General features: G+C 30.2%; 56 protein-coding genes, 1 pseudogene, 4 riboswitches and 2 other annotated features (1 of these 63 running past the window's edge). Of the genes and pseudogenes, 13 read left to right on the forward strand and 44 right to left on the reverse strand.

What is annotated here, in order from left to right; genetic code table 11:
• The first annotated feature begins 306 nt into the window (after positions 1-306).
• Positions 307-1,734: an alanine/glycine:cation symporter family protein gene (locus IO99_RS12065; RefSeq protein ID WP_035133863.1), complete on the forward strand. Its 1,428-nt coding sequence runs from the start codon at positions 307-309 to the stop codon at positions 1,732-1,734.
• 150 nt (positions 1,735-1,884) lie between these two features.
• Here the strand turns inward: IO99_RS12065 and IO99_RS12070 are convergent, their stop codons facing one another.
• Complete coding sequence (locus IO99_RS12070; RefSeq protein ID WP_035133778.1) at positions 1,885-2,451, reverse strand: folate family ECF transporter S component; 567 nt, start codon at positions 2,449-2,451, stop codon at positions 1,885-1,887.
• Positions 2,452-2,508: 57 nt separating this feature from the next.
• Positions 2,509-2,604: riboswitch (THF riboswitch) on the reverse strand.
• 132 nt (positions 2,605-2,736) lie between these two features.
• Positions 2,737-2,880, reverse strand: a complete 144-nt coding sequence (locus IO99_RS19085) for a hypothetical protein (RefSeq protein WP_156964350.1) — start codon at positions 2,878-2,880, stop codon at positions 2,737-2,739.
• A gap of 196 nt (positions 2,881-3,076) precedes the next feature.
• On the opposite strand from IO99_RS19085, the gene IO99_RS12075 reads away from it, so the two are divergent.
• A complete protein-coding gene (locus IO99_RS12075; protein WP_035133780.1) occupies positions 3,077-4,003 on the forward strand; it encodes a hypothetical protein in 927 nt (308 codons plus the stop codon).
• A 185-nt stretch (positions 4,004-4,188) separates the two neighbouring features.
• Here IO99_RS12075 and IO99_RS12080 read toward each other — a convergent pair whose 3' ends face one another.
• Together IO99_RS12080 and pdxR are read right to left on the reverse strand one after the other, a co-directional pair.
• On the reverse strand, positions 4,189-5,043 hold the full coding sequence (locus IO99_RS12080; RefSeq protein ID WP_035133782.1) for a DegV family protein: 855 nt from the start codon (positions 5,041-5,043) through the stop codon (positions 4,189-4,191).
• A 119-nt stretch (positions 5,044-5,162) separates the two neighbouring features.
• Positions 5,163-6,551 (reverse strand): MocR-like pyridoxine biosynthesis transcription factor PdxR, encoded by a 1,389-nt coding sequence (pdxR, locus tag IO99_RS12085; protein ID WP_035133784.1) that lies wholly within the window; start codon positions 6,549-6,551, stop codon positions 5,163-5,165.
• A gap of 204 nt (positions 6,552-6,755) precedes the next feature.
• Here pdxR and IO99_RS18460 point away from each other — a divergent pair, with 204 nt between their 5' ends.
• A complete protein-coding gene (locus tag IO99_RS18460; protein WP_051824085.1) occupies positions 6,756-7,529 on the forward strand; it encodes an ECF transporter S component in 774 nt (257 codons plus the stop codon).
• 135 nt (positions 7,530-7,664) lie between these two features.
• Here the strand turns inward: IO99_RS18460 and IO99_RS12100 are convergent, their stop codons facing one another.
• From IO99_RS12100 to serS, 14 genes and pseudogenes are all read right to left on the reverse strand, one after another.
• Positions 7,665-7,856, reverse strand: a complete 192-nt coding sequence (locus IO99_RS12100; protein ID WP_035133786.1) for a hypothetical protein — start codon at positions 7,854-7,856, stop codon at positions 7,665-7,667.
• Between the two features lie 28 nt (positions 7,857-7,884).
• Entirely contained in the window at positions 7,885-8,874 is a 990-nt protein-coding gene (locus IO99_RS12105; protein ID WP_051824088.1) for an ABC transporter ATP-binding protein, read from the reverse strand.
• The gene (locus tag IO99_RS12110) at positions 8,852-9,874 is read right to left on the reverse strand and encodes an ABC transporter ATP-binding protein (protein ID WP_035133788.1); all 1,023 of its coding nucleotides are present in this window, start codon (positions 9,872-9,874) and stop codon (positions 8,852-8,854) included. Before IO99_RS12110 ends, IO99_RS12105 begins: the two co-directional genes overlap by 23 nt.
• A 9-nt stretch (positions 9,875-9,883) precedes the next feature.
• Positions 9,884-10,801: an oligopeptide ABC transporter permease gene (gene opp4C, locus IO99_RS12115; protein ID WP_035133790.1), complete on the reverse strand. Its 918-nt coding sequence runs from the start codon at positions 10,799-10,801 to the stop codon at positions 9,884-9,886.
• A 14-nt stretch (positions 10,802-10,815) separates the two neighbouring features.
• Positions 10,816-11,799 (reverse strand): ABC transporter permease, encoded by a 984-nt coding sequence (locus tag IO99_RS12120; RefSeq protein WP_035133792.1) that lies wholly within the window; start codon positions 11,797-11,799, stop codon positions 10,816-10,818.
• A gap of 77 nt (positions 11,800-11,876) precedes the next feature.
• Entirely contained in the window at positions 11,877-13,604 is a 1,728-nt protein-coding gene (locus tag IO99_RS12125) for an ABC transporter substrate-binding protein (protein ID WP_051824090.1), read from the reverse strand.
• Positions 13,605-14,115: 511 nt separating this feature from the next.
• A complete protein-coding gene (gene thiD, locus IO99_RS12130; RefSeq protein WP_156964354.1) occupies positions 14,116-14,895 on the reverse strand; it encodes a bifunctional hydroxymethylpyrimidine kinase/phosphomethylpyrimidine kinase in 780 nt (259 codons plus the stop codon).
• A gap of 82 nt (positions 14,896-14,977) precedes the next feature.
• Positions 14,978-15,619, reverse strand: coding sequence for a thiamine phosphate synthase (thiE, locus tag IO99_RS12135; RefSeq protein ID WP_035133798.1), 642 nt, complete (start codon positions 15,617-15,619; stop codon positions 14,978-14,980).
• A 72-nt stretch (positions 15,620-15,691) separates the two neighbouring features.
• Positions 15,692-15,800: riboswitch (TPP riboswitch) on the reverse strand.
• A 261-nt stretch (positions 15,801-16,061) separates the two neighbouring features.
• Entirely contained in the window at positions 16,062-16,523 is a 462-nt protein-coding gene (ribH, locus tag IO99_RS12140) for a 6,7-dimethyl-8-ribityllumazine synthase (protein WP_035133799.1), read from the reverse strand.
• Between the two features lie 54 nt (positions 16,524-16,577).
• Positions 16,578-17,781: pseudogene (locus IO99_RS12145) on the reverse strand (bifunctional 3,4-dihydroxy-2-butanone-4-phosphate synthase/GTP cyclohydrolase II).
• 56 nt (positions 17,782-17,837) lie between these two features.
• A complete protein-coding gene (locus IO99_RS12150; RefSeq protein ID WP_341349089.1) occupies positions 17,838-18,470 on the reverse strand; it encodes a riboflavin synthase in 633 nt (210 codons plus the stop codon).
• On the reverse strand, positions 18,446-19,555 hold the full coding sequence (gene ribD / locus IO99_RS12155) for a bifunctional diaminohydroxyphosphoribosylaminopyrimidine deaminase/5-amino-6-(5-phosphoribosylamino)uracil reductase RibD (protein WP_035133801.1): 1,110 nt from the start codon (positions 19,553-19,555) through the stop codon (positions 18,446-18,448). Before ribD ends, IO99_RS12150 begins: the two co-directional genes overlap by 25 nt.
• Positions 19,556-19,890: 335 nt before the next feature.
• A riboswitch (FMN riboswitch) is annotated at positions 19,891-20,006 on the reverse strand.
• Positions 20,007-20,197: 191 nt separating this feature from the next.
• Positions 20,198-20,428 (reverse strand): hypothetical protein, encoded by a 231-nt coding sequence (locus IO99_RS12160; protein WP_035133802.1) that lies wholly within the window; start codon positions 20,426-20,428, stop codon positions 20,198-20,200.
• 191 nt (positions 20,429-20,619) lie between these two features.
• Positions 20,620-21,894: a serine--tRNA ligase gene (gene serS / locus IO99_RS12165; protein WP_035133805.1), complete on the reverse strand. Its 1,275-nt coding sequence runs from the start codon at positions 21,892-21,894 to the stop codon at positions 20,620-20,622.
• Between the two features lie 78 nt (positions 21,895-21,972).
• Positions 21,973-22,172 (reverse strand) — a binding site (T-box leader).
• 208 nt (positions 22,173-22,380) lie between these two features.
• On the opposite strand from serS, the gene IO99_RS12170 reads away from it, so the two are divergent.
• From IO99_RS12170 to IO99_RS12180, 3 genes are all read left to right on the forward strand, one after another.
• Complete coding sequence (locus tag IO99_RS12170; RefSeq protein ID WP_035133806.1) at positions 22,381-23,895, forward strand: bifunctional metallophosphatase/5'-nucleotidase; 1,515 nt, start codon at positions 22,381-22,383, stop codon at positions 23,893-23,895.
• Between the two features lie 127 nt (positions 23,896-24,022).
• Positions 24,023-24,232, forward strand: coding sequence for a cold-shock protein (locus tag IO99_RS12175; RefSeq protein ID WP_035133808.1), 210 nt, complete (start codon positions 24,023-24,025; stop codon positions 24,230-24,232).
• Between the two features lie 211 nt (positions 24,233-24,443).
• Positions 24,444-25,226, forward strand: a complete 783-nt coding sequence (locus IO99_RS12180) for a 3'-5' exonuclease (protein ID WP_035133810.1) — start codon at positions 24,444-24,446, stop codon at positions 25,224-25,226.
• 3 nt (positions 25,227-25,229) lie between these two features.
• Here the strand turns inward: IO99_RS12180 and IO99_RS12185 are convergent, their stop codons facing one another.
• From IO99_RS12185 to thiS, 6 genes are all read right to left on the reverse strand, one after another.
• On the reverse strand, positions 25,230-26,063 hold the full coding sequence (locus IO99_RS12185; RefSeq protein ID WP_035133812.1) for a deoxyribonuclease IV: 834 nt from the start codon (positions 26,061-26,063) through the stop codon (positions 25,230-25,232).
• A gap of 159 nt (positions 26,064-26,222) precedes the next feature.
• Positions 26,223-26,801: a thiamine phosphate synthase gene (locus IO99_RS12190; protein WP_242844125.1), complete on the reverse strand. Its 579-nt coding sequence runs from the start codon at positions 26,799-26,801 to the stop codon at positions 26,223-26,225.
• Positions 26,798-27,901, reverse strand: coding sequence for a 2-iminoacetate synthase ThiH (thiH, locus tag IO99_RS12195; protein ID WP_035133814.1), 1,104 nt, complete (start codon positions 27,899-27,901; stop codon positions 26,798-26,800). Before thiH ends, IO99_RS12190 begins: the two co-directional genes overlap by 4 nt.
• Before the next feature lie 39 nt (positions 27,902-27,940).
• Complete coding sequence (locus IO99_RS12200) at positions 27,941-28,711, reverse strand: thiazole synthase (protein WP_035133816.1); 771 nt, start codon at positions 28,709-28,711, stop codon at positions 27,941-27,943.
• Position 28,712: 1 nt separating this feature from the next.
• On the reverse strand, positions 28,713-29,519 hold the full coding sequence (gene thiF, locus IO99_RS12205) for a sulfur carrier protein ThiS adenylyltransferase ThiF (protein WP_035133872.1): 807 nt from the start codon (positions 29,517-29,519) through the stop codon (positions 28,713-28,715).
• Between the two features lie 73 nt (positions 29,520-29,592).
• The gene (thiS, locus tag IO99_RS12210) at positions 29,593-29,787 is read right to left on the reverse strand and encodes a sulfur carrier protein ThiS (protein WP_035133818.1); all 195 of its coding nucleotides are present in this window, start codon (positions 29,785-29,787) and stop codon (positions 29,593-29,595) included.
• Between the two features lie 215 nt (positions 29,788-30,002).
• A riboswitch (TPP riboswitch) is annotated at positions 30,003-30,101 on the reverse strand.
• Positions 30,102-30,246: 145 nt separating this feature from the next.
• On the opposite strand from thiS, the gene IO99_RS19345 reads away from it, so the two are divergent.
• Positions 30,247-30,396, forward strand: a complete 150-nt coding sequence (locus IO99_RS19345; RefSeq protein WP_167402733.1) for a hypothetical protein — start codon at positions 30,247-30,249, stop codon at positions 30,394-30,396.
• A gap of 85 nt (positions 30,397-30,481) precedes the next feature.
• Here IO99_RS19345 and IO99_RS12215 read toward each other — a convergent pair whose 3' ends face one another.
• Positions 30,482-31,375, reverse strand: a complete 894-nt coding sequence (locus tag IO99_RS12215) for a LysR family transcriptional regulator (RefSeq protein WP_035133820.1) — start codon at positions 31,373-31,375, stop codon at positions 30,482-30,484.
• Between the two features lie 120 nt (positions 31,376-31,495).
• Between IO99_RS12215 and IO99_RS12220 the strand changes: the two genes are divergently transcribed.
• Positions 31,496-32,686, forward strand: coding sequence for a coenzyme F420-0:L-glutamate ligase (locus IO99_RS12220; RefSeq protein ID WP_035133822.1), 1,191 nt, complete (start codon positions 31,496-31,498; stop codon positions 32,684-32,686).
• 122 nt (positions 32,687-32,808) lie between these two features.
• On the opposite strand, the gene IO99_RS12225 is transcribed toward IO99_RS12220, so the two are convergent.
• The 7 genes from IO99_RS12225 to IO99_RS12255 all read right to left on the reverse strand — a co-directional run bounded on the left by IO99_RS12225 (position 32,809) and on the right by IO99_RS12255 (position 42,869).
• Entirely contained in the window at positions 32,809-34,461 is a 1,653-nt protein-coding gene (locus IO99_RS12225; protein ID WP_035133873.1) for a glutamine--tRNA ligase/YqeY domain fusion protein, read from the reverse strand.
• Between the two features lie 179 nt (positions 34,462-34,640).
• Positions 34,641-34,895: a binding site (T-box leader), on the reverse strand.
• A gap of 71 nt (positions 34,896-34,966) precedes the next feature.
• On the reverse strand, positions 34,967-35,380 hold the full coding sequence (locus IO99_RS12230; RefSeq protein ID WP_035133824.1) for a hypothetical protein: 414 nt from the start codon (positions 35,378-35,380) through the stop codon (positions 34,967-34,969).
• Between the two features lie 143 nt (positions 35,381-35,523).
• On the reverse strand, positions 35,524-39,018 hold the full coding sequence (locus IO99_RS12235) for an AAA family ATPase (RefSeq protein ID WP_035133825.1): 3,495 nt from the start codon (positions 39,016-39,018) through the stop codon (positions 35,524-35,526).
• A complete protein-coding gene (locus IO99_RS12240) occupies positions 39,005-40,231 on the reverse strand; it encodes an exonuclease SbcCD subunit D (RefSeq protein WP_035133826.1) in 1,227 nt (408 codons plus the stop codon). The genes IO99_RS12235 and IO99_RS12240 overlap by 14 nt, the downstream gene beginning before the upstream one ends.
• Before the next feature lie 16 nt (positions 40,232-40,247).
• Complete coding sequence (locus IO99_RS12245; protein ID WP_035133827.1) at positions 40,248-40,811, reverse strand: histidine phosphatase family protein; 564 nt, start codon at positions 40,809-40,811, stop codon at positions 40,248-40,250.
• Positions 40,812-41,069: 258 nt separating this feature from the next.
• On the reverse strand, positions 41,070-42,563 hold the full coding sequence (gene panF, locus IO99_RS12250) for a sodium/pantothenate symporter (protein WP_051824091.1): 1,494 nt from the start codon (positions 42,561-42,563) through the stop codon (positions 41,070-41,072).
• 15 nt (positions 42,564-42,578) lie between these two features.
• Positions 42,579-42,869 (reverse strand): YhdT family protein, encoded by a 291-nt coding sequence (locus IO99_RS12255; protein ID WP_035133828.1) that lies wholly within the window; start codon positions 42,867-42,869, stop codon positions 42,579-42,581.
• Between the two features lie 288 nt (positions 42,870-43,157).
• On the opposite strand from IO99_RS12255, the gene IO99_RS12260 reads away from it, so the two are divergent.
• Genes IO99_RS12260 through IO99_RS12270 form a run of 3 tightly spaced genes read left to right on the forward strand, consistent with a single transcriptional unit; the run spans position 43,158 to position 45,399 of the window.
• Complete coding sequence (locus IO99_RS12260) at positions 43,158-43,982, forward strand: transporter substrate-binding domain-containing protein (RefSeq protein WP_035133829.1); 825 nt, start codon at positions 43,158-43,160, stop codon at positions 43,980-43,982.
• A 27-nt stretch (positions 43,983-44,009) separates the two neighbouring features.
• Complete coding sequence (locus IO99_RS12265; RefSeq protein WP_035133830.1) at positions 44,010-44,690, forward strand: amino acid ABC transporter permease; 681 nt, start codon at positions 44,010-44,012, stop codon at positions 44,688-44,690.
• The gene (locus IO99_RS12270; protein WP_035133831.1) at positions 44,677-45,399 is read left to right on the forward strand and encodes an amino acid ABC transporter ATP-binding protein; all 723 of its coding nucleotides are present in this window, start codon (positions 44,677-44,679) and stop codon (positions 45,397-45,399) included. Before IO99_RS12265 ends, IO99_RS12270 begins: the two co-directional genes overlap by 14 nt.
• Positions 45,400-45,736: 337 nt before the next feature.
• Here the strand turns inward: IO99_RS12270 and IO99_RS12275 are convergent, their stop codons facing one another.
• The 10 genes from IO99_RS12275 to IO99_RS12310 all read right to left on the reverse strand — a co-directional run bounded on the left by IO99_RS12275 (position 45,737) and on the right by IO99_RS12310 (position 53,487).
• A complete protein-coding gene (locus IO99_RS12275) occupies positions 45,737-46,096 on the reverse strand; it encodes a VOC family protein (protein ID WP_035133832.1) in 360 nt (119 codons plus the stop codon).
• 137 nt (positions 46,097-46,233) lie between these two features.
• Entirely contained in the window at positions 46,234-46,905 is a 672-nt protein-coding gene (locus IO99_RS12280; RefSeq protein ID WP_035133834.1) for a DUF1905 domain-containing protein, read from the reverse strand.
• A 791-nt stretch (positions 46,906-47,696) separates the two neighbouring features.
• Positions 47,697-49,070 carry an MFS transporter gene (locus IO99_RS12285; RefSeq protein WP_084178169.1) on the reverse strand — a complete coding sequence of 458 codons (1,374 nt, stop codon included), beginning with the start codon at positions 49,068-49,070 and terminating at the stop codon, positions 47,697-47,699.
• Between the two features lie 44 nt (positions 49,071-49,114).
• On the reverse strand, positions 49,115-50,398 hold the full coding sequence (locus IO99_RS12290) for a radical SAM/SPASM domain-containing protein (RefSeq protein ID WP_035133835.1): 1,284 nt from the start codon (positions 50,396-50,398) through the stop codon (positions 49,115-49,117).
• A 206-nt stretch (positions 50,399-50,604) separates the two neighbouring features.
• On the reverse strand, positions 50,605-50,787 hold the full coding sequence (locus IO99_RS12295) for a hypothetical protein (RefSeq protein ID WP_035133837.1): 183 nt from the start codon (positions 50,785-50,787) through the stop codon (positions 50,605-50,607).
• A gap of 66 nt (positions 50,788-50,853) precedes the next feature.
• Positions 50,854-51,030 (reverse strand): hypothetical protein, encoded by a 177-nt coding sequence (locus IO99_RS19090; protein WP_156964351.1) that lies wholly within the window; start codon positions 51,028-51,030, stop codon positions 50,854-50,856.
• 20 nt (positions 51,031-51,050) lie between these two features.
• Positions 51,051-51,212 carry a hypothetical protein gene (locus tag IO99_RS19095; protein ID WP_156964352.1) on the reverse strand — a complete coding sequence of 54 codons (162 nt, stop codon included), beginning with the start codon at positions 51,210-51,212 and terminating at the stop codon, positions 51,051-51,053.
• Positions 51,213-51,236: 24 nt separating this feature from the next.
• Complete coding sequence (locus IO99_RS12300; protein ID WP_035133839.1) at positions 51,237-51,809, reverse strand: helix-turn-helix domain-containing protein; 573 nt, start codon at positions 51,807-51,809, stop codon at positions 51,237-51,239.
• Between the two features lie 27 nt (positions 51,810-51,836).
• Positions 51,837-53,108, reverse strand: coding sequence for a M16 family metallopeptidase (locus tag IO99_RS12305; RefSeq protein WP_035133841.1), 1,272 nt, complete (start codon positions 53,106-53,108; stop codon positions 51,837-51,839).
• Positions 53,109-53,307: 199 nt separating this feature from the next.
• The gene (locus IO99_RS12310) at positions 53,308-53,487 is read right to left on the reverse strand and encodes a hypothetical protein (RefSeq protein WP_035133843.1); all 180 of its coding nucleotides are present in this window, start codon (positions 53,485-53,487) and stop codon (positions 53,308-53,310) included.
• Between the two features lie 186 nt (positions 53,488-53,673).
• On the opposite strand from IO99_RS12310, the gene IO99_RS12315 reads away from it, so the two are divergent.
• Entirely contained in the window at positions 53,674-54,984 is a 1,311-nt protein-coding gene (locus tag IO99_RS12315; protein WP_035133845.1) for a helix-turn-helix domain-containing protein, read from the forward strand.
• A 107-nt stretch (positions 54,985-55,091) separates the two neighbouring features.
• Here the strand turns inward: IO99_RS12315 and IO99_RS12320 are convergent, their stop codons facing one another.
• Positions 55,092-56,168 (reverse strand): helix-turn-helix domain-containing protein, encoded by a 1,077-nt coding sequence (locus IO99_RS12320; protein ID WP_035133848.1) that lies wholly within the window; start codon positions 56,166-56,168, stop codon positions 55,092-55,094.
• A 187-nt stretch (positions 56,169-56,355) separates the two neighbouring features.
• Complete coding sequence (locus IO99_RS12325; protein ID WP_035133850.1) at positions 56,356-56,889, reverse strand: flavodoxin domain-containing protein; 534 nt, start codon at positions 56,887-56,889, stop codon at positions 56,356-56,358.
• Positions 56,890-57,159: 270 nt separating this feature from the next.
• Here IO99_RS12325 and IO99_RS12330 point away from each other — a divergent pair, with 270 nt between their 5' ends.
• Positions 57,160-57,671, forward strand: the 5' portion of a protein-coding gene (locus tag IO99_RS12330) for an NAD-dependent protein deacylase (RefSeq protein WP_035133852.1). The gene runs 226 nt beyond the window's last position; the window shows 512 of its 738 coding nt (coding positions 1-512); the start codon lies at positions 57,160-57,162; the stop codon falls past the right edge of the window.

Consider the following 57,671-nt stretch of genomic DNA (forward strand, 5'->3'; position numbering starts at 1 on the left):
TTTTGTATTTTAAGAATTATTGTAATTTTTCATAAACAGAGTTCTTTGCTTCAGAGGGAGTTTTTACTCCCTCTGAAGGTTACTAACAGAATTCTTAGTATCAGTATTTTCGATACTTAGAATTCGTTGTCCTTTAGGGGAAATCGTTATCCAGGGTCGTAGCCGCTCTTTACTCCCACTTTGAAGAAGATGGGAGTATTAGAGCGGGTAGTCATCGGATAAACTTTTATAATTAAATAAAAAAATTAGATAAGGAGATGAGTTATGGATTTTTTAATTTCTACAAAAGATGTATTAATTAATTTTATGAATTTTTTAACTGACAAGGTTAACATTATTAACACCTTTATGTGGTCTTACGTACTTATTGTTTTACTTATTGGAGTAGGAATCTACTTCTCTTTTAGAACAAAGTTTGTTCAATTTAGATTTTTTAAAGAAATGTTTAGACTTTTAATGCCTAATGATCAAGAAAATAAAGATGGAGTTTCATCCTTCCAAGCCTTTTGTATAAGTACAGCTTCTAGAGTTGGTACTGGTAATATTGCAGGTGTTGCAATGGCTGTGGCAGCTGGTGGTCCTGGTTCAGTATTTTGGATGTGGCTCATTGCCTTAATTGGAGGTGCTTCAAGCTTTGTAGAAAGTACCCTTGCTCAAATTTATAAAACAAAAGATAAGGATGGAAACTTTTTAGGGGGACCTGCCTACTACATTGAAAGAGGGCTAGGTAAGCGCTGGCTTGGTGCAATTTTTGCCATCTTAACTACTTTATGCTTTGGATTAGTATTTAATGCAGCTCAATCTAATACAACAACTTTAGCATTTACAAATGCCTTTGGTATTAACCCTGTAATAATGGGTCTACTTTTATCAGTTTTAACAGCCCTAGTAATCTTTGGTGGGGTTAAGAGAATTGCAAAGGTTTCAGAGGTTATAGTTCCAATCTTTGCAACTGCTTATATTTTAGTTGCAATTATAGTTATAGTGCTTAACTTCAAAACTATTCCTAGTATATTTGCGTTAATATTTGAAAACGCTTTTGGTATAAAACAATTTGCAGCCGGTGGCCTTGGATTCACAATAATGCAAGGTATTAAAAGAGGACTGTTCTCTAATGAAGCCGGTATGGGTAGCGCACCTAATGCAGCAGCTACAGCAACAGTTTCTCACCCTGTAAAGCAAGGCCTTACTCAAACCCTAGGTGTTTTTACTGATACAATAGTAATCTGTTCATGTACAGCCTTCATTGTGTTAATTTCCGATAATTATGCAGGCACTACTTTAACGGGTATTGAACTTACTCAAAGTGCACTTAGTTCACAAATTGGAGTCGTTATTGGAACTTATTTCTTGGCTATATGTACTTTCTTGTTTGCTTTTAGCTCTATAGTAGGTAACTATTACTACGGACAAACTAACATTGAGTTCATAAGTAATAATAAAGGGATACTTAATATATTCAGATCCTTTGTCGTTCTTACTGTATTTATTGGTTCTCAAGCTTCTATAGACTTGGTATGGAATCTAGCAGACTTATTCATGGCTTTCATGGCAGTTATAAATCTAATAGCTATATTATTCCTTGGAAAATATGCATTTGCTGCTCTTGATGACTATTCTCGTCAGAAAAAAGCTGGCAAAGACCCTATTTTTAAGTCATCAACAATTCCAGGGCTTAAAAATACTGAGGCTTGGAATGATAACAATGATATAGCTGACGAAGAAATAGGTTAATATAAATTTAAGACTCAATTAACTGTTTAATAGTTAATTGGGTCTTTTGGTTTAAATCTAATAATTAATATGTACTTTAATTATAAAAAATTAAAACCTTGATATTCTTTTAAGGGAATTTAAAAGAATATCAAGGTACATTTCTATATGTTATTTAAAACTTGGAACTCTTCTTGTCTTTTCAGCTGTTTTTAATACACTATATAAAACTATAGTTTCTATAGGTAACAGAATAAGACTTTTAACTATACGTACTGAGTAAGCTACAAATATTCCTTTTCCATACATAATGGATAACCATATTGGTGTAAGTACTAGGTTTATTACAATCATTATTACTAATCTAGTAATAAAAATTCGCTTTATACTTACAGGCTTTTTATATAATATTAAACCTGTTATAAAACCACCTAGGAATTCATTGAAAGTAAATCCAATGAAAAACGGACCATTAGGGCGTATCATATACTTAATTACATCTGTAACTACTCCTACAAATCCAGTGGCAACAGGTCCATAAAACAAAGCACTTATTCCTACTGCAATAAAGGAAAATCCAATCTTAAGAATAGGGCTTAATTGAATAGATAATGATCCAAGAATAATGTTAATGGCTGCAATTAATGCTAGTCCAGTTAATGATGAAGTCTTTTTTAAATGTGCTGAGGACTCCTTTAATAAACTCAGCATGTCATCTTTTTTTTCTGAAAAAATCATAAAAAAACCTCCTTTTTATAATAGCTACATAAAAAAGGAGAATTCCTATTAATATGTAGCAGTGGGAATCGAAGTAAGTACCGCAAGTTTCCTTTTCGTCTGGTGACAATTCCCTGTTCACCCAGCACTTAACGCACGAACTTCTAATCTGCCTCATAATCATAGTATATCATACTTAAATTCTTTTTCACATATATTATTTAAATTATATATACAAATATACAAATATTATCCACATAAATATATAAATCTAGGGTTAACTACTAAAATTAAATAAAGTCGAGATTAACTCTCGGCACTTTTGTTCTCATAGGCTATTAAAACTATTTTACTATTTTCATCCTTTGACATACTTTGTTCAAGATCAGTTAACCTTCTTCTTTCTTCATCTGTTACATTTGCAAATTTATATTCATTGAATGATTGCATAATATCACCTCCTGTGCAGATAGTATTAGCATTTGTATAAGAAATATGTGTAACTTATTTAACATTTTCTATAATTAATCTAAGTTCTATGGATAATTTTAGCACTTTTTATAAGTATACATTTTCCTCTCTAATATTCACATTAATATGAATTCATAATATATTAACTATATATCAATAATAGGATAGATATAAAATGCCAGCTGAATTATTTACACCAATATATCTAAATCAAGATGAAATTCAAAATCTATCCTCAATACTAATTGATGGATATTTTGAAAGTATAACCATCAAGCAAATTAACGATAACACTGTTACAGGAAGATATCAACATAATAATAAAAGCCAATGCTCCAATGACTATAAAAATACCAAAGGTGATAAAGATGATAATACTGTCATAGGCAATAGCTGCTACAATTATGGTGATATTTTTAGATATTTAGAGGGTAGAAATTTTGATAGAAATGATGTAACTCTAAAAAGAGTATATGCTTCTTTTAGCTATTACAATAATTTAAGAAATAAAATGAATACCTTGGGGATTATAAAATATATTAATGATTCAAGCCCTTCAATTAATAATATTTATTCTGGAGATTACGTAGATTTAACAGGATGTTTACAAGTTAATACCATTTCTAACTGCATAGATAACTGCATATTTATATTAAGCAATTATGGAACTTCACATTTGGATAATCTATTTGATACTAAACATATCGGCCCATTAACCTATACAATGATATGTGAATTACTAAAAACCATACAGAAAGAATTAAATAAAGGAGCTACCTTTGATATAATAATTAACTGCTTAGGAGTTAATTGTGTTTTACCTATAAATTCCACATATACATCGAAACATTCTTATATATACGATGATGTCTCTTGCGATTGTTGTATACTTGGTAAAGTATCCAAGGTGGCTTACACTCCTTATGAAAGCATTGGAATGCTTAGAAAAACAGGCTTAGATTCCTACTATACAAAACTTCTCAATTCTTTCATTCCATATTTTCACTTCTTAAACAATAATGGGTTTTTAATTCCCGGGGAATTTATAACTAGTATAAATGGGCCTGCTCTCGAGATCATTCCATTAAGTATTTGCATGTAAAAGCGTCATATTACTATAAGTAGAGTTCTTACTGTTTTTATGGCATTATTAAATTTCTTAGACTTTTAGTCCTTACAAATTATTATCATTTATGATAAATATAGTAGTATTTCACGCTATAGGCACTAATTGTATAAATTTTACCAAAACAAAATCTCATGAGTTTATACCCATGAGATTTTTTATTACTTTTTCTTTATATAAAATATAGCTATGGCACCTGCCCCTGAATGTGTACCAACTGCTGTACCAATTTCATTGATAAGTATTTTATTTATGCCTAGTTCAGCTTCTATTAACTTAACTGTTTGATTTGCAGCTTCTAAATCATTTGCATGAGAAACAACTATATCATATTGAGGATCTAACTCTCTAGTATTCATTATATCTATTACATGCTTTAAAGCCTTATTCCTACCTCTTGCCTTTCCACAAGATTCAAGAGCCCCATCTTTCACTGTTATAATTGGCTTAATTCCAAGAACATGACTTACAATAGCTTTTCCTGTAGATATTCTTCCTCCCCGTTTTAACATGTCTACTGTTTCCATTACAATTAAAGTTTCTAATCTTCCTACTAAGTCATTTATTTCATCTAAAATTTTATCTACCGTATATCCTTTATCTCTCATGTCTGCTACTACAGTAACTAAATATCCAAAGCCCCCAGAAGCTACAAGTGTATCTACAACAAAAATATTTTCACTACCCTCTTCTAAATGCATCTTTGCTATATTGGCTGAGCTATTTGTACCAGATAATTTGCTAGAACAAGTAAGACAAATAACCTTATTTCCACATTCTAATTCTTTCTTAAAAAATTCTTGAAACTCATAAGGAGTAACTTGTGAAGTTTTAACTGTAGTTTCTTTATGCTTTATAGCTTCATAAAATTCATTATTTGATAAATCTACCTTATCCTTATATACATGTCCATTTAAATCAACTAACAGTGATAGAAATTCTATATTTCTCTCTCTCATAAATTCTGCAGTTAAATCTACAGAACTATCACATACTATTGTTATATTATTTTTCATGATATACCCTCCTGAATACACTTTAATAATAAAAGTGTATTCGGATTATATCATCTATTACTTCTCAATACAACAAAAACTCAAAAAAACTATGAGCATAATTATCATGTAATTTATGGCTATTTTTTCTTGAAGAATTCTCTTTTTAATAGTCTTAAAGCGTATTGGAAATTTTCTTCAGCAACTCCCGAGCAAGATAGCAATAATCTTGGATAATCATTCTCTTCTTCTGCTTCAAAGGTACGTAGTAAAACACCTACATCTGCACCTCTTTTTGCTAGTTCTTCTGAAGATAAACTACTTTTTACTTCTAGTTGTACTAAAAATCCCCCTGAACCTGGTATAGCTGTTGCTTTCTCTTCAAATACATTATTTATTGCTATACAGAGTTGTTGACTTTTTGCCATATACAACTTTCTAGCTTTCCTAATTTGTCTTCCAAGATGACCATCACTAATAAATTTACCTAAAGCAATTTGTTCAGTTTTTGATGCCGTTTGATTGTAGACTCTCCCTCTTCTTTCATATACTTCTGTTAATTCTTTAGATAGTACCATAAAACTAATTCTTAAGGACGGCATTAATAATCGTGAAAATGTTCCCATATATACTACCTTATCTCCTCCATCTAATCCTTGTAGAGACGGTACTGGACGAGTATAATATCTGAACTCACTATCATAATCATCTTCAATTATTAAGCAATCTTCCCTTTGTGCAAAGGCTAATAATGCTAATCTAATTTGTATTGGCATTACATCACCCCAGGGCGTTATATGAGAAGGTGATGTATAAATCATTTTAATTTTATCTTCCTTAAATTTAGATAAATCTCTATTAATATTCTTATAGGTTAAAGTTTTAAACCCTCTATCTTCAAATACAGCCTGTCCCTGTTCAAAACTAGCTCCTGTAAAAGATATAGGTGATCTAACTCCCGTTAAGGAACATAATATTTGTAATAAACTTTGCACACCTGCTCCAACTACTATCTGCTCAGGAGTACAAATCACTCCCCTTCTCTCAGCTACATACCTAGATAACGCTACTCTTAAATCATATTCTCCTTGTGGATCCCCATAGGATAAAAGCCTTTCTTCATTACGAAGTGCACTCTTTATGTATCTACTCCACAAATCGAAATCAAAACTCTTATAATCCACTGCATAGGTAGCAAAGTCATATAATGGTTGGCTTTGTATTATGTATTTATTATGTTGTAATTTTTCTACCTTTTGGATATCTTTATAATTTAATTCACTTACAAAAAAGCCACTTCCAGGCCGAGATGTAACATAACCTTCAGCTACTAACTGCAAATAAGCAGCTTCAACCGTTGTCCGACTTATCATTCGCTCTTTTGCACATCTACGTATAGACGGAAGCTTACTTTCAGCCTTTAGAGTTCCTGTGGAAATCAGGTTTCTATAATGATTATATAGCTGAATATATAATGGTGTATTTGGTGAATCCTTTGGGTTAATTATATCTCTTTTAACTTTATTCATAAAATTCTCCTTCAACTGTCCCTATTAAAATTATGTATTTTGTGTATTTCAACAATGACAAACCCAATGTATATTATATATAAAGACACCAAAATATTCAATTAATTCTAAAAGAAGATAATAACTTCACATTGCTTATTTTCTAAATTTGTTATTATACAAATTATTTATAATAATTTAAATTAATAGTATGGAGGTATATTAATGGAAACTAAAACACACTCTAAAATTTCTACTCGTACCATGGTTCTAATTGGACTTTTTTCTGCTTTATGCTACGTGGCATTATTTTTTAAGATACCTATTCCCTCTCCTGTAGGAAATCCATTCTTGCATATGGGAAATATGTTTGTTATATTAGCAGCATTATTGTTCACTGGTACCATTGGTGGTCTTTCTGGCTCTATAGGTATGGGCTTATTTGACTTAATGAATGGTTATGCATCAAGCGTTCCTAAAACTGTGATTTTGAAATTTGGTATTGGAGCAATTGTGGGATGTGTTGCTGCAAGAGGGAAAAATAAAAATGCAAAGTCACCTATAAAGTGGATAAGCATTGCTTCTGGAATTTTAATTCTAATTGGTATAGTACTTTTCTTTACTGCTACTTCTTTAGGTAATGAAATTGTAGTATCAGGTATTGAGAAAAAACTAGTAATTAATCCAGTATTGTATATATTTTCTCTTATTCTTGGGTTAGGCTTAGCTTTGGTATGTACTTTTGCCAAAAAATTATCTATTGAAATTCAATATGCAGTATTAGGTGCTGTAGCTGGTATAGCCTTTAACTTAGTTGGTGAATTTTTATTTGGAGTATTCAAATTGCTTCTTGTTGGAAGTGGATTTCTACCGGCAATATTAAGTTCTGCTGTGAGTTTACCTGCAACACTTATAAATGGCTCCTTCTCAATCTTTGTAGCTGTTGCCCTATATGTTCCATTATCTAAATCACTATCAAATAAAAAAGTTAATTTGTAATTTGCTAACCAATAATTTCACATATGGACTCTGGTATTTGATTATCGGGGTTCTTTTTTGTTATATAAATAACAAAAAAGTCAAGGCCTATACTAAGCCTTGACTATATTATAGAGTAGATGGGGATTATTCATACTACCTATAAAACATGATAAATATTATAAGTGCAATTACTGCAAATACAATCAATAAAACTGGGACAATCACCGATGCTGTTGCTAAAACTAGGGCTAGTAAATCATTTTTCTCTAGCTCTACTTTACCAATCATCTCGGGATTTACTTCTCTTTTCTTAAATACTACTTTATATGCCTCTTTCATCTTCATAGCATATCATCTCCTTTTATGTCCTTTACTATATCTCTCCTGCAAAATGACAAGCACAGAAGTGTCCCTTTTCTATTTCTCTAGTTTCTGGTACCTGTTCCTTACATATCTCCTTAGCAAAAGGGCATCTAGTATTAAATTTACAACCCTTAGGTAGGTTAACATTACTTGGAATTTCACCTTTTATTATACTCATATCACTTTTATAATCTGGATTTGCTACAGGTATAGCTGCTAGTAACGCTCTTGTGTATGGATGTATTGGATTATTATATAAATCTTCCTTATCTGCTAACTCTACTATAGAACCTAGATACATTACCCCAACTCTATCGCTAATATGCTTTACTACACTTAGGTCATGGGATATAAATAAATATGCCAATCCCATTTTTTCTTGTAAATCCATCATAAGATTAAGTATCTGTGATTGAATAGAAACGTCAAGAGCTGATACTGGTTCATCACATACTACAAATTTGGGTTGTAATGCTAAGGCTCTTGCTATTCCTATACGTTGTCTTTGTCCACCAGAAAACTGGTGAGGATATCTATATATATGGTATGGAGAAAGTCCACACTGTTCAACTATTTCTAATACTCTTTTATTAAGTTCTTCACCTTTCTTATATAGCTTATGCTCTACTAAAGCTTCACTAACAATTGAATGTACATTCAGTCTTGGATTTAAAGAACTATATGGATCTTGAAATATAATTTGCATATCCTGTCTTAAAGGTTTCATCTTTTTTTCATTATATTTTACAATATTTTGATCTCTATATAGAATTTCTCCTCCAGTTGGTTCATAGAGCTTTATTAATGTTCTACCTAATGTAGATTTTCCACATCCTGATTCTCCAACTAACCCTAAAGTTTCCCCTTCATATATTTCAAAGGAAACATTGTCCACAGCTTTTACACAGAGTTTCTCTCCAGTGGCAGATTTACCCTTAACCGGGAAATATTTTTTAAGATTTCTTATTTCAATAATCTTATTTCTTTCCTTTTCCATCATGGATTCCCTCCTCTTTATGATGTTTCTCATCTATTGCTTCATTATATAGGAAGCATCTTACCTGATGTTCATCTGAAATATTAGTTATAGCAGGCATCTTGCATTTACATTCAGCCTTTGCAAATTCACATCTTGGTTCAAAATAACATCCCTCAGGAAGGTGAAATGGATTTGGTACTACTCCATCTATAGAGTATAGTCTTTCCTTATCTTGATCTAGACTTGGTATTGATGCTAAAAGTCCCTTAGTATAAGGATGCTTTGGATTATCAAAAAGTTCTTTAATTGGAGCTGATTCAACCACTTTTCCAGAATACATAACAATTACATGATCCGCCATTTGAGCTATTACCCCCAAATCATGGGTAATTAGCATTATAGCTGTATTGGTTTTTTCTTTTAAATCATTCATTAGTGTTAGTATCTGAGCTTGTATTGTTACATCAAGAGCGGTAGTAGGCTCATCAGCAATTAGTAATTTTGGCCTACATGCAAGAGCCATAGCTATCATAACTCTTTGACGCATTCCACCACTTAATTGATGTGGGTAATCTCTTGCCACTTGCTCTGGCCTTGGTATTCCAACAAAAGCAAGCATATCAATAGCAATTTTTCTTGCTTCATTTTTATCTAATCCTTGGTGAAGCATTACTGCTTCCATTATCTGATCTTCTATTCTAAATACAGGATTTAAAGAAGTCATAGGCTCCTGAAATATCATAGATATATCATTTCCTCTAACTTTTCTTATATCCTTATCCTCCATAGGTACTATATCTTTACTATCAAATTTAATAGTACCATCTACAATCTTACCTGGTTTATCTATAAGCTTTAAAATAGACATTGATGTTATACTTTTACCGCAACCAGATTCTCCAACTATACCAAGAGTTTTCCCTGGTTCTACATCAAAGGAAACTCCATCTACAGCTTTTACAATACCGTTATCTGTATAAAAATATGTTTTTAAATCTCTTACTTCTAATAAATTTTCCATATATCACACCTACCTTATCTCTTTTGGATCAAAGGCATCTCTTAAGCCCTCACCAAGAAGATTTATACTAACAACGGTTAATATGATTAAAATTCCAGGCGGTATCCAAAGCCATGGATTATTTGTAAATATAAATGAGTCTCTAGCTCTTTCAATCATGTTTCCCCAGGTTGGTGTTGGTGGAATTACCCCTAATCCTAGGAAAGAAAGTCCTGCCTCTGTTAAAATTGCGCCTGCCATTCCAAGAGTAGCATTAACTATAATATATGCAAGGGTATTAGGTAAAAGATGTCTTACTATCTTAGATCTATTAGATATACCTAATGCCTTTGTAGCTACTATAAAATCTTGTTCTCTAAGGGATAAAATTTGCCCCCTAACCATTCTAGCAAGGCCTGGCCAAGATATTATGGCAAGAATAAACATAACCACATACATCTTCTGGGTACTGCTTACCCTCCACATCAACGCAAAGGACAACGTTATCATTAATGGCATAAATGGAAGAGAGCTAACTATTTCTGTGAAACGCATAAGAATGTTATCAACCCATCCACCATAGTAACCTGCAATGCCACCTATAGTAGCACCAATAAGTACAGTTATACCTGCTGTGACAACTCCAATAAACATAGATATCCTTCCACCATAAAATACTCTCATAAGTACATCTCTACCCTGTTCATCAGTTCCAAGCCAGTGCTTTGCTGATGGTGGTTTAACCTTATTAACAAGTTCAAATTCATTTAAATTATAAGGTGATATTATAGGAACTAATATTACTAGTAATACTATAATCCCAAATACTATACCACCTGTAAGAGCTATTTTATTCTTTCTAAATCGCTCCCATGCAACCCTCCATGGTCCCATAGCTTGAAGGTCTTGTTTCTTTTTTTCAGCTTTAGCCTTTTTTACTTCTAACATAATAAACTAACCTCCTATTCTACTTTTACTCTAGGATCTACCAATGCATAGGACATATCTGATACCAGATTTCCTAAAACCATTAGGACTGCATAGAATGTATTAGCTGCCATTACAACCCAAATATCTCTACCCATAACTGATGTATATAGTATATTTCCAATTCCTGGCCAAAGAAGTACTGTTTCTAATAATATTGCTCCTCCAAAGAGAGATGGAATATACATTCCTACAAGAGTTACTATTGGTATTAATGCGTTTCTAAAGGCATGACGATAAATAACTACCTTCTCCTTTAAACCTTTAGAACGTGCTGTTCTAATATAATCTTGATTAATTACTTCAATAACACTATTTCTAACATATCTTATAAGTCCAGCAAGACTTAAAATAGTTAAAATTATTACTGGTAAAATCATATGTTTAGCTACGTCTATTGCTTCAGCCATGAAGCTTTCATAACCAACAGCTGCCATTACTGGAGTTCTCATACCATTAAGTGGTATTGCTCCGTTACTCGGTACCGCTATAAAGAAAATCATAAGCAGTGCAAAGAAAAATGATGGCATTCCTACTCCAACTAAAGAAAATACAGTCCAAAAATTATCAAATACTCCATATTTCTTTACTGCAGATTTTATTCCTACTGGAATTGCAATTGCAAAGGCCAATACCATAGATACTATGTTTAATATAAATGTATTCCAAATGTAATCCCCTATAACCGCACTTACAGGCTTTCTAAATTTCAATGAAGAACCAAAATCTCCTTTTAAAGTTCTTCCTAACCAATTAAAATACTGAACAACCGGACTTTTATCTAATCCTAATTGCTCTCTAATCATTTGCTGCTGCTCCGGAGTAGTCTTAGAACCTTGTCCTAAGTATGCACTAACTGGATCTCCAGGCATTAGTTGTAATAATATAAATAGTATTATTGTTATTATTAGCATAACTGGAATTAAATTAAGTAATCTTTTGCCTAAAAACTTTAACATTTCATCACCCCTAAACTTATTTTAATAACGCCCTGCAATTTTATACAGGGCGCCAATAGCCTATATGAAATTTAAAATTATTCTTCTATATAAGCATGTCTTAATGCTTTTACCCAATCACAGAATGGGCTTGTTTCTAGGCCTTTTATTTTCTTATTATACATGTCAAAATAAGTATTTGCATATACAGGAACAATAGGTGCATCCTCATTAAGGATTTTAGCTATTTTATTATAATAAGGTTTTGCTTCTTCCTTATCTACAATACTCTTAGCTTCATCTAACAATTTATCAACTTCTGGATTACTATATCTAGCTGTATTATCTTTACCAGTACCAATATAATCTGAGTGAACTTCAGAATATAAACTATCTGGGTCTGGGGTATTTATAGATGTTGCCATGAAGTATATACTCCATTTATCTACGTTTTCATCAGAGTTATAGATAACGTAATCTAATAATGTATTAAACTCAAGATATGCTATATTAAGTTTAATTTTTAAACCTTCGCCCCAGTCTCTTTGCCACATTGGAATAAGAGTATTTAAAATATCATGATCTGGCATAGCCGCTACATTAAGCTCCATAACCTTTCCATCCTTTTCACGATATCCACTTGAACCAACCTTCCAGCCTGCTTCATCTAATAAAGACTTAGCTTTATCTAAATCAAAATCATACTGAGTCATTTCGCTAACTAATTTATCATCAATACCCCAAGAAACTTGAGAGAATGGATGGTATTGAACTGATGCAAGTACATCCCCAGTTGCCTCATCTTTATAATAACTATCTACAAATTCTTTAATGTTAAAGCCATAATATAATGCTTGACGTACTTTTTTATCTGCTGTTGGGCCTGATTCACAGTTAAATTTAGTGTAACCATATCCACTTCTATCATAACTATTGAAAGTCATGAAATCCTTAGACTTAGCTTCATTTATTTTCTCTGGCTCAATAACTCCTGGAAGTAAATCCACCTCTTGAGATGTCAACTCAACTATATCAGTAGTTTGATCAACAAATTTACATACTATATTTTCAATATAATATCCTTCACCATAATAGTTTGGATTTCTCTTTAGAGATACAAATTCCTTTTCCTGGAATTTTTCTAAAGTATATGGTCCTGAACCAATTGGTTTTGTTGTTATAGCTTCTATGGATGATGTATCTCCAACCTTCCAATTTGCACCATAATAATGTTCTGGCATGATTGACATAGTACAGTTGGCAAGATTTGTTCTTAGTGGCTCAGCAAAACTAAATTTAACTGTATACTCATCTACAGCAACTACCCCTTTGAACTCTTCAGTCTTACCCTTTGAATATTCCTTATATCCAACTAAATCCTTAACAACAGATCCATATCTACCAGTATAAGATTTATCTGATAAAAACTGATAACTAAAAACAACATCATCCGCTGTTACCTTTTCACCATCGGAGAAAGTCATATCTTTCTTCAATTTGAAGGTTATTTCCTTGGCATCGTCTGAAAATTCCCAACTTTCAGCTGCTGATGGTTGATATTCTCCATTAACATCCATTACAATAAGTTGGTCAAATACCATCTCAACTACATTAGCATCATATGCAGATGAATAATAACCTGGGTTAAAGTTACCAGACATTTCTGTTATTCCAGCAACTAAAGTACCCCCAATTTTCTTCTCTGCTTCTTCAGTTTTTGGTGTATCCTTTGATGTGTCTTCTTTTTTCTCTTTATCACCACATCCAACTAATGAAAAAGCTAAAATACTTGACAACATTAAGGCCATTAATTTTCTTTTCTTCAAAATCTATTCCCCCTTAAAATAATTAAGTTATAAATAAATACAAAGATATATTTTAAAAATATATACTTGTATAAATTCCTATCCCCATAGTTAATACAATTTAAAATTTAATTTAGCTTTTAATTGGGCTGATTATTGCATTTTTATGTCATTCATTTAATTTCATATATTGTATATTTATTGCTTTTAAATATATATATTACAGTTTTGTAAATTCATTATCCTAATAATACATATATTTTTTACTTTTGTAAATACTTTTTTAGAAATTTTCAGAATTTTCTTTATATTATTTAGGATTTAAAAATATTCGGTATTCTAATATTTCGTTAAATACAATACTTTCATAATATTATATATATGGAATTTACATACATTATTTTCACCTTCGTAAAAAAATAGGAGACTGTTTTTTAAAACAATCTCCACCTTTACATATTATTCATATATTTAAATTTTATATTTATTGCAAATTAGCTGAAACAACTTAATAAGTATACAATTACTACTATTACAAATTCCAACAGTGATTTAGAGGTCCATTACCTTTTCCAATATTTAAATTATCCCTTAAAGCACCGGTTATGTATTTTTTTGCCCTTAAAATGCTTTCATCTATGCTGTAACCTGCTGCTAAATTACAAGCTATGGAAGATGATAGGGTGCAACCTGTTCCATGGGTATTGGAATTATCTATTTTTTCTTCATGATACCAAGTTATTTTCCCATTTTTATATAATAAATCGTCAGCATAATTTTCCAAGTGCCCTCCTTTAATAAGAATTTTTCCTTTATATTCCTTTGAAATTTTTTCTGCTGCTTCTATCATATTTTCTTTACTTAAAATTTTAAATCCACAAATACATTCTGCTTCAGGAATATTAGGAGTAATCACATCAGCTATAGGTAAAAGTTTTGTAATCAAAGCTTCCATGGCATCCTCTGAAAGAAGTCTACTTCCACTTGTAGATATCATGACTGGATCAACTACAATATTTTTAGCCTTATATTCTAATAATCTTTCAACAATCTCTTGAATAATCTCCTTAGAGGATACCATTCCTATTTTAATGGCATCAGGGAAAATATCTTTCATAATGCAATGGATTTCTTTATTTAAGAACTCTCTTGATATATTTAAAACATCATAAACTCCAGTGGTATTTTGTGCTGTTAAAGCTGTTATAGCACTCATTGCATACATTTTATGGGCTACGATAGTTTTTATATCTGCTTGTATTCCAGCTCCTCCACTGCAATCCGATCCTGCTATTGTAAGTATCTTTTTCATCATAAATCAATCCCCTCTATCAATGTATATATTATATAAAGTATTTTCCATGTAAAATACACACCTATTTCCCATGTCTAATCTATTGAGTTAGCATACATTCAGTTAACTCTAACATTTGTTTTGTTGCTAATAGCACATCTTCTTTAGAAAATATTGAAGACACTAAAGCAACTCCATGTATTCCTAAGCCTTTTAGGTTCATAATATTATTCTCATCTATACCTCCAATAGCCACCACTGGTATAGTTACAGATTTGCATATATTTTTAATGGTTTCAAAGGTTATTACTCTAGTATCTAATTTAGTTGAAGTTGAAAAAGCTGCTCCAACTCCAATATAACTTGCCCCATCTTTTTCTGCTTTAATAGCTTGTTCCACAGTTTTTGCTGTAACTCCTAAAATTTTATCTTTACCTATCAGCTTCTTCACTTCTGCTGCATCCATATCACTTTGACCTATATGAACCCCAGATGCATCAATACTTATAGCTATTTCCACATTATCATTAATAATTAAAGGAATATTATATTTATCTGTAATCTTCTTTATCTCTTTTCCTTCCTTTAGAAATTCATCATAGGATAAATTTTTTTCTCTTAGCTGAATTAATGTAGCTCCTCCTTGTAAAGTTTTTTCGATTTCTTCAGTAAATAATTTTCCATCTAACCAACTTCTATCCGTTACTACATATAACTTCATTTGACTTTTACTTATACTCATTTCATACACTTCCTTAACAGAATTTTGTAGAATCTAAAAAAATATGGGACATACCAAATAGTATGTCCCATTAATATTTTTAATGTAATTCCCTACGTTGGCATTATCCAAATCAGGTTATAGGTCGAAGCTACTTTTTGCTTCCTCTCAGCCTGTTATACAAGCTCCCTAAATATTTAATTTCTTAAAGCATAGCATTGATTACATCTTTTGTCAATTTTCTCTGCTTTCTGTGTAATTTAATTACACCCTTTAGATGAGAAATCATCTGAACCCCGCATGAATAAAACAACTATTTAAATAGTTAAATATTTAAATAGTTATATATATAACTATTTCCCTATAAAATATATAGCTATTTATATATTTTTATAGGGAATTTTATCATATACTGACTATTAAATTAAATAATTTTATTATATTTTCATAATCAAACTTTTAATTAGAAACTTTTTAATAAATTTGCCATTTCTATAGCTGTTACTGCTGCATCGTAGCCCTTATTACCTGCTTTAGTTCCGGCTCTTTCTATAGCCTGCTCTATAGTGTCCGTTGTTAAAACTCCAAAAATAACTGGTTTCTCTGTACTAAGAGATACTGATGCTATTCCTTTTGAAGCTTCAGCACAAACGTAATCGAAATGTGGTGTAGAGCCCTTAATAACTGCTCCAAGGCATATAATTGCATCATAATTTTCATTTTGAGCCATTTTTTTTGCTACAAGTGGTAATTCAAAAGCTCCTGGCACCCATGCCACTTCAATGTTATCTTCTTCTACTCCATGTCTTTTAAGTCCATCAATGGCTCCACCTAAAAGTTTAGATACAATAAACTCGTTAAATCTTCCTACTACTATTCCAACTCTTAATCCTTGCGCAACTAAATTTCCTTCAAATATTTTCATCATTATTCCTCCTAGATTATATTATAATTTATACTAAATCATAGATTTAGAGCATTACTGGTAACTAAGTATGTGGTCCATTTTATTTTGTTTAGTTTTTAAATAAAATTCATTGTCTTTATTGTAATTGATTTGGATTGGGACTCTCTCTACCACCTCAATATCATATCCATCTAATCCTTTAATTTTCTTGGGATTATTAGTCATAAGTCTAAGTTTTTTAGCTCCTAACTCTCTAAGAATTTGAGCTCCTATTCCATAATCTCTAAGGTCTGCAGGAAATCCAAGTTTAATATTTGCCTCTACTGTATCATATCCATGGTCTTGTAAATCGTAGGCCTTTAATTTATTTATAAGTCCTATGCCTCTTCCCTCTTGTCGCATATATAAAAGTATCCCGCAGCCTTCTTCTTCAATTCTCCTTAAAGCTTCTGCCAATTGCTCTCCACAATCACATCTATTAGATCCAAGGACGTCTCCAGTTAAGCATTCAGAATGAAGCCTTGTTAAAATTGGTCTGTTCTTATCAATTTCTCCTTTAACTAATGCCACATGATGTTCTCCATTCAATTTATTAATAAAACCATACATTTTAAAATTACCGTATTTTGTAGGCATATCTACTGCTGCTGCCATTTCCACTAATACTTCTGTCTTTCTTCTATATCTTACTAAATCTGCTATAGTTATTACTTTAATATTATGTAGTTTACCAAATTCTAAAAGTTCCTCAGTCCTAGCCATAGTTCCATCTTCACTCATAATTTCACAAATTACTCCTGCTGGCTTTAAACCTGCCATTTTGGCTAAATCCACTGCTGCCTCAGTATGTCCTACTCTTTTTAATACACCTCCATCTCTAGCTTGTAGAGGAAATATATGCCCTGGTCTTCTAAAGTCTTTTCCTATGCTATCTTCATCTAAAATCTTCTGAATAGTTAAAGCTCTCTCATAGGCAGATATTCCTGTAGTTGTACTAATATGATCTACGGATACTGTAAATGCAGTTTCATGATTATCTGTATTTTTTTTCAACCATGGGCTCAATTTTTAAATCTCTAAGTCTTTCTCCCTCCAATGGCATACATATAAGACCTCTCCCAAACTTAGCCATAAAATTTATAGCTTCTGGAGTAACCTTTTCAGCAGCCATTAATAGATCTCCCTCATTTTCTCTATCGGGATCATCAATAACTATAACCATCTTCCCTTCTTTAATATCCTTAATTGCTTCTTCAATCGTGTAAAATTCTGACATGTTTAACCCTCCCTATTTAATCTTATAAGAATCCATTTTCTTTAAGAAAGTCTTCATTAATGGAATCTTTTTTTTTCTATTTTTTTATCACTTTGAAATGTTAAAAGTTTTTCTACATATTTACCTATAACATCACATTCAAGATTTACAGTATCTTCAATGGTTTTAGATAATAATATAGTTTCTTTTCCAGTATGTGGAATTATAGATGCTTTAAATACCTTATCATCTACATAGGCCACAGTAAGACTTATTCCATCAATGGCAATAGAACCTTTTTCAACTATATACTGTAAAATGTTTTCCTTAGCCCCTATGGTAACCCATATTGCATTATCTTCCTTTTCCAGGGAAACAATTTTCCCAACGCCATCTATATGTCCACTTACTATATGTCCTCCAAATCTTCCTTTAGCACTTAAGGCTCTTTCTAAATTTACTTTGCTTCCAACCTTTAATTCCCCTAAATTACTTCTTCTTAAAGTTTCAGCCATAACATCAGCATCAAATATATTTCCATATATATTTGTTACTGTTAAGCATACTCCATTGGTACAAATACTATGTCCTAACTTTACATCTTCAATAACTTTATTAGCTTTAATTGAAAGTATGGAAGATTTTTCCCCCTTTTTTATTCCTCTAATTTCTCCTACCTCTTCAACTATTCCTGTAAACAAGGCTTCCATCTCTCCTTCATGTATCCTTCTATTAAAATATCTTCTCCTATAGTACCTACCCTTATACTCTCTACTCCATAGGCTTCTTCTAGAACTTTTATTCCAATTCCCTCTACTGGAGTTTTAGACTTTTCTCCTCCAATAAATTTTGGTGCAATGTAAATTTGAATTTTATCTACTATTCCAGCTTTTAGGGCTTCGAAGTTTAAGGTTCCCCCTCCTTCAAGAAGAATACTATCAATGTTCATTTCACCTAAAGTCTCCACTAACTTCTCCAAATTAACTTTTCCCTCTTTAGAAGGAATAACCACCACCTCTACACCCCTCTCAGTGTAAATAGATATTTTTTCCTTTGAAGCTTTTTCCGTAGTTACTATAATAGTTCTTGCCTTCTTATCCTCTATAACTTTAGAATTTAAAGGAATTCTAAGAGAGCTATCTAAAATTATTCTTATAGGGTTTTTCCCTCCTAGTACCCTACAAGTCAACTCTGGATTATCCTTAATAACCGTATTAGCTCCAACCATTATTCCCATTAGGTCATTTCTCAAATTATGCACATTTTTTCTTGAAGCTTCTCCAGTTATCCACTTTGATTCCCCATATTGAGTAGCTATCTTACCATCTAGTGACATGGCAGTTTTCATAATTACAAAGGGTTTCTTTGTAGAAATATACTTCATAAATATTTCATTTAAAGCAATACACTCCTTTTCCAAAACTCCTATATCTACAACTATTCCAGAGTCTCTAAGCTTTTTAACTCCTCTACCCGCCACTAATGGATTTGGATCTAAAGCTCCAATTACTACTCTCTTTATTTTTTTGTCTATGATTTTATCTACGCAAGGTGGTGTTTTCCCATGATGAGAACAGGGCTCTAAGGTTACATAAAGAGTTGCTCCCAAAGTATCTTCTTTAGCATCTTTAAATGCATTAACCTCCGCATGGTTATGTCCATAGACCTGATGATATCCTTTACCAATAATAGCTCCATTTTTAACAATTACAGCACCTACCATTGGATTAGGATTAACCCTTCCCCGTCCCTTCTCTGCTAATGTCAAAGCCAGTCTCATATAATTTTCATCCATAAAATCACATCCTTATTTAAATAAAATAAAAGCCCCAAGTATAATACCCTGGGGCTAAATTTTTATTCATATTTCTAGTAAATTTTAGTTTGTTTTATAATTAATATTAAAAATTTAATATTAATCGTAAAATAAAAAATCTCTGAAATATATATATATTTCAGAGCACATAAACTAAAAATTATAGTTATATTAACAGAGTTCTTAGCTTCTCTGAAGCTTTAGAAACCGTTATCCAGGGACGTAATAGCTCTTAACTCCCACTTTAGAGAAGATGGGAATATTAGAGCTGGTAGTCATCGGATAAAATAACTATAGTAATTACTATACTTACAAATAATTTTCTCACATCCAGACTTTACTGTCGGCCTTGGAATCTCACCAAGTCATGCCAAAATGGCTCGCGGGCTATACCGCCGGTAGGGAATTTCACCCTGCCCCGAAAATTGTTATTAACTTGTCAAACTCATAATATCATCTTACATAAATAATTTCAATATATTCTTACAAATCTTTTTAATTAAAATTTTATAAGCGATATTTAGTGTTATTTATCCAATAATATTTCTCAGAAAATAAACCAGAGATATTGTAATATCCCTGGTTTATTTCATTAAATATTTTCTTATTTAATTTAAACTACTACATATTCAATAAACTTAATATTTCTTGAACAGCTTGCTTAGCTTCTCTAGGTAATTTTTCTATTGCTGCATCTTGAGCCTTTGGATCATTGATCTGGGCTATCCTAATTATCTCTTGTTGTAGTCCTGGTATATTATTTACTACATTGGCTGCATTATTAAATCTAGCTGCAAAATTAGGGTCCTTCATTTTTCCCTTAATCTTAGTTATTAGCTCATAAGGATTCATTAAACTTTCCTCCACCCTCGAAATAATTCATTATAATTACATAATATTCAATAGTTGCTTAAAAGTTCTTATCTTATATTTCTTTAATTATAGTTTTAGCACTTTTAATAATTACAACCTTAGCTTTATAAGGCTCTATATACTTAAAAATTTAATAATCATATTTTACTTATTATATATTGTAAATATTTCTATATTTTTTCTTTACCTATCCACTTTCTCAATACTTCTGGTACTATAACACTTCCGTCCTCCTGTTGATATTGTTCTAGTATTGCAGGTAATAATCTGCTTGTAGCTAACCCTGATGCATTTAAGGTATTTAGATATTCTACCTTATTACCATCTTCTCTTCTAAATCTTATCATACCCCTTCTTGCCTGATAATCTCTTGCATTAGAAGCTGAACTTATCTCTTTATATTCATTCATACTCGGTATCCATACTTCTATATCATAGGTCTTCGCCATAGATGCACTACAATCTTTAGCTGCCAGCTTTACTAGTCTATAATGTAGTCCTAAGCCTTTTACCAGAGCTTCAGCTTTTTTAATTAATTCTTCTAAAGCTTCATCTGAATCCTCAGGTTTTGTATATTGGAACATTTCTATTTTATTAAACTGATGTCCTCTTATCATACCTCTTTCAGATTTTCTATAGCTTCCAGCTTCAACACGATAACAAGGAGTATAAGCAAACAATTTCTTCGGTAATTCTTCTTCTTTTAAAATTTCTCCTCTATAAAGATTTATTAAGGCAGTCTCTGCTGTAGGAAGCATAAATTGCATACTTTCTTTATCTTTTTTGTCCCCTACTGTAAATACTTCATCAACAAATTTAGGAAACTGACCTGCTGAAAGACCACATTGATAGTTTAATATATGCGGAGGCAGGATAAATTCATATCCGTCTTTTATATGCTCTTCTATAAAATAATTAAGTAAAGCCCATTCTAACATAGCTCCTACACCTTTATATATCCAAAATCCATTACCTCCAAGCTTAACTCCTCTTTCATAATCAATAAGCTCATGAACTTTAGCAAGTTCTACATGATCTTTAATTTGGAAATCGAAATTAGGCTTTTCTCCAAATTCTCTAACTACCTTGTTATTTTCTTTTCCACCTGCTACTACATCCTCATCGGGTATATTCGGAAGGCTTTCCATAAATGTATTTATCTTTTCTTCCATCTCTTGAAGTTTCTCATCATATTCCTTTATCTCTTTGCTAACTACTTTCATTTCTTCATATAAATCTTCTACATTTTCTCCCCTTTTCTTAAGAATAGGAATCTCTTTAGAAACCTTATTTTTGTTGCTTTTAAGCTCTTCTACCTGTATTAATATTTTTCTTCTTTCTTCGTCCCACTGTAAAAGCTCTGAAAAATCTACACTATCCATTCTCTTTAAAAGTGCAGCTTTAACCTTCTCAGGATTTTTTCTAATTAAATAAATATCTATCATTTTTATTCCTCCTAAATGAATTTTTTAATATTAAATCTTTTTATTTTGCTGTAAATTAAAAACTCCCGCCTCTATAAATATAGAGACGAGAGCTATTATATCCCGTGGTACCACTCCAGTTGTCACATTAGTGACCTCTTTACTGTGCTTTAAGGAGCACTCCCCTCTGATTCTTCATCAGTAGCTCCGAAGTGGAAAGACTATATAATATACTGATTTTCACCTATCATCAGCTCTCTAAAATATTGAAATAGTCGTAGCTTCATCATTGCTATATGATATTTAATATATTAAACATTATTCTAGCACTTTATTCTTTCAATGTAAATATTTCTATATAATATAACTTAATAAAATTACCTTTAAATTTTACTTTTACTAGATATTTTATCTACGAAGATGATTTTATATGTAAATAATATATATTTTATAGTAATATTGATAAAATTTATAAAATACAGTTTTTTAATATAATGAGGTGACAAAATGAAAAAATTAAAAATATACTTTACGTCTGATATTCACGGATACATATATCCTACAAATTATAGAGATGATACTGAAAAGAATATGGGTATATTAAATATAATTAATCAGTTTGAAAAAGATGGAAATACCCTAATCATAGATGGTGGAGATACAATTCAAGGTTCTCCTTTAACTAATTATCTAAGTAATAATGAATTTGATATACATCCACTTGCAACTGTAATGAATGAAGGTCAATACGATTATGTAACTCTTGGAAATCATGATTTCAATTATGGCTATGACTATTTGAAAAAATATCTTAGCAATTTAAATGGAAAATGCCTATGCACTAATGTAGATAATATAACAAAAGAAATATGTATTTTGCCTTATGATATTAAAACCATGGAAAATGGGTTAAAAGTAGGCATAATGGGATTTACCACTGATTTTATAAACAGATGGGAAAGGCCTTTAAATATAAAAAATTTCACTATCACGGATACCTTTAAGTCAGTAAAAAAATATTATGTAGAACTTAAAAAACAATGTGATTTAGTAATAGGAGTTTATCATGGTGGATTTGAAAATGATTTAGAATCCCATGAAAAACTAAGCAACACTAATGAAAATATAGCATATAAACTGTGTCAAGAATTTGATTTTCATATTCTTTTAACTGGACATCAACACATGGAAATTCCAGGACAATATCTACATAATACCTACATAGCTCAAACCCCTCCCAACGGGACAAAATTTTTAGAACTAAACTTAGAGTTTCATGATGATTTAAGTAAAAATATAAGTTCTTCATTAAAAAAAGTAGAGCTTAATCCTAATAATGCTATGTATTATAAATTCTTAAATTTAGAAAAACAAGTTCAAAAGTGGTTGGATACACCTGTAGGATTTTTAGATATAGAACTTCAGCCTAGTACTCACATAAACATGGCTACGAATGGCTCTTATTTAGCTAATTTCATAAATCAAGTACAGTTGGATGCAAGTGGTGCTGATATTTCAGTTACATCCTTTGCTAATTCAATAAAAGGTTTTAATAAAAATGTAACAGTAAGAGATATAACTTCTACATATATGTTTCCTAATACCCTAACTATCATTGAAATAGATGGGAAAACTTTAAAGCTTGCCCTTGAAAAATGCGCTAGTTACTTTGATAATATTGATGGTGAATTACAAGTATCTACCCGCTTCTTAAAACCTAAGGTAGAACATTATAACTATGACTATTTCTCAAATTTGAGTTATATCTTTGATATAAACAAAGAAGTAGGAAATCGTGTTGTTTCAATGAAATTTAAGGGTAAAGACATTTTTGATAATGATACCCTTACCCTTGCCATGAACAACTATAGAGCAACAGGTGCAGGTGGTTATGATTTCTATAGAAATTGTAGAGTAGTAGGTGAAGTCTTAAATGAAATGCCCGACATTATCATTGATTATTTTAGAGCTCATAAGAAAGTTGTAGTAGATAAAAATCAATATCTAACTGTTATTAAATAGCATACAATTCTTAATAATAAATTTATTCATCTCTTTTTATTAAGATTAATTATTATTATGTTTAAAAATCATAATTTTTTCAAATACTACACTATAAGTTAATTTACTGTTTAAGGAGGAATAAATATTGTCTAGTATAACTGGTATTGTTAAATGGTATGATGAAGGAAAGGGTTATGGATTTATTTCTTGTAATGAGGGCAATGATGTATTTGTACATCATTCTCAAATAAAAGAAAAAGGAACTAATAAAGATTTACATGAAGGTGAAAGTGTAACTTTTGATATTACTGATGGGGCTAAAGGCCCCATGGCTGTGAATGTTCAAAAGCTATAACTTAAATTTAAAAGGTTATCTTAGGGTTAATTTATTTAATCTTAAGGTAGCCTATTTTTATGCTTTTTAGATAATAAAAGCTATATAATTGATACAAATTCTGTTATTATAGATAGTTGTACGGTATTGGTTACTCTATGTTTTTTAATAATTAATCAATACATAACCAATACTAAGATAATTGATTTTATATGTTAAAAGTGGTGATATAATGAACTATATAATATTTGACTTAGAATTTAATCAAAAATATGAAGATAAAAAAGAACATTGTTTAGAAAAAAATCAAGGTGTAGAAAAGAGCAATAATTTAAGTCTCCCCTTTGAAATTATTCAAATAGGAGCTTTAAAATTGAATGAAGATTTCGAAAATATATCCACATTTAATTTTTTAATTAAGCCAACTATTCACACAACTCTACATCCTTATGTGGAAAACCTTACCAAAATAAGTAATAATGATATAAGTTCTTCAGAAACCTTTCCTAATATTTACGATAAATTTACTAAATTTATTGGTGAAGAAGAAGCTGTTCTCTGTGTATGGGGAATAGTAGATATAAAAGAACTTTTACGAAATATAAAATTTCATAATATATCTACTAACTCTCTTCCACTTAAATATATCGACGTGCAAAGCCATGCATCAAAATATTTTAATAGTAAAAAAGGTATAAAAATTGGACTTAAAAATGCAATTGAGCTTTTGGATATACCCCTTCATGGTGATTTTCATGACGCTAGTAATGATGCTTATTATACAGCAGAAGTATTAAAGAAGATTTTCAATAAAAATATAAAGCCTTTATTATATACTAACCCTTCTAGAAGTACCTCTTCTGTTAAAGAAAAAGTTGATATGAATGGCGTATTTGATCAATTTAAAAAAATGTACAAGAGAAGTCTAACTAAAGAAGAAAAGTCTATGATAAGCCTTGCTTATAATATGGGTAGAACAAAGCAATTTGTAATTATAAGGAAAGAAGACTCTTAGCTGCTAGCTAAGAGCCTTTCTTCTTAATATTTCTATTTCTTTGCCATACCCCTCAAGGTCATTTGGGGTTTCAAGGAAAAATGGTAAGTTACATAATTTAGGATGATTAATAATATTAGTAATGGCTTCAATTCCTAGAGAACCTTCACCAATTTTTTCATGTCTGTCCTTATGACTTTCAAAAGGATTTTTGCTATCATTTAAATGAATTGCCTTTAATTTTTCTAATCCAATTATTCTATCAAACTCTTCTAAAACTCCATCTAAATTATTAACTATATCATATCCTGCATCATATACGTGACAGGTATCAAGACACACTCCCATATGCTCCTTTAGCTCTACTCTATTAATAATTTCAGCTATTTCTTCAAAATTTCTCCCTACTTCTGTCCCCTTACCTGCCATGGTTTCTAATAACACAGTAGTAGTCTGCTGCGGCTTAATAACAGCATTAAGCATATCTACAATATAATTAATCCCAACTTCTACACCTTGTTTAACATGACTACCTGGGTGAAAATTATATAAATTATTAGGTAAGTACTCCATTCTTAATAAATCATCTGTCATCATTTCTAATGCAAATTTTCTAGTGTTTTCTTCTGCTGAACAAGCATTCAATGTGTAAGGTGCATGAGCCAGTATAGTAGTAAATTTATTTTCTTCCATTATTCTTAAAAGGGCAGCAACATCTTTTTCATCTATGGCCTTTGCCTTTCCACCCCTAGGATTTCTAGTAAAAAATTGAAAGGTATTAGCTCCTATTGAAAGTGCTTCCTTTCCCATATTTTCAAAACCCTTGGTTGTAGATAAGTGACATCCTATATTTAACATTTTCATTACCTCCATCTTCTATTATTGCAAAACTTCTAATTTTGTATTCTATTTCTATATCCCTTGTAATTTAAATTTCAATAATCTAACTTTAATACAATGATACTATAATAGAAGATATATTTGCAATGGATAATTTTTATTATTTAGAAATAACTATTAGTATTTTAAGGTTCTAACTAGATCATATACGTCTTCACAATAAAAAAATGTAGACATTAATGCTACTCCATCAGCTCCTGCTTCTATAACCTTGGAAGCATTTTCTGTTGAAATTCCACCTAAAGCTATGATATGACAAGTAACTACTTTCTTTAATTCTTGAATAAATTCAACGCCCTTAGGTTTTAATCCTTCTTTACACTTGGTAGAAAATATATGAGATGCTAGTATATAACTACACCCCTTTTTATCTGCCCTTATACCTTCTTCTAAAGAATGTACAGAAACTCCTACATTAAATTTCTTTTTATTATCTAAATTCATAAAATCTTTAAAAGATAGATGAACAGTTCTTTCCTTTACTTTTTCATAAATTTTCATATTAGAATTTATTATTATCTCAGTACTTCCAATTACTAGCTCCTTTATTTTATAATAAAGCCTTTCTAATTCTTCATCATCTAAATCTTTTTCTCTTAATATTATTCTATCCACACCAGCCAGTGAAGCTTCTTGCAGGGTTTTAAAATATTTTTCTTCACTAACTAAATGCCTATTTGTTATTAGGTAAATCAAATTCTTTCCCAATCCTTAAATATTGGTTGAAACCCTGCTTCTATTATCATTTCTTTTATTTCTTCTACTGAACCTTCATCATTTATGGAAAATTGTGATGTACCTTTAGTTTTTAATGCATGACCTCCAACCTCTGTAGACACACCTGCACTCATCTTGGTGATTCCTAAAGGTATAAGGTTTTTTCTCATTTCATGATCTTCTCGTGTAGAAACATTTATTCCACTTTGCTGTGCAAAGATTTTATAAGCTAACATAACTTGTACCATTTTTTTATCTTCCACTGGATTTAACTCCTTTAATCCTCCCTCACAAGGTCTGATTCTTGGAGGTGAATAAGTCACTTCTACATGGGGATATTTCTTTCTAATATACTCTCCATGAAGAGCTGTGAAAAAGGCATCTCTTCTAAAATCACCTAGTCCAAGAAGAGCTCCTATACTTATACTTCTCATTCCAGCTCTTGCTCCTCTTTCTGGAGTATCTAATCTAAATTTATAATTCTTTTTAGGTCCTGATAAATGAACTCTATCATAAATTTCTTCATCATAGGTTTCTTGGTATACAGTAAGACCTTCTGCTCCCACTTCTACAGTTTTTTTATAATCCTCTTCACTTAAAGGCTGTACCTCTAAGGTTATAGATGGAAAGTATTCTTTCATTACTTTTATAGCATCTACTATATACCTAGTTGGGGAATGAATTTGACTTTCTCCTGTTAATAGAATAATGTGCTTAAATCCTTGTTTAACAACTGCTTCTGATTCTGATTTTATTTCCTCCAAAGTTAGCTTTTTTCTATTTATAGAATTTTCAAGATTATATCCACAATAAGAGCATTTATTAACACAATAATTTGAAATATAAATTGGAGTATATAATAAAATAGTTCTTCCAAAGTGTCTTAATGATAATTCCCTTGCCTTTACTGCCATATCTTCTAATACTTTTTCTGCTACTGGTGATAATAAATTAAGCAAGTCCTCATAATTTGGATTTTTTTCATTAATACTTCTCTCTACATCTTCTACTTTTACCCTACTCCAATATCTATTAAAGTCAAAATCCTTAAATTTTTCTATGGTACTATAAAAACTCATTTTTTCATCTCCTCAAATTTTCCGTTAATGTAAAGTTTTTTACTCTCCTAAAAATCCTGTGAGTGGTGAGGATGCATTTCCACTTTTAGAAACAGTCCCAAATTTTGATAAATAAGCAAGTCGTCCACCTTCTACCGCCATACTAAAGGCTTTTGCCATATTAGCTGGATTTTTTGAAGAAGCTATAGCTGTATTAACAAGACATGCCGCTGCTCCCATTTCCATAGCTTCCATTGCTTGTGATGGCTTTCCTATTCCAGCATCAACTATAATTGGAATATCTAGTTCATCTATCATTATTTCAATAAGTTCCTTAGTTCTTATACCTCTATTACTTCCTATAGGTGCTCCTAAAGGCATAACCGCCGATGCTCCCGCTTCTATTAATCTTCTCCCTGCATATAAATCTGGACACATATATGGGAGTACTGTAAATCCTTCTTTAGCTAATATTTCTGTAGCTTTTATAGTTTCTTCATTATCCGGAAGCAGATACTTTGAATCCGATATAACCTCAATTTTTATCCAGTTACCACATCCCATAGCTTTGGCAATTCTTGCAATCCTAACTGCCTCTTCTGCATTAGTTGCACCTGATGTATTGGGCAATAAAATAACATTCTTAGGTATATTAGATAAAATATCTTCTTCCTTATTATCTAAATCTATCCTTCTTAAGGCCAAGGTAATAACCTGTGAATTACTTTCACTCAAGACTTCCTTTATAAGTTTATTAGACGGATACTTACCTGTACCTACAAATAATCTATTTTTCAATTCTACTCCACCTATTTTTAACATATCTTCCATTTTAACTTTCCCCTTCTTTCAACATAATTCTAAGTGCCATATTTGCCATATGATTTGCACATATTGCTACCCTTGGTGCCATGAGTCCAGATCCTTCTTTAGCTTCATTTACTCCATCTCCACAAATATAAAACCTATTGTTTATCTTTTTAGTTTGTATATCATTAGAAGAATAAAAACCTGCCATACCTGATGATGCTATAAGGACTGATTCCTTAACTTTAGTTAATATCTCATTACACAACATTGCTTTACAATTTGCACTATCAAAAGCTTCTAACACAATATCTACATCTTCAAATAATTCTTTTATATTCCCCTTTTCTATTTTTTCGATTTTTTCATTTATCTCTATAAATGGATTTATGTCTAAGAGTTGTTTTTTTAAAGCAATAACCTTATATTCTCCTATATCTCTTATTAAGTATTGCTGTCTATTTAAATTTGATGGTTCTACCACATCAAAATCTATTATTCTTATAAATCCCACTCCTAACCGAGCTAAGGATATAGCAATATTGGACCCAAGGCCCCCTACACCCGCAATGGCTACTCTTGCCTTTGATACTTTTTCATGTACCCCTGGTGTATGCCTTGCCATCATAACACCTCTAAGTTCACTTCTACTTGGAACTTGTCCTCTCTTTATAAAAACAATGTTGTCACCTTCCTTTAATATCTTATCTTTAACTAAAGGAAATCCATTTAGTATCACCACATCACAACTAGGCTTAAGCCTATCTTTTAAACGAAGACAAGTTTCACCCTTATTAACTACTTCTATGTTTTCATTAACTTTAATTTTAATTTTCTCTTTCAAACAAATCCACCACTCTATATCTTTCTGTAAAAGTCTTTTGAAATATATTTATAATTTCTCTTTAGCCTCCCCCTACAAAAGATATAACTTCTATAATATCCTCCTCTTTTAAATATATTTCCCAATAATTTTCTCTTGGTACTATTTCTTTATTTAATTCCACTACTACCTTTTCTTCATTAACATCTAACTTACTTAGCAAACTGCTTATAGTAGTTATTCCATTCATATCTACACTTTTTCCATTAACCTTCATATTTTCACCTTCTTTCAATACCTATGTACATTAACTAACTTATTTTTACAAATAAAAAACACCTAACAAATGCTAGGTGTTGAGAATCTCAATAACTCATATAACAATATCTTCTTATTTAAGTTTAGATATTAATAATTAAAATTATATCTTTACTTAAGCTTTTATAAAAATACTAATTTTGCATAAGCAAGACTTTTATTTTATATAAAAATAAGACTTATTATTTGCTTCCCTCCGATGGTACTAACCATATCAGGTTCTTAGAGTTAGGACTTTCCTTCTCAGCCAAATTGGCACCCCTAGCTATCTATTAAATTATATTTATTATAACATTGCGGATTTACAAATTCAACTATACCATTCAATAAATACCTAATTGCGCTCCTATATATATGAATAGTTTTTTATAATAATCACAAAATAAGGTTGAACAAAATGTTGAAGGAGGTTAAATTTATGAAATTAGAAGATAACCCTGAGCTACGTGAAAAAGCTAAACAAATGCTTATAGATGGCGAATCCTATGATAAAATTATGGACGTAACTCATTTAAGATTAAAAGATGTAAAAAGAATTGAAAGAGAAGAAGTAAGTAGTCATTTTTAGTTAATACAAAATACCCTGTAAAGTAATCCTCTATTTTGTGTGTTAAGCTTTCAGGGTATATTCTATTTTTGTATATGTTTTTGTCCTATATGTCTGTTTTATGCTCTAGTATTTCAATAAATTTTGTAGTTGCTGGAGAAAGGGACACACTCTTTAAAAAACATAGCCCTATACTTCTTTTAGGTATTTCTTCTTTTAATTTCACTTTATATACTGTTCCCTTTTCTAAATATTCTTTTGAAAATTCTTTAATAACACAGGCTATTCCTAAGTTTGCCCTTGCGAATTCTAATAATAAATCATAAGATCCTAATTCGATTTCAGCAGTAATTTTAATTCCTTTAGATAACATATATTTTTCTATATATTGCCTTGATATAGATTTAGATTCTAATAATATTAATGGTAATTTTGTTATTTCTTCGAGGCTAATGGGTCTAGAGCAACGGTTCTTGTACTTATTTCCACAGACAAATATATCATGAATATCCATACATTCTCTAAGTTCCAGTGCGGAATCTTCAATAGGAAAATTACAAATTGCAATATCTATTTCCCCTGACTTTACACTAGCACAAAGCTCTAAGGTTGTGGCATTTATTATTTTAAACTTAATATTGGGATATTCCTTGTGAAATTGTTCTAAATAGGGTAATAAAAAATATCTTGATATGGTATCTCCTACACCTATTTTTAAATCTCCTATCATCATATTTTTAATTTTTAAAAGTTTATCTTCTCCAACATGTATCAAATTCATGGCAGAGCTAGCATATTCAAATAAAATTCGCCCCTCATTTGTAAGTATAACCCCTTTAGAAGTTCTTGTGAAAAGCCTTATATCTAGTTCTCTTTCTAATTGCATAATAGATTGACTTACTGCGGGTTGAGTCATGTATAACTCTTTAGCAGCTCTTGAAAAACTTTCATGCTTTCCCACCATACAAAACACCTTATATAAATCTAATTTACTTATCATATAAGCACTCCTTATATCTACTATTTAATCTATTTATTTTACTTATACCACTAAAATGGTGTATATTACAAGTGTAGGTTTTAAAAATTAATGTAATTTTACATAAAGGAGATGTTATAATTGGAAAGAGTCGTTGGAACTGTTGTTAGAGGACTTCGTTGCCCAATCATAAACAAAGGAGATAACATTGAAGAAATCGTTGTAGATAGCGTGCTAACTGCTGCTAAAGTTGAAGGTTTCTCAATTAACGATAAAGATGTAGTTACTGTAACTGAATCTGTAGTTGCTCGTGCACAAGGAAACTATGCTTCTATAGACAATATTGCTAAAGATGTAAGCTCAAAGTTTGGTGAAGATACTGTAGGAGTAATATTCCCAATATTAAGCCGTAACCGTTTTGCTATATGCCTTCGTGGTATTGCAAAGGGTGCTAAGAAAATTGTTTTAATGCTTAGCTATCCTTCTGATGAAGTTGGTAACCATTTAGTAGACTTAGATATCCTAGATGAAAAAGGAGTTAATCCTTGGACAGATGTTCTAACTGAAAAGCAATTCCGTGAACACTTTGGATTTAATAAACATCCATTTACCGGTGTTGATTATATTGAATATTACAAATCTCTAGTTGAAAGCTATGGGATAGAGTGTGAAGTTATATTCTCAAATAATCCAAAAACTATATTAGATTATACAAAGAGTGTACTTACTTGTGACATTCACACTAGATTCAGAACTAAGAAAATACTTAAGGCAAATGGTGGAGAAAAGATTTATAGTCTTGATGATATTTTATCTTCATCAATTGATGGTAGTGGATTCAATGAAGCTTATGGACTTTTAGGCTCAAACAAATCTACAGAGGAAACAGTTAAACTTTTCCCTCGTAACTGCCAACCAGTAGTTGATACTATACAGGCTATGATTAAAGAGAAAACTGGAAAAACTGTTGAAGTTATGATTTATGGAGATGGAGCATTCAAAGACCCAGTAGGTAAGATTTGGGAACTTGCAGACCCAGTTGTATCACCTGCATATACTCCAGGACTTGAAGGAACACCAAATGAAGTTAAGTTAAAATATCTTGCTGATAATAACTTTGCTGATTTAAAAGGTGAAGAACTTAAGTCTGCTATCTCTGAATATATTAAAAATAAAGAATCTGATTTAGTAGGTGCTATGGAATCACAAGGTACTACTCCAAGAAGACTTACTGATCTTATAGGTTCATTATCTGACTTAACTTCTGGAAGTGGAGATAAGGGAACTCCTATAATCTTCATCCAAGGTTATTTCGATAATTACACAAAATAATACAGGAAAAACTAATGTAATTTCTTATCCTACTTATATAAAAATAGCCCAAAGGATTTTCTTTATCCCTTGGGCTATTTTCTATACTTTATTTCTAATGGATTTTTCTTATATACACTGACTTACTTTTTATAAGAGTTCTTCAAAGATACAGTTCTATTAAATACTAGCTTTTCTTTAGATAATCTAGTATCTCTTATAAAGTATCCATGTCTTATAAATTGAAATCTACCTTCTTCGTTTAGTCTAAGCGCTGCTGGTTCAATAATTGCATTTTTCTTTACTTCTAAGGAATTTTTATTTATATATTCAAATAAATTATCTCCAGATGGAGCATCATTAAATAAATTCTCAAACAATCTAACTTCACAAGGTACTCCATACTTTGCACTTACCCAGTGAATTGTTCCCTTAACTTTTCTTCCAGTAAAACCGCTACCACTCTTAGTCTCTGGATCATAGCTGCATCTAAGCTCTACTATTTCACCAGATTCATTCTTTATTACCTCATTACACTTTATAAAATATGCTCCCTTAAGTCTAACTTCTCCATCTAATACTAATCTATTATATTTCTTAGGTGGATTTTCACTAAAATCCTCTCTTTCAATATACAATTCTTTAGTAAAAGGCATCTCTCTCTTACCTAAGTCTTCATTTTCACCATTATTTTCAATGGTTAAATACTCTAAATGTTCTTCTGGCAAATTTGTTACTACAACTTTTATTGGATCAAGAACTGCCATAACAGAAGGTACCCTTAATTTCAAATCTTGTCTTAAAGAGTTCTCTAGCATAGCAACATCTACTAAAGTATCAGCCTTAGCAACTCCAATTTCTCTTAAAAAGTTTAAAATTGCCTCTCGTGTATACCCTCTTCTTCTCATTCCCTTTAAAGTTGAAAGCCTTGGATCATCCCATCCATCAACTTCTCCACTAGCTACTAACATCTTTAAATATCTCTTACTTGTAACTACTCCACTTAAATTCATTCTTCCAAATTCAATTTGTCTTGGCTTTGGATTATCTAAATCTAACTCATTTAAAACCCATTCATAAAGAGGCCTATGATCTTTGAATTCATTAGAACATAAAGAATGAGAAACCCCTTCAATATAGTCTTGAATTGGATGAGCATAGTCATACATAGGATATATACACCATTGAGTACCAGTTTTATAGTGTTGCGTATAGGATATTCTATAAATAACTGGGTCTCTCATATTCATATTGGGACTTGCCATATCTATTTTTGCCCTTAACACAGCTTCTCCCTCTTTATATTTACCAGACTTCATTTTATCAAATAACTCTAAGTTTTCTTCAATAGTTCTATCTCTATAAGGACTATTTTTACCTGGTGTTGTTAAAGTTCCCCTATACTCTCTTACTTCATCGGGAGTTAAATTACATACATAAGCCTTTCCCTTTCTTATTAAATATAAAGCATAGTTATATATTTTTCCACTGTAATCTGAACCATAAAAAAGTCTATCCTCATAGTCAAACCCCATCCACTTCATATCTTCCACAATAGCATCTACATACTCATGGTCTTCTTTACCTGGGTTAGTGTCATCAAATCTTAAGTTGAATTTTCCGTTATACTTTTTAGCAATTCCATAGCTTATATTTATTGCATAAGCACTTCCTATATGGAGATATCCATTAGGTTCAGGAGGAAACCGAGTATGAATTTCATCACATTTCCCCTCATTAATATCTTCCTTCACTAGTCTATCTACAAAGTTTAAAGAATCATTTTCATTACACATATCCACTTAGTAAAGCTTTTCTCAAGCTTTACTAAATTCACCTCCAATTTATATATAAATTTTAATTTTAAGATTTTATAGTTTTTCACTTAACCAAATATAAAATTTGAAGTGACGTTGCTAAATCAACTTTCTCGCTTTGCTCGTAAAAAAAACTCCCACCCTAGGACTGTTATAGTCCTTAGGGCGAGAGTTATATCTTCGCGTTGCCACCTAAATTCATAGATATGTCACCATATCAATCTTATCAAGTACGGTATTAAAAATACTTATACTCTAGTCCTGTAACGTAGACCTACGTCATAGCATCATCTTTAAAGAATCCGTATGAAGCTCAGAGCCTTGTTTCGATAAATACTTCTTTACTCCTTTTCAGCACCTGGAGCTCTCTGTAAAAGAAATTAAATATCTACTTTTCTCATCATAGCTATTATTGATATTATTATCTATAATATACAAATATATTTATTTCGTCAATATAAAATTAAAGGAATATATTTTTAGTTTATTCGTGTAATCCAAACCCACTTATTATTAAGGTAGCCCAATCTTCATTTTCTTTTTCAATCCACTTATATTCTATATCAAGTTCTTTAAGCCAAGCATTAAGCCCATAACTTTTTTTGCTTACATTTGGAGACTTTCTTCCAAAGATTTCTTTTATAGTCTCAAGTAATTCAGCTTGTGCTTCTTGACCAAGAGGTCTATCAATTACGTTGCTTATCTCTATACAGCATTGTGCATAGGATGAATGATCTTCAAAATACAGCTCATTAGCAAGGCCTATTCTTTTTTCATTTAATTCTTTAATTACCTCATTAATTTCATCAATATTTGATAAATACTTCTTTGCTACTCCCATAGAATCAATATCATTGTCTAGTCTATTTATTTGCTTTTCTAATCTTTCATATCTCATATCTTTTTCTCACTTTACATATTTATTTTGCCATACATAGAGTTTGTATTTAACCAATAAAACTTCTTATCTTAAGTTACATCCTCATTTACATTTCTCTTAATGCCAATAATCTATTATAACATTAAAAATCATTGTTGCAATTAACTTCTTTCAATCTTAACTTTACTTCCACCTCTACCTGATTCCGCTGGAGTAATTACTAATTTTACTGGTACCCTATTTTTTATAGATTCTACGTGACTTATTATTCCTACCTTAAGTTTATCATTATGAATTCTCTCTAAGGAGCTCATAACTACTTCTAGTAAGTCATCATCTAGTGTTCCAAAGCCTTCATCTAAGAAGAATAGCTCTAAGGGTGCTGTTCCCTTAAGTTGAATTTCTGAGGATAGTGCTAAGGCTAAAGCTAAGGATGTTAGGAATGTCTCTCCCCCTGAAAGTGTGGATGCATCTCTTGAGGCTCCTCCATTTTTATAGTCTCTTATTATAAATTTGCCCTGTTCATCTACTTCTAAACCATAAGTTCCACTAGTAATTTCCTTAAGTCTTTTAGAGGCTTCCATGGATACATATTTTAGTCTAGTAGCAGCTACAAACTCAACAAACTTTTTACCCTTAAATAGCTTTTCTAAATCATCAAGAAGAGCTAATTTATGATCTAATTTTTCTTTTTTATCTAACAATTCCTTTAACTCCAATAGTTTTTTCTTTATATAATTAACTTCTTCTGAACATCTTATATTTACTTCCGTAAAAGCTTTTATTTCCTCTTCTTTTATAGCTTTTTCTTCTTGAACCTGATGCCAAGCTTCTTCACTTACTTCTCTTCCATTTATCTTTATAAGTAAACTTTCAATAGCCCCATTAACCTTGGATATGCTGTTATTATACTCTTCAATAAATGTCTTTAATCTCTCCATTTCCACCTTAGAAATCACATTATCTTTAACCTGCTCTATATCTTCAAAACTTTCCTTCCTTAAGCAATCCTTCAAGTAAGTTCTTTCTTCTGCCTCTCGTTTATCTAACTGTCTAACCTTACTTATGATTTCTATTAAAGCTTCATTACAGCTTTTAAAGTCTTTTTCCATGGATTCCTTTTTCTTATCATAACCATTAAAGGAATCTTCTATAGTCTTTATTTCTTCCTGCAGCTGCATTAATAAGTCCTTGAGATTATCGAGATCTCCTACCTTAGCTTTTATTTGAAGCTCCTTCTCCTCTGCACTTTTTTCTTTTTCTATAAGGGCAGATTTTTCTTTAGCTAAGTTTTCTCTAAGAGAATTTATGCTTATTTGTAAGGATTCCTTGCTATCTATTAGATCATCTAATCCCTTTCTATACTTTCTTATGTTCTTTTCTAACTCTTCTCTTTCTTTTTCTATCCTTAATATTTCTTCATTTTTTTCTTGAAAATTTTCTACATTGATAGAATTTTTTATGCTACTAATATCATTTTCTAAATCACTACAAGATAGAGTATTTTTATTAAATTCTAGCTCTACATCATTATATTGCTTTTCCTTTTCTTCTACTACTGATTTAATAGTATTTCTTTTACCTTCTAAGGATAGTTTTTCTTCTTTTAAGGTTTTTATAACAGTCTCTAAAACTTCTTTATCTTTATTATACTGTGAAAGTTCTTTATCTAGTGCTTTAAATTTTTCTTCTAATATTGCTAGATTCCCAACTTTAAAATCATCCCCTAAAGCTTTTATTTCTAGTTCTTTAGCCTTAATGTTTTCTTCTAAATTTAAGATTTTAGTGTTGTCCCTAGTAATATTCATTTCTATTTCCTTAAGTTGATTTTCAAAGTCATGCAGTTTTTCATTTTTTCCAGTTAAGTCTAGGTTTTCTATATGCCTTATATTCTCAACATGATGCTCTAAAGAACCACAAACAGGACAAGGTTCACCCTTATTTAAATTTTCTCTAAGCTCACTTGCTAAAGTCTCAACCTGTAGCTCTAATATTTCTGCTTTTAAACCTTTAATGGCCTCATCTATCCTAGACTTATTTTTCTCATATTTATTTACTGCTTCCCTTAAATTTTTAATAATTTCTTCTGAGCTTATAATAACTTCAGTTGCAATGCTATATCTTTTAGTCTTTTCTGTTTCCTCTGATATCCTTCTTTGAAGATTCAAAAGATCAGTAGATTCTCCTGGACAAGTATTAATTAGCTTCTCTAACTCCTCTTCCTTTTCTATAAGCAATACTTCCTTTTTACTAAGTTCTTCTCTGCATAAATCCTCTTTTACGTGTTCTTCTTCCATAAACTTTTTAAGTTTTGTTAAGGTTAATCTATCTTTATCTACTAAAGCTTTTAAGTCTAAAAATCTTTCATTAAGTCTAATACCCCTTTGAACCTTTTCCTTTAAGTCACTATCTATCTTAAGGGCTTCAAATTTCATCTCAGTTTCTTTTATAACATTTCCACCTTTAAGAATTCTTTTATCTAAAATATCTATTTCTCCCTGAGCTTTCTGTCCCTGCTCATTTAAACTTTTAACACTTTCTCTTAACTCACTAATATTAACTTTTAAAGCATCTAAATTTTTCTTTTCTATTAAAGCATCCTTAACCTTTTCTTCTTTTACTTTTAAGTCAGGTAACTCCTTATCCTTTTTCTTTCTCCAAAAATTCCACTTACTTTCTAGTTCATCTTTTTCTACTTTTAATTTTTCATATTGGAGATTTAATGCATTTTCCTTTTCCTTCGAGGCTTTTAAATCTCTTAGAGTATTTTCATAGCTTTCTATATAAGGTAAAACCCTAGCTGCACCTTCACCAATTTTTAGTTTTTCCTTATACTCTTCTATTTCTTCAGCTTTTTCCATTAGAGCTTTTTTCTTTTCCTCATAGTCTTTAATATCTAAGCTTAACTTCCAAACTTCTTCTTTTTCCTTAAAATCTTCTGCTAACTTCTTAAGTTCCTCATTACCTTTTTTTAGTATATCTGTTGAAGCTTTTAGTTCTTCCTCTTTTTCTTTTAATGTATCCTCATTTATCTTTTCATAACCCTTAAGCTCACCAGATAGCTCCTTGTATTTACTTTCTTCCTTGATTACTTCAGCCTTTAACTTACTTGAAAGATTATCTCCATACTTTTGTAAATTAAATAATCTCTCAAGCATATCTCTTCTCATTCTACCCTCTAACCTTAAAAACTCACTAAATTTTCCTTGAGGTAACACTACAGTTCTAGTAAAATCCTCTAAACTTAATCCTATAATCTCTCTACAAGCTGCAGTAACTTCCTTCACCTTATCTGCTAAGATTATGGGCTCCTCTAAAGTCATGTCTATTATCTTACATTTCCCTGATATAGGATTACCCGTTTTCTTATCCCTTTTAAATTCTCTATCTACAACATATCTCTTAGGCTTTGCTCCTGAAATTTGAAAGGTATAACTTAAAGCTAGGCTATCACAATTAGTATTTATAAAGTTTGAACTTTTTCTTGAAACCTCTCCATATAAAGCTAAAGTTATTCCATCTAATACTGTAGATTTTCCACTGCCAGTAGGTCCAAATATACCAAAAAAGCCTTGCTCCGTAAGCTTTTCAAAATCTATAAATTGCTCTTCATTAAAGCTATTTAATCCCTTAATTTTAAGACTAATTGGTTTCATTATCTTGGCCCCCTTCTTCCGAGATTATAGACATAAGTAAATCAACCACTTCATCCTCTGCATCTACTCCTCTTTCTCTTTTATAAAAATCCTTAAATATCTCTTCAAAGGATTTTTCAGAAAGACTCCTAGCATTTTCATCCTCTTCCTCCACCCCTATAATCTTAGGCATAATTTCTAGGATATCTCTTTTTAATATCTTCATTTTCTTTATTTCATCTTCATTTATATATCTATCTGTAGAAATTTCAAGATAAACCCAACAATTTCTATCCTTATTTTCCTCACACTTTAAGATAGCTTCCTCTACTCCATTACATTTCCACACCTCAATGGGCTTATAAACCTTTATTTCCACCTCTTCTATAAGGCTATCTTCTCCAGCCTTCACATCTACTATAAAACATTTATTTTTAAAGCTAATTTCCTTTTTATTATAATGAAGAGGCGAACCTGAGTATCGTGCTCTTTTATTAGTTCCAGGGACTATTTGAGGCTTATGCACATGACCAAGAGCTATATATTGAGCTGACTCTGGAAAACAACTGCCATTTACTATATAGCTTCCTCCTAGTTGTATGCTTCTCTCTGAACCACTTTCTTCACTCCCCATGGCAAATAGGTGTGATACTACTAAATTTATAGTATCTTCTCTATAATGACCTTCTAAAGTGTGAAATAATTCATGTATTCTATCACTATAAGACATTAATTTTTCTTCTTCACTTTCCATGCCACTATACAATATTTCATTTAATCTTTTTTCACTGGGATAGGGTACTGTTAATATAACTGCTCTTTCTCCATTAACTTCAACTTCAATAAACCCTTCTCCAGATTCAATAAGTCTGTGTTTTCCATAGCTCCCTGGTTGAACTATAGTTTTTGGAGTTCCCACCATAATTATTCCATGGTCCATAGCTAAAGGTCCTGCTGCCACTAATCTCTCTGGATTATCATGATTTCCCGATATTACAAGGGTTAGCCTTTCACCATTTCTAGAAATTCTCTTTAAAGTATCATAAAACATTTTTTCAGCTCTAGCTGGTGGATTACTTGTATCATAGACATCTCCTGCAATAATAACCAAGTCTATATTATTTTCTTCTACTATATTTACAAAGTCCTTTAAAAACTCTTCTTGCTCATCCATCCTACTCTGACCCTCTAGATTTTTTCCTAGATGCCAATCTCCAGTATGAAGTATTCTCAATTTTGTTCCTCCTCCATTAATCTATATCTACTTCTTTAAATCCTATAAATTCCTCACCCTTAAATTCCATAACAATAATCCAAGGCATAATACTTTTTATTCTATTAAACTCCTCATAACCAAAGGCTTTATTATAATAATTCAATATTGTACTTAAAGCTGTGCCATGAGTTCCTATTACTACATTTTCGCCTTTATTTTCATTTAATATTTCTTTTAGTGCTGTTATATTTCTCTCTTGCACCTGTCTAAGACATTCACCCTTAGAAAGCTTGTACTCAAAATCCTCCCATTGACATTTTACAAATTCATTAAAATCATCTATCCATTGATCTGTAATAGTCCGCTCCCTTAAATCCTCTTTAGTTACTACTTTTAAATTTAACGCATTAGCTAGCTCTTTAACCGTATCTATTGCACGTTTATATGGACTTGAATAAATTCCATGTATTTTTTTGCTTTTTAATACTTCTGCTACCCTTTTACTATCTTCTAATCCTTTATCAGTTAACGGTCTAATGAAATCATCATGAATTGAAAAGTCAGGCTCACAATGTCTAACAAAATATATATTGGTCATTTTTCCCTACCCCCTATAAATAAACTCTAATTCTATATTATTCTATTATACCTTAAGTTATTTTGTAGTATCATCTTTAATTAAAAACTTACTAGTATTTTTTGAATACTATTGAAGAAAGAAAACTAAAAAAGAGTTATATCAAAACAATTTTCTAATCTTAATTAAATATTGTACATTCATTTAAAATAAATATAAGTTCAATATTAATTTAACATTAATTTTGTTTTGATATAACTCTAAACTCATTTAAACACTTTATTCTTCTATACCATAGAATAATTCTATTACATCTCTATCTGGTTTTTTCCCAATATAACTTCCCATTAAGAATGTAATTATAGCTACCGCAAGAGCCGGCACTATAGGTTGAACTCCCATTGGTGCAAACTTTGTGATATAAAATATTATAAAGGAACCAACACCGCAAATCATAGATATTATAGCTCCCATAGCATTAGCCCTTTTCCAATATAACCCAAAGACCACTGGACAAAAGAAAGCAGCCTCTAATCCACCAAAGGCAAATAGATTAATAAAAGTAAGTAATGATGGAGGTTGTATTGCAAGAATAAACACTATAAGCCCTATAATTGCTGTGGACCATAGACTCATTTTTGATATTTTCTTTTCAAAATCTTTACCTTCTTTTACATCATAATTTTTCATAATATAGTTCATATATATATCTTTTATAATTGCAGCAGAAGATAAGATTAACATAGAAGATACCGTTGACATAACTGCTGCTAGTGGTGCTGCAAGAAATATTCCAGCAGCTACAGGATGCATAATATTAATTACTAAAGTTGGAATAACAGTATCTGAATTTGCAATTCCTTTTGGAAGAATTGCTGCAGAAAGTACTCCTGCTAAAAGCATTCCAAACATTAAAATAAAAAATACTACTGTTCCATAAATCATAGCATCATGCATGGATTTACTATTCTTAAACCCCATAGCTCTAACTGTATTTTGAGGAAGTCCAAGGGTTCCTACTCCTACTAATACCCAAAAGGACATGATGTATCCTTTACTAAAATGTTCTCCAGATAAAGGGGTATTCCATACTGGATTAACTTCATTTAAAGTAGCTGAAATAGTATCCATTCCCCCGCCAACCTTTATAATGGAGTAAATAATTAGACCTGTACCTATTATCATTATAATTCCTTGAATTGTGTCAGTAACTACTACTGCTTTAAAGCCTCCAATGGTAGTATATATAATTACTATTGTACCGAAAAGAATTAGTCCTACCAAATAGGAATACCCTGTAATAGATTGGAATAATACAGCTCCTCCAATAAACTGCGCCACCATAGTTACAATAAAAAATATTACTAAAGCAATAGATGCCATTATAACTACTGTGGGTGATTTATATCTTTTGTATAAATAATCTGTAACTGTTACAGCATTAATTTTTCTTGATATTATAGCTAGCTTTTTCCCTAAAATCCCCAAGGTCAAAAATGCTGTTGGAACTTGAGTTACTGCTACAAATACCCAACTTAATCCTACAGAATAAGCAATTCCAGGTCCACCAATAAAACTGCTAGCACTAGTATAAGTTGCAATTAATGTCATGGCAAGAACAAACCCTCCCATAGATCTTCCACCTATGAAGTAATTATTTATAAATCCATTTTTAGCATTTTCTTTTGCTGAATTTTTGCTAATCCAAACTCCTACAAATAAGTTTAATGCTAAATAAAGAATAATTGGTATTACAATTAACATTTTTTCCATACTACATTCCCCACTTTATTTTTCCTTATGATTATTCTTTTGTTCTTCATCATTTTCCAAATCCATATCCACAAATAAATACTTTACAGTAAATGTTACTGCTACAATAAGTATTATTGGTCCTACAAAACTACTTAATACAAACCACAATGGTAGTCCCATTACATATTTATAAGTAGATGGCTCTCCACTTCCTAGCCCAAAACCAGTAATATACCACCACATAAAATAAAGTATATACAAAATAATAGAAATGATAGCTTCTTTATTCATTTGTCGATTCTTAGCTTTTTCTGATAATTTCATAATCTTACTCCTCTTGATTTCAACATAAATAAGTTTTCTAGAGCTGTACTATTTAGTAATAAGCTCTCATTTTAACAACATAGTAATATTATCACGTCACCATTGAGTTCACAATGGTTTTCATAATTTATTTTCCCCTAATATAGTATTTTAACTTAAATAAATATAAATTTTTTTAATTAATATAAATCTTTTTTAAAAAAATATTAAAAAACTATTGCATATTTATAAGTTATAGTTGTATAATTATGCAACGGTAATAAATTATTATACAAGGGGGATACAATAATGAAAAAAGGTATACTAAAGAAAATTTTTGCACTAGCTATGGTAGGTACCATGTCACTATCTTTAATGGCATGCGGTAATAAAGAAGAGGTGGACTTGCTATCTAAAATAAAAAAAGAAGGAAAATTAAAAGTAGGTATGAGTGTTGATTACGCACCTTATGAATTCTTTATAATGGAAAATGGTGAAAAGAAAACCGTTGGTCTAGACATATCTCTAGTAAGTGAAATTGCTAAAGATTTGGGTGTAGAATACGAAATTCAAGAGATGGAATTTAGCACTATTTGTGATGCTACAAGAAATGGAATCATTGATTTAGGAGTGTCTGGACTATCAGTTAATGAAGAAAGAAAAGAAGTTATAGATTTCTCAAATATATATTTTCAAGCAGAACAAGGAATATTGATAAATAAAAACAATTCTGAAACTATTAAAAGTATTGATGATTTAAAAGGTAAAAAAGTAGGAGCTCAAAATGGTTCTACACAAGCTACTTTAGCTCAGGGAATTGAAAATGCTGATGTTAAGCTATTAGCACAAGTTCCAACTTTAATTCAAGATTTAATAGCTGGAAACTTAGATGCAGTAATTGTTGAACTTCCAGTAGCTGATATACAAGCTATAGTTCATGAAGAATTAGCTGTTGCAAAAGAAAAAATTAATGATACTTCCGGTGGTGGTTCTGCTATAGCTATTTCAAAAGGACAACCCGCTTTACTAGAAGCAGTTAATAAAACATTAGAAAGATTAGAATCTGAAGGTAAAATACAAGAGTTTTATAAAGAAGCTATAAAATTAAGTAAAGATGAGGTTACAGCTCAATAATTTTTACTAGCTACAAAGGAGGAAGCTATGTCTAATTTAAGTTTTAAGTTTTTAGAAAAATATTATCCAGTGTTTATAGAAGGTATTCAATGGACTTTATTAGTAGCAATGCTATCAGTTCTATTTGGAGCAATCCTAGGAACCCTTCTTTGCTTCATGAAAAGGTCCAAGTTATCTGTATTAAAAGTACCTATTCCTAAGGTTATAGCTTCTATTTATATAGAATTCATAAGAGGAACACCTTTATTACTACAAATTTTTATAGTATATTTTGGTACAACCTCCTTTGGAGTTAAGCTTACTCCTTTAGTAGCTTGTGTAATAGCACTTTCACTTAACTCAGGAGCTTATGTTGCAGAAATAATAAGAAGTGGAATCGATGCAGTAGATAAAGGACAATTAGAGGCTGCAAGAAGTCTAGGTATGAATCAAAGAATGGCCATGCAACATATTATATTACCACAAGCCATAAGAAATATTTTACCTGCTATTGGTAATGAGTTTGTCGCTATAATAAAGGAATCATCTATGGCATCAGCTATAGGTGTAGCCGAAATTACTTATGGTGCTAAGCTAGTTACAGGTGCCACCTATAGAAACTTTGAGCCTTTAATTGTAGCAGCAATCTGCTACTTTATCCTGACATTTACTCTAGGAAGATTAATGGCTTATGCAGAAAGGAGACTTAAAGGAAATGATTCACGTTAAAAATTTAAAGAAAAACTTTGGAGAACTAGAAGTTTTAAAGGGAATTGATGAACATATAACTAAAGGAGAAGTTGTTGTAATTATTGGCCCTTCTGGTTCTGGTAAGTCTACCTTCTTACGTTGTCTTAATCTACTAGAAGAACCGACTTCAGGGGAAATTATATTTGAAGGAAATAATATAACTGATAAAAAGGCTAATATAAATAAACTAAGAGAAAAAATGGGGATGGTATTTCAGCAATTTAATCTCTTTCCTCATAAATCAGTATTAGAAAATATAACTATATCACCTATTAAGGTAAAAGGCGAAACGGTTCAATCAGCTAATGAAAAAGCTCTATCTCTTTTAAAAATGGTAGGTCTAACAGATAAAGCTAGCGCTTATCCAAGCTCCTTATCTGGTGGACAAAAGCAAAGGATAGCAATAGCCAGAGCTTTAGCCATGAACCCAGATGTAATGCTATTTGACGAACCTACTTCTGCTTTAGACCCTGAAATGGTTGGTGAAGTTTTAAACGTTATGAAAGAACTGGCCAAAGAAGGTATGACCATGGTGGTAGTAACCCATGAAATGGGATTTGCAAGAGAAGTTGGAGATAGAATTTTATTTATGGATGAAGGAAAAATTCTAGAAGAAGGCACTCCAGACGAACTTTTCGGAAATCCTAAAAACTCTAGAACTATAGATTTCTTATCTAAGGTTTTATAAATCAATAAAATTCTTAATGAATTTTCATAAAATAATTTAGCACAGTATATACTTATACTTCATATATAAACAAATTTCTAAGCTTCAGAGGGAGTTTTTACTCCCTCTGAAGCCTAGAAATCGTTATTCCAGGGACGTAGCAGCTCGTTACTCCCACTTTAAAGAAGATGGGAGTATTAGAGCTGGTGATCATCGGATAAAGCACACTAAAATAACCAGTAATTTATTTTCAAAATAAACTTACTGGTTATTTATATTACTATTATTTATAATTTCGTAGTAGCGTAACCTATATTTATCAATACGCTAAATCAGCCTTTAAAAGTTAAAATGTCTTTTAATGCTTTTGTCTAACTCCAATTTTCACGCCATTTGGATCATGTATAAAGATATATTTTTCCATAGGCCCATTAATTATTTTTATATTTTGCTCCTCTAATTTTCTTACAGCTTTATTGAAGTCATTTACATTAAATACAATAGAAACATTTGAACCATTGACTTTTTCTACCCCTGTAAAATTATTTGGATATTCTATTAATTCAATAATTCCATCCTCTTCATCCTTTAAGAAAACAATGTGTATTCCATCTGGAGTATCTATTCTTTGCATTTCTTTTAACTCTAAAATTTCTTTATAAAACTTTTCTGACTTTTCTAAATCTGCTACTGCTATCGTAACCATTTCTAAATTCATAAATACTACCTCACTTTATTAACTTTACATCTACTACGATATATTTATAATATCCTCTTTATTTATATATTTTATATTAATAGCCTTTATATAATATTACACTTTATTTACATAAAAATCCTACTATAATCTTTTAGTTATTCAACAGTAATCTCTAAATAACTAATCACATTCTCATATAAATAATCTTTCATAATTCCATAGGTAGGATCATAATATGTTCCACTATAATAAACCATAAGATGGTTCTTTTTATTTCCTCGGACATTAATTATGCAACATTTAGGGAACTTTACTTCTCTTCCCCTTGTATAAATAAATTTATCTGAATGAGCTATACCGTAATAATCTAGTGCCTCAATGACTTTGCTTATACTTGCCAGACATTTATTACTGTGCATAACATTTATTATTTCATCAATAGGTAATCCAGTTAACATAGCAATGCATGTTTGTCCACAAAGCCCCTTATCTGGTTGCTTAACATATTCTATGCTATCAATCTTTCTTATAGGGTTTTCCTTGCTATATAGACTATCGAAATTAATTCTAGTTAATCCCTCAATTATCTCAAATTTAACACAGACTTCATTCACCGAGCTTATTTTATTCAAAACTGACTTTACAATTGGAATGTAATAAACGCCTTTTCCCTTTGGCATCAACCTACACTCAAAAGATACATCATTAATGATTACCTTAACAGGTATCATCCCTTTTACTTTGCATGTTTCCCATACATTAAAAGGAATAGATATAAATGTTCTATTACTCTCTTTAAAAAAACTAGAGTTAAATGAATATCTCATAATCAAACCTCACATTTTTTTTATTTTTACATCTAGATATAAACTAGCAATATACATATTATGTATTTTTCCCTTTTTTATCATATTCATCATGATTGAAAACAGCATATTATCCTATTTTCTAAATATTCATATCCTAATTTAAATAACCAGTTAACTTCAAATATTTCACTAGTATAGTTCAATTATACAACAAAAATTATAAAAATATTAACTATATATAAATAGATTATATAATTGTATTAGTAATAAATATGTTAGAAAATCAAGTTACTTTACATATAGGTAAAAATTTTATTTATATATAAGGAATATTAATTTGAAAATCCCTTGGAGTATTTCCAAGGGATTTTTAAGTTCAATGTTACATAATTTTTTAATATTTTTTAAATATACTCTTAGATTATAGCTATTTCTAATTTCTTTGAAGATGAACTAGTTAAAATTTCAAATATAATGGATAATACTATTATTATTGTGCTTACTATTGCTACACATATATAAACTGGAATTTTATCTAAGTAATATTCCAAAGACTATTTGCCCTAAAGGAGTAGCTGCTACTGGTAGAGTACCTAAAACAGATTATACTCTCCCCATCATAAAGTTAGAAGTCTCTTGCTGTAATATCGTTCCCAGTAGTATATTGTTAATTCCACTTAATAAGTCTAATAATACCATCATCTTCTTTCCATCAAACTGGGCCTATCTGCAAAACTCCAGCGAAAGAGCCTAAAATTGACACAAAGCCTCCAAAAACTAGAAGTGAAAAGTTTTTTTGATTTAATAATTTAATATTCATTTTGATTTACATCGTATGATACTTCTGGTTGAGATAATATTAATTCTTCATCATTTATTACAGGCTCATTATCATCATAATAACTTTTTTTATTTGAGTTATCTACAATAGTAGTTTCATCACTATTCCATAAACTTTTTCTAAATATCATACTACTTATAAAATATATTAATGAAGTTAACGCTAAACATATCCAAGCCTCTATCTTATCAAATAAAAATCCGAATATCATCTGACCGACAGGCATAGCTGCAATTGCTAACGAAGATAATACAGTTCCTACTCTTCCCATAAGAGGTAAGGGTACCTGCTGTTGAAACATAATTCCTGATGCCATATTTCCTAAAGATATTATTAATCCTATAATGAATGTAATTCCTATTAAGCTAATATATGGTACTATATTATTATTAAATAAATCTAAATATAATGATGATGGTATTATAGCCATAAATGCAACTAATATAGATGTAATAAAAATATCTAGAAATAATATTTTACCTACACTAAATTTTTTAGAAATTCTACTCATCATAAAAGGTGATATAATCGCAGATATTACAAGTATAGATTCTAAAAGTCCATATTGATAATCAGTTACTTTTAGTATTTCTTTTGAAATAAAGGCTAACCCTATGGAGCTTATAGGTGCAAAAGCGAAATTTGCTATACACGCAAAAGAAATTACAGTAATCATTATTTTTTTACTTTTTATAAACTTAATCCCTTCTAAAAAATCATTGAAAAAAATATTTGCATTGACTTTTTGAGGTTTTTTGTTTAATTTAGGTATATCTATAAACATTTCACTTATGGCTGATAAAATAAAGCTTATAGAATTTACAATTAATATCGCAAGTATACCATAAATTCCAAATAAAACTCCTGCTATTGCCGGAGCCATTAAATTACCTATATTTAGTATAAGAGAATTTATTCCATTAGCATCTACTAGGTCCTCTTTATTTGCAATACTTGGTAATACTGTAGTAATAGTAGGCTGAAATAATAAGGATATAAATGATAATAAAACTACAAGCACATATATGCTACCTAAAGATAACTTTCCATTAATCATAAATATAATTGCATATATTCCAATAAGTAGTCCACTAAGCATATCTAAACCAACTATTATTTTTTTTCTGTCAAACCAGTCAACAAGAACCCCAGCCAGTGGTCCAATGATAATTTTAGGTACTAACGTTATGGCTAAAACTGATGCAAATTTAGCTGCTGAGCCTGTAATTTTTAATACATATAAAGATAATGCAAATCCTTGCATTTCGCTTCCTACAAGAGATACTAATTTTCCTAGCATTAATAATAGAAAATTCTTTTGCTTTAAAAGTTTAAAATTCATAACTTCTTTTCTCCCTTAATCTTTTATTAAACAATAGTTCGAAATTATATAATATTTAATTCTTTAACAAGATTACGCTTAATATCACTATAAATTTCTAGTCTAATTATATCCCAGAAGTCCTTTCCAATCTTATGTTTAGCAACACAGACATTTTTATCTTTATAACGTTTAAGGTAACATCCACCTAAACATAGTGGAAGTCTATTACATGTTTTACAGTTTTCATTATCTAATGCAGATGTAGATCTAAATTTATAAAATTCTGATTCATTTTTTAAGAATAACTTGCCTGCTTTACCTATACTACCAAAATTAAATCCTTTTTCTGCGCACATTTGACATGGTGTTATTGTACCATCTGGTTGAACTGTAATAGAATTAATAAAACTACCTTCACATATTTGAAATTGTTTTCTAGAAAATTTAAAGTTAAATCCTTTATCAATTGCTATTCTATAAAGAGGAAACAAATCCACATCTTCTATGTTTTGAAATATATTGCATATATTTACTATTATTTTGTTTCGCTTATTTTTAGGTATTAAATCAAATAGTTTTGGAATAGATTCTGCATTATTCTGATCTACGTTTATTCTTAAATATAACGGAATATCTTTATCTGCTATTTTATTTATATTTTCTAGTATTTTATCAAATGTACCACTACCATCCGCTAATGGTCTTTTTTTATCATGAAATTCTCTGTAACCATCTAATGTTATTTGAATTCTTTTCATGTTAAACATATCTAGGTCACTAATATTTTCATCATTGAACAAATAACCATTTGTAGTCATTGTTGAGCAATAATTACAACCTTCATTTTCACATATATCCTTAAAAATTTTAGTCATTTTTTTAATTTTTTCAAATTGAAGCATTGGTTCTCCACCAAACCAACATACTTGTAATGTATTAACTTCTTTAGAAATTCTTTTAACAAAATCAATTAGGTTTTCAATAGTTTTATCACTAATATAAGAATTTTTACGCTCTTCAAAGCAATAAGAGCATCTGAAATTACAATCTAATGTTGGAGAAATAATCAATATAAATCTTCTATCTTGATATTTTGTCTTATTAAAAAGATATGTAATTTTTTCAAACTCATCTAGATTATCTTCTATTACAATTCCATTTTTAATAAAAATCTTTAATACTTCAGCTTCATTAATAGAATACTTTTCTTTATTTATATTATTTAATATGTTTTCTATACAATCTCTTTTAATATCATCATATAGTACATATTTTCTTGATATAGTATTATAAATAGCATGCTTATTGTCAATATCTAGTTTCATATTATAATTTGATAATTTCATGTAATACCAACTCCTTATAATAAAAAATTTTAAACAAATTTCATTAAATCTATTATGGTATTATAAATTTATTTTGCAAATTTATTAGTTTATTAAATGAATTTGTAAAATAAACCTATACTGCTTTATTAATATTTAAACCTTTTTAGGTTATATAATTTAGGAGCATTTATGACTAAATGCTCCTAAATATATCTTGCAAATAATTACCAACAGCAAAAACTATTAGCTTGTTGTGCTGCTGCTTCTTCATCTACAAATAGATCCAATCCTTCATTTTGAATAGCATTTGCTAATTCCTCAGATGTAATTACAACCTTTCCATCTTCAACTTTATACATGTCCTTACCTAAAGCTACAACATTTTTGTTTTCCATTTTGTTTTCCATTTTGATTTTCCCCCTTAAAATTTAAAAATTTAATTTTTATATAATAATATAAAATTATTACCTTAATTAATAAGTATCTGGTTCATAAAGGCCAGTACTTGCAGAGTTAGCTTTTTCATATTGAAATAAATTAGCTTCCTCATTTCTATTGATTGATACCAATGCTTCAAGTTCTTTGAGTCTATCTTCTTTTTCATCTTTAAATACTTCTCTATCTATTGGATATATATTTTCTTTTTTCATGATAATATCCTCCAATACTCTTATCTACTACCTGGAAGTCCAAAAATTTCAATTCCTATTCCTGGTCTTTCTTCTTTTGAATTAATATCTAACGAAGGATCTTGTATTTCTAAATCTTTTAAATTTCCATTTTCGTCTTTTTCAATTTTTATGTCAATTTTTCTTTTTTTATCATTTTCCATGATATCTCCCCCCTTTTCAAAGTATTAATCTCCTAATTTATAAGGTGCTAAAATACTTATAAACCCATAAGTATCAGAAGATTCTAAATTTTCTAGGGACTGATATTTGATAAATAGCTCATCCAATTCTTTCTTAAATTCTGCCATTTTTTCTTCATCAGCTTTGATGAAAAAAGCTTTTATTTTGTGAGGCTTATCGCTATATTTATTGATATTTATTATGATATCTCTAGTTAATGATGCAAAATGTTGTGCTGATAGTTCCGCATTTTCCTTCCCATCATTATCCTTACAGTTATCTTTTAGATAATTTAGTATTTCTACATCTGTAGATGCTAAATTATAGGTTTTTTCTAATTTACCTTCGATAATTTTTTTATCTGTTATCTTAATAAGATTTGCTTCTATAAGCCTTTGAATATAGAGTTGTATTGAAAAACTTGGTACATTTAATTCTTTAGATATTTCTTTTACGGTCTTTGAGCCAGAGAGTAGTATTAGAAGAATATCGAAAGCTTTACCATTTAATATATCTTCTTTAAGCTTATCTTCTTCATTTATTAGGGATATATCATATATGCAAGGAATATCACTCATACCACAACCTCCATTCATTAATTTAATTTAATTTAATTTAAGTAATGAAATTACTTGATCTACATCACAGTTTCCGATAGCTGCTAATCCCATCTTTTCTTCTACAAATATATCTTGTACTGTATTATATAAGCTTTCATTATTTATTTTTTTAATGTTTCTTATTTCTTGTTCTAATGAAAATAGTTGGCCATTAGAGGAACATTTACCCAAAAATTTTAATTGTGATGTTAAATCATCTAAATCTAGTAAGGTTCTTGTTTCAAGTACTTTTTTTACTCTATTAATTTCTTTGTCTGTAAACCCTTCATTTTTAACTTTATGAAATTCATCCATCATGATTTTTACTACTTCATTTACTGATTCATTTTCACAAACTGCTGTAAATCCAAGGGTACCTCTATTTTCATAAAAACTTGTGAATGCCCCTATGCTGTAAGCGAGGCCTTTTTTCATTCTTATTTCTTGAACTAATCTTGATTCTAAACTAACATCACCTAGTATTTTGGCTATGATATCTATGTTAGTTCTCTCTGCATCCATGTATGATGGAGTTCTAAATCCTATAGATATTGCAGTACTTTTCCCACTTCTATTGGAGTTGAAATAGATACCAGGTTCACTATCTACTATTTCCTTATACTTTCTAGTCTGGGTATCTTCCCATCTAGTAAAATTTTCTTCAATTATATCTAAGGTTTTTTGATAGTCTATACCTCCTACAATTACAAGAGTTGTATTTTCAGGAGTATAGGAATCTTTTACAATGTTTTCCAAATCATCAGATTTAGCATTGTTTACATTTTCAATATTACCTACAATTATTCTTCCGACCCCAACATTTCCCCAAAGAGATTGACTAGTTCTTTCTTTTATTTGATTAAATGAAGAGTAGAAGGATATAGTTTCTTGAGTTACAACCTTTTTTTCATTTTCTATAAGTTCCTTAGTAAATGTTTTATTATCTATTACTATTGTAGATAATGTTTCTATACATTTTTCTAACATATTAGATAATCCAGTAAAATAATATGAAGTTGTTTCCTTGGTAGTTCCTGCATTATATACAATGCCTTCAGATGATACTTCATTTATTAACTTTTTAAACCTTGGATTATTATCATTTTCTATATTTATCATTAAATGCTCTATTAAGTGAGATAATCCATTTTGCTCATCACTTTCATGTTTGCTTCCTTGTTTTATCCAGATACCACAAGCCATAGTTCTAACATGAGGTATTTTATGCATTATAACTCGTAGTCCATTTTCTAGATAAACACTCAATATATCATACAATTATTATCACCTACCACCTTAGGTTTTTATTTTGTAAGTATTTTTGTTTACAAATACAGATTATCACGATTCTAAAGATTTGTAAATAGATTTTTTTACTTTTTTTATTTTAATATTCAAGTTCATATTTAATACTGTATGAAATCCTTGATTTTATATAAATAATTTATAAAAAATAAAATTAGTATACCTTTGATTTTTATTTAGGAAGACCTTCTCCGGGTTCTTCTGTCATTGGAAATATACCATGACTAGTGTCTAACCTATCCATACTAATATTATCAACATTATTGACCACCATATTTCTATTACCTTGATATAAGCCGATGAGTGTAAATAATCCCATCATTATTGATAAAGATATTATTGTTTTTTTCATTTTAATCCTCTCCTTTTTATATAAATAACTTAATGTAAACTCTAAAGTTTAATGTAAGCATTAGTTTTTACAATTATAATTTACCATATTATGTATTGATTGTAAAGCTTTTATTTTACAAAATTTATTTTCAATGATATAATTTAAATAGTATAAAACCAAATACTAAATAAGGAGAGTTATAGAATGGAAATTTTATCACCAGGTCAAAAAATAAGAAAAATTAGAAAAGAACTTAAAATTAATCAAAAAGAAATTACTGGGGGTGAAATAACCCGTGAACTTATTAGCATTATTGAAAACGATAAGTCTACTCTCACACCAACAGTAGCACATATAATTACAGATAATATAAACCGAATATGCAAAGAAAGGAATATAGATTTTAATTTAGATACCGAGTATTTACTAGAGGATATTAATGCCCAAACAAATAAAATCGCTAGTAGATATATAGATTTTTTATGTAATAATGAAGACAATATTTCAAAGGATTTTACTAAGGATATTGAAGAAATAGAACTATTTTTATTGAAATATGATGTCCCTGAGAAAAAAATGATTATATATGAAAAAATTGGAGACATATTAAAAAAGCAAAAGGAATTTAACAGAAGTTATATATACTACATAAAAGCTTTTGAAAATCACAACAGATTATTTAATGATATTAGATTATTTAATCTCCTTCAAAAGTTAGGGGGTATATGCATATATCTAGATAAAGATAAAGAGGCTCTAGATTTTAATAATTTAGCACTTGTATATAATGATACAATATCAGAAGATTTAAGGTATAAAGTGATGTATAACAGCACATTAGCTTATATGCATCTTAATGAACATGATAAAGCTTTACTTGAAATTGAACATATTGAGAGTACATTTAAGACACTTACTAAAGAAAATATACTTGAACTTAATATATTAAAAGTAAATTGTCTTAGATATAAAAAGTTTTATAGTGATGCATTAAATGTAAACAAATCTATGTTAAGTACACTAAGTAATAATGATACAGAAAACATTATATTAATTACTGCAAATATCCTTGATATATATACAGTGTTAAAGGATATAAATAATATAAAAATATATATAGATAAACTAATTTATATAATAAGTAATTGTAGCAATGTTAAGGAAAGCTATCCTTGTCCTAATGCTTATAATCAACTTGGGATTTCTACTAAATTAATTGGTAATATAGAGCTTTCTATTGAATGCTATAAGAAGTCAATACAACTGGCTAAATCTCAGAGAAATCGAAGAGTATTATTAAAATCTTTAGACCAGCTTTTGACTATACTTATAGAAGAAAATAATTTAGAAGAAATAAATACTTTTAAAAATGAAGTTCTTGAATTAATTTCATTAAACATCATTGACCCGAGTATCACTCCGGTACTAAAACTTATGAAGTTTTATAGTGATATTGGGAGTCAAGAAAACTTAAGCAGCTTGTTAAATTTTATATTAGAATGTAAAAAAGATTAACAACCCAAAAAACAGTAGAGAATTTGTATTACTTTCTCTACTGTTTTTATTTAATTTCTATTAAAATTCTCCGCATAACCTAACAACTTAAAATCACATAAATTGCTTTACATTTCAGAAACAGCATTTTTTAGTGCTTTAATTGCCTCTTCATACTCTAGGCTTCCACATAATACTTTCAAATCCTCTTCATCCATAAGTGATTGAAATAATTTTTTTCTTATTATCTTCTGCCCTTCCACATTTACCTCTAGTTTAAGATTTTCAAAATAAGGGTTATTGCTATAGTCATATTCTGTAGAAAGTAGCTCTTTTACATAATTGTTAAACCATTTTGCAGCAAGCTCCTTATCTCCCACTTCAATATATAGTCTGCAGTAATTATATGCTCCTGAACCCATCCCTATTTTAAATGTATTTTCAACTTGATTTAGAGCATCTAAATACAAAGTTGCCTTTTCATAATTATGTTCATCTTTTGAGAGCCTTGCTAATATTGCTATCATTGCAATGCTTTGGTTTAAATACTGTAATAGCATTCCTTTACACATATTTTCTGCTTCTTCAATCTTTCCCTGTTTCTGTAACAATGAAGAATATAGTACCATGGGATCTATAAATGAATTTGATAATTCCTTAAGAGCCCTTTCACTTTCCTCATAGTTTTCTAAGGTCATTTGTATATTAGCAATAGAAAATAAAGCTACTGATATATACTTTGAAACCTTACTTTCAGTAACTTGATAAAGCAAAGTTAAGCAATACTCCATTCTTGATTTTATACATTCCTCCGAAACATTACCTGACATCATAGAATACATTTGAATCAATTGTGCAATTATCAATTTTAAATATATACTATTAGGGTACTCTTTCTCATATTCTTTACATCTTAATTCACCATCCATATAACCCTGATGTAAAAATACTTCAACTAATTCTTTTTTTATATTAATCACTTCTACTTCAGAAAGTTCTTGTTGAAAGGAAAGTAAAACATCTAAAGAGGTATCCAATGCTCTTGCCAATGGAGATAATAAAGAAATATCTGGTGTTGAATTTCCAGTTTCCCATTTACTTACCGCTCCAGCTGAAATACCAATCATACTTGCCAACTGCTCTTGAGTAATCTTTTTTTCTTTTCTTAAATGTAAAATAGTCTCTCCAATATTTAATCTATTCATATTCACTACCTCCGCCTTATATGGCTCTTTAAGTATCTTTATTATAAGCTTAATTACAACTATCAACAATGGAGAGTAGCTCATACTTAAGTTGAATAAACTTGAGTGGTATTCAACTTTATGGTTATAAGTTATGGTTATAAGTTATAGTTATTAATCTACTCTATGTCTCATATGCCAAATATCATTATAATTTTGTTTGTATAAATTCAATAAGTGGCTTAAGGTTTTCTTTGTTTGTCCAATCGAAGTTAGAGCCAATTGCTTGCATTAATGCAGCTTCCCAAGGTTCGTATTTGTTAGGGTCTTTTTTTGCAACAGCTTTTTTAAGAATATTACAAAGGGTTTTGTCTTTCCAAGACATACTTTTCTCATTCCAAGCACCACGACAATAAAAACATGGGATTTCATTAAGTTTCTCCTTAAAATTACGCTCTTTTATAGCAATCATAGCTTTTTCATCATATGGAGATGCTCCCACTGCAAAAACTACTATTCTTTTACCCTTTAGTTTTTCATAATGCTTTCTTAGAAAAGATACTCCTGCTATACCTGTTGCATAAATACCTCCACCTAAAATAATTGTATCGTATTTTGCAACTTGTTCTATATCAGCTTGTTTTGTTTCAATTATGTCACTTGATAGCTCTTCTGCTAACCATTCCGCATATTTTTTTGTAGCTCCATACTTTGATTGATATAGTACTACTATATTTTCCAACTTTAGTACCTCCTTGTATAACGATTTAATTATTTTTTTATTATACCTGTAATAGTAAAATGGTTTTTCTTTATATTTTAACTTTGTTTTTCCTAATATGATATCTTTTTGATCAATTTTAATATCCATTTATATCCTTACTATCATTTTAATACCACTATTAATAATAACACCAAATACAGTATTATCCAACATGTTCTATAAGTATATTTTATTTTCTATGACTTCGTGTCATAATAGGATTAATAAATAATTTATGGAGATGATTTTATGCGTACTGAAATAGAAAAACTAACACAAATTTTAAGAAATAGCAATAATATAGTATTCTTTGGTGGTGCAGGAGTATCTACCGAATCAAATATACCGGATTTTAGAAGTGCCAATGGGCTTTTTAATGCAAGACTTAACATGACTCTTTCTCCTGAACAGCTAGTTTCCCATACTTACTTTATAAGATTTCCTGAGGAATTTTTTAATTTTTATAAGGCAAAGCTTATATATCCTGAAGCTAAACCTAATGGAGCACATATAACCCTTGCTAACCTTGAAGAAATGGGTAAACTTAAAGCAATCATTACTCAAAACATTGATGGACTTCATCAAGCAGCTGGTTCTAAAAATGTATTTGAACTTCATGGCTCAATTCATAGAAACTATTGCATTAAGTGTAATGATAGCTATGATATGGATTTTATTTTAAATTCTAAGGGAATACCTACTTGTCCTAAATGCAGTGGAACTGTTAGACCTGATGTAGTTTTATATGAAGAAGGTTTAGA

It is taken from the genome of Clostridium sulfidigenes, assembly GCF_000732635.1.
GTDB classification, from domain to species: domain Bacteria; phylum Bacillota; class Clostridia; order Clostridiales; family Clostridiaceae; genus Clostridium_J; species Clostridium_J sulfidigenes.

Coding starts and splice junctions, on each gene's coding strand:
- IO99_RS12065 (WP_035133863.1), top strand. CDS start 307: ATGAATTTTTTAACTGACAAGGTTAACATTATTAACACCTTTATGTGG.
- IO99_RS12070 (WP_035133778.1), bottom strand. CDS start 2,451: ATGATTTTTTCAGAAAAAAAAGATGACATGCTGAGTTTATTAAAGGAG.
- IO99_RS19085 (WP_156964350.1), bottom strand. CDS start 2,880: ATGCAATCATTCAATGAATATAAATTTGCAAATGTAACAGATGAAGAA.
- IO99_RS12075 (WP_035133780.1), top strand. CDS start 3,077: ATGCCAGCTGAATTATTTACACCAATATATCTAAATCAAGATGAAATT.
- IO99_RS12080 (WP_035133782.1), bottom strand. CDS start 5,043: ATGAAAAATAATATAACAATAGTATGTGATAGTTCTGTAGATTTAACT.
- pdxR (WP_035133784.1), bottom strand. CDS start 6,551: ATGAATAAAGTTAAAAGAGATATAATTAACCCAAAGGATTCACCAAAT.
- IO99_RS18460 (WP_051824085.1), top strand. CDS start 6,756: ATGGAAACTAAAACACACTCTAAAATTTCTACTCGTACCATGGTTCTA.
- IO99_RS12100 (WP_035133786.1), bottom strand. CDS start 7,856: ATGAAGATGAAAGAGGCATATAAAGTAGTATTTAAGAAAAGAGAAGTA.
- IO99_RS12105 (WP_051824088.1), bottom strand. CDS start 8,874: ATGATGGAAAAGGAAAGAAATAAGATTATTGAAATAAGAAATCTTAAA.
- IO99_RS12110 (WP_035133788.1), bottom strand. CDS start 9,874: ATGGAAAATTTATTAGAAGTAAGAGATTTAAAAACATATTTTTATACA.
- opp4C (WP_035133790.1), bottom strand. CDS start 10,801: ATGTTAGAAGTAAAAAAGGCTAAAGCTGAAAAAAAGAAACAAGACCTT.
- IO99_RS12120 (WP_035133792.1), bottom strand. CDS start 11,799: ATGTTAAAGTTTTTAGGCAAAAGATTACTTAATTTAATTCCAGTTATG.
- thiD (WP_156964354.1), bottom strand. CDS start 14,895: ATGAAAAAGATACTTACAATAGCAGGATCGGATTGCAGTGGAGGAGCT.
- thiE (WP_035133798.1), bottom strand. CDS start 15,619: ATGAGTATAAGTAAAAGTCAAATGAAGTTATATGTAGTAACGGATAGA.
- ribH (WP_035133799.1), bottom strand. CDS start 16,523: ATGAAAATATTTGAAGGAAATTTAGTTGCGCAAGGATTAAGAGTTGGA.
- IO99_RS12150 (WP_341349089.1), bottom strand. CDS start 18,470: ATGGAAGCCTTGTTTACAGGAATAGTTGAAGAGGTAGGAGAAATTAGA.
- ribD (WP_035133801.1), bottom strand. CDS start 19,555: ATGGATGAAAATTATATGAGACTGGCTTTGACATTAGCAGAGAAGGGA.
- IO99_RS12160 (WP_035133802.1), bottom strand. CDS start 20,428: ATGAATCCTTATGAGCTAATAACTAAGATTAAGGGAAAAATGAAGGAC.
- serS (WP_035133805.1), bottom strand. CDS start 21,894: ATGATAGATATTTATTTAATTAGAAAAAATCCTGAGAAGGTTAAAGCT.
- IO99_RS12170 (WP_035133806.1), top strand. CDS start 22,381: ATGAAAAAATTAAAAATATACTTTACGTCTGATATTCACGGATACATA.
- IO99_RS12180 (WP_035133810.1), top strand. CDS start 24,444: ATGAACTATATAATATTTGACTTAGAATTTAATCAAAAATATGAAGAT.
- IO99_RS12185 (WP_035133812.1), bottom strand. CDS start 26,063: ATGTTAAATATAGGATGTCACTTATCTACAACCAAGGGTTTTGAAAAT.
- thiH (WP_035133814.1), bottom strand. CDS start 27,901: ATGAGTTTTTATAGTACCATAGAAAAATTTAAGGATTTTGACTTTAAT.
- IO99_RS12200 (WP_035133816.1), bottom strand. CDS start 28,711: ATGGAAGATATGTTAAAAATAGGTGGAGTAGAATTGAAAAATAGATTA.
- thiS (WP_035133818.1), bottom strand. CDS start 29,787: ATGAAGGTTAATGGAAAAAGTGTAGATATGAATGGAATAACTACTATA.
- IO99_RS19345 (WP_167402733.1), top strand. CDS start 30,247: ATGAAATTAGAAGATAACCCTGAGCTACGTGAAAAAGCTAAACAAATG.
- IO99_RS12215 (WP_035133820.1), bottom strand. CDS start 31,375: ATGATAAGTAAATTAGATTTATATAAGGTGTTTTGTATGGTGGGAAAG.
- IO99_RS12225 (WP_035133873.1), bottom strand. CDS start 34,461: ATGTGTAATGAAAATGATTCTTTAAACTTTGTAGATAGACTAGTGAAG.
- IO99_RS12230 (WP_035133824.1), bottom strand. CDS start 35,380: ATGAGATATGAAAGATTAGAAAAGCAAATAAATAGACTAGACAATGAT.
- IO99_RS12235 (WP_035133825.1), bottom strand. CDS start 39,018: ATGAAACCAATTAGTCTTAAAATTAAGGGATTAAATAGCTTTAATGAA.
- IO99_RS12245 (WP_035133827.1), bottom strand. CDS start 40,811: ATGACCAATATATATTTTGTTAGACATTGTGAGCCTGACTTTTCAATT.
- panF (WP_051824091.1), bottom strand. CDS start 42,563: ATGGAAAAAATGTTAATTGTAATACCAATTATTCTTTATTTAGCATTA.
- IO99_RS12255 (WP_035133828.1), bottom strand. CDS start 42,869: ATGAAATTATCAGAAAAAGCTAAGAATCGACAAATGAATAAAGAAGCT.
- IO99_RS12260 (WP_035133829.1), top strand. CDS start 43,158: ATGAAAAAAGGTATACTAAAGAAAATTTTTGCACTAGCTATGGTAGGT.
- IO99_RS12265 (WP_035133830.1), top strand. CDS start 44,010: ATGTCTAATTTAAGTTTTAAGTTTTTAGAAAAATATTATCCAGTGTTT.
- IO99_RS12270 (WP_035133831.1), top strand. CDS start 44,677: ATGATTCACGTTAAAAATTTAAAGAAAAACTTTGGAGAACTAGAAGTT.
- IO99_RS12275 (WP_035133832.1), bottom strand. CDS start 46,096: ATGAATTTAGAAATGGTTACGATAGCAGTAGCAGATTTAGAAAAGTCA.
- IO99_RS12280 (WP_035133834.1), bottom strand. CDS start 46,905: ATGAGATATTCATTTAACTCTAGTTTTTTTAAAGAGAGTAATAGAACA.
- IO99_RS12285 (WP_084178169.1), bottom strand. CDS start 49,070: ATGAATTTTAAACTTTTAAAGCAAAAGAATTTTCTATTATTAATGCTA.
- IO99_RS12290 (WP_035133835.1), bottom strand. CDS start 50,398: ATGAAATTATCAAATTATAATATGAAACTAGATATTGACAATAAGCAT.
- IO99_RS12295 (WP_035133837.1), bottom strand. CDS start 50,787: ATGGAAAACAAAATGGAAAACAAAAATGTTGTAGCTTTAGGTAAGGAC.
- IO99_RS19090 (WP_156964351.1), bottom strand. CDS start 51,030: ATGAAAAAAGAAAATATATATCCAATAGATAGAGAAGTATTTAAAGAT.
- IO99_RS19095 (WP_156964352.1), bottom strand. CDS start 51,212: ATGGAAAATGATAAAAAAAGAAAAATTGACATAAAAATTGAAAAAGAC.
- IO99_RS12300 (WP_035133839.1), bottom strand. CDS start 51,809: ATGAGTGATATTCCTTGCATATATGATATATCCCTAATAAATGAAGAA.
- IO99_RS12310 (WP_035133843.1), bottom strand. CDS start 53,487: ATGAAAAAAACAATAATATCTTTATCAATAATGATGGGATTATTTACA.
- IO99_RS12315 (WP_035133845.1), top strand. CDS start 53,674: ATGGAAATTTTATCACCAGGTCAAAAAATAAGAAAAATTAGAAAAGAA.
- IO99_RS12320 (WP_035133848.1), bottom strand. CDS start 56,168: ATGAATAGATTAAATATTGGAGAGACTATTTTACATTTAAGAAAAGAA.